A 42380-nucleotide genomic window follows, 5' to 3' on the forward strand; every position below is an offset into this window, starting at 1 on the left:
ACTTTTGCTTTGCCACGGAATGGTCTGTGTTGTCGGGAGGATGCGTGATCTGATCCTTCAACTCAGCAAAAGTTCGATTTATTCAACAAAGCCGATAGCGTTGCATCGATCAGTTGAACTCACACGACAAGCGGACGGCAACCCTAAAAAGAGCATTCCATTTACGAGTAACTGAGTGCTCACAGTTAGTCTTTATTGTGTATGCCTGGAGAAGCTTTGAACATGATTTAGCCGCGGCCTGTCGAAATTTCATGACGTTATGCCAGTCCCAGAAAAATTGACATCTTTTGGCTTTTTCTGATGAGGATAGACGCTGCAAAGCTAAAAATTATGTTTAGTACAATAACATAAGTTAAGAATAAAACAGGATCTCTTGAAATTTCCGATTTACTCCATACCCATCCCAGAAATATTAAAATAGGCAGGTGAGTTAAATAAAATGGTAGGGCGAGCTTTGATAAAGCTGTGATGGTTTTATTTTCTTTTATATTTAAATTCTTGAAAGTATAAAATAATGCCAGGCACAGGGCGATTACAGCAAAAACCTGACATAAGCTCATAGCAGTTTTGAACTCACCTTTAAAAATAATGCTAAAAAAGTACCATAAAAGGTAAAGCGCCGATAAAAACATCGCCTCCTTTTTATTAACATCCTTTTTGATAAAAAACAGCAACATTCCTGTGAAGAAAAAAGGGATGTATTGTATGGTTGGAATTATCTGGCTTACACTCAGTACAGAATTCGGTAGCAGCATATTAACTATTTTGCTTACAGCAACAGATAAACAGACGGCCAAAAACAGCAAGGAAAAAACGAACGGCCACGTTAACCTATTCAGCTTTTCTGCAATGTAAGAGGCGAGCCTGTTTATTTTTTCCGGTGCAAGCATCAAGAGCATGCTTATCTGAGAAAGAACAATAAGAAACCAGAGGTGCTTATAACTGAGATAATCACGCAAATCTTTGTCATCGAAAAGGAAATACATTTCCATTGCAATCAAAGGCAAGGTTATCATTACAGCCATCAATGTGGGTCGTATTAATCTTTTTTTTCGACTTGAAATAAAATGACTAGCACCCTTTCGCTTTATTAAAAGTGCTGAAAAAAATCCAGAAATGATAAAAAAAAGCTCCATCCTGAATGGGTGTGTTAAATTGAGTGCATCCACAACCCATACATTTTGATTTAATGAATAATCAAATCCCCATGCGCCACCGTAGAGCATTGAAGCATGAAATGTGGGGCCGAAAATCATGATGATTGAGCGAAGAAGATCTAGCCCGGTTAGTCTGTTGTTCATGTTTATGAATAAGCATCCGAGGTTGGTTTATCATATTATTATAACATCCAAAAAATAGTGTATGCAATTAGCTCTTTTCTTAATTAACAATATGGCCCCTCCTTTTCACTCTTGGTTGTGATTTTCTAATTTGGTCATTAAGTAGCAGGGAAATACGGGTAACAAAAAGACATTTTTGGCGAAAAAAAGAGAGATTTATAAAGCCACGCTAATGTATGAGTGTGAACTTAAAACGGCTCCCCGGCGAGCGGCTTTAATATTCGACTGTTTTATACCAGAAATGTTAGAAAGATGTCATCGGGTTGTCATGTTTATTGCAGAGGGAGCAGGACAATATAGAATTTAGGTTTACCAACGATTACGCGCATACGTTTAGTCTCTCATCGCTTAAAGATGTTGCACATATGAGTAAACCATCCCAACGTGTGCGATGATCACGGATAAACACGATATATTGCAGCACTCATCTGTTTTTTTGGTATGAACAAAAATGGCCTGCACACTGTTTATTAACGCAGCCGGGTAATTATAACGTCTGCCTTTGGCACAAAGCGAACTATGCACAGGCCAATGTCCGCTATGAGCGAGGAGCGGACTTTGACGGCTTCAAGATGAACATTGATGTCGTCAGAATTCAATGCTTCCCTTAGTGACATATGTGTAAAATAAGATTATTCTCATTAGGTTTTTTTTACTTAACTCCATGAGAATTCAATGAATAAAATAATATTCGTAGCTGTCCTTCTTTCCTCAATGCTTCTGGGTGGTTGTGCGTCGGTTCCTTTGGCCAGTAATGCTGAAACAACGGCGGCTAAGTCATTCCCGGTTCCGGAGAATGGCAAAGCCGGTCTTTATGTATACAGGGACAGCTTTGTGGGGAAAGCGTTAAAAAAGGATGTGTATCTTGACGGACGCTGCCTTGGTGAAACGGCCGACAGAGTCTTTTTCTATCAACAAATATCAACCAGCCAACCACATACGCTGGGAACTGAATCCGAGTTTTCACCTAATAATCTGACACTCAGTTTAACATCCGGGAAAAACTACTTTGTTCGCCAGTACATCAAAATGGGCGTTTTTGTTGGTGGTGCCGGACTTGAGCAGGTTTCCGAAAACGAAGGGATGCGCGTCGTTTCTAAATCTGAAGTTAAGTTAGCAGTGCCAGGTCATTGCGATAACTGACCGGCGGAAAAGCTGATATCCAGCCCGCATCTGGGCTGAATATCATTCGCTGGCCGGTTTGACTGTATGTTTAGGGGTCAGTTTGGATATCGAAAATTATTGTACGTTAAGGTTATTTTTTGACCTTTCCACTTTAGCTGGCCTCAGCCGACGAAATTTACCGGAAGCCGGTATCCGGTTGCTTTTCCAGATATAATCGCCTGTCAGATTGATGTGTTCCCAGCCTAGCGGGGACAAATGCGACAACAGTTGCTCGTTGATCTTCACCCCTTTACGCTTCAGGGCATCGACCGCTCTTTCCATATAGACGGTATTCCACAGCGAGATAGCCGCCGTCAGCAGCGTCAGTCCACTGGCGCGGTAGCTCTGATTTTCCGGTTTTCGGTCCCTGATTTCACCCAGCCGATGCAGGAATACCGCACGCGCCAGCGCGTTACGGGCTTCTCCTTTATTCAGTCCCGCCTGTACCCGCCGACGCAGTGTCGGATCGCGGAACCAGTCGAGCATAAACAGCGTTCGTTCAATACGGCCAATTTCCCTCAATGCTTTGGCAAGTCCGTTTTGCTTGGGGTAGCTGGCAAGCTTTTTCAGCATCAGGGATGCCGTCACGGTTCCCTGCTTTATCGAGGTTGCCAGACGCAGCACTTCACGCCAGTGAATTTCGATCTCTTTCAGATTCAGGCTGGTTGTTGATATCAGTGACTGAAGCGCCGGGTATTGGTCAGCTTTCCCTTTGATAAACAGCTTCTTGTCATGGAGATCCCTGATTCGCGGACAGAACGCAAATCCTAGCAGATGCATCAGGGCAAAGACATGATCGGTGAAACCAGCGGTATCGGTGTAATGCTCCCTGATTTCCAGGTCGCTTTCATGATACAGCAAGCCATCGAGAACGTGGGTTGAATCCCTGATCCGACTGATTATGCAGGTGTAAAACGGGCTGTATTGATCCGAAATATGGGTATAAAACTGACGTCCAGGCTCCTGCCCATATTTCGGGTTAACCTGCCCTGCGTAGCGGCCTGAGCTGCCTGTTCTAAAATTTTGTCCGTCTGATGATGACGTTGTCCCGTCACCCCAGAATGCCGCCAACGGTCTTTTCCCCTGCGCATTTACCAGCTCTGCAAGAGCGGCTGAATAGGTTTCATCACGGATGTACCATGCCTGAATATCTTCGAGTGATGATTTGGTGCTCCCGGGGCAGGCTTCTGCCATTTTGGTCAGGCCAAGATTGATGCCATCCGCAAGAATGGTGGTGAGGAGCAGGCGGGTATCGGGACGGGTAATGTCATTTTTTATATGCGAAAAATGTCGGGTAAACGTCGTCCAGCTGTTTACCTTATCGAGAATTTCCGTGATTTTAGGTCGCGGTAGCATGCTATAAACCAGCTCTGCCAGCGGTGAAACCTGCGCCGGAACGCAGTTATCCAGCGGAGAGACTTTTACGCCCCTGTCGGATATTTCCACATCGGGCAGTTCACCAAGGGCAGCCATGGCATTGACCTCTTCAAGTCTGGACTGAAGCAGAGTCATACGGCTGGTAATGTACTCATGATAATCAGCAGATACGGGCAGTGGCAGCGCCGGTGTGAGTTTGTCAAAGTCCTTTTCGGGTATGAGGTAATCATCAAAATTTTTGTAGCGCCGCGAGCCTTTAACCCAGATATCCCCGGAGCGCAACGCCCCCTTAAGCTCGCTGAGCGCACAAAATTCATAGTACTGCCGGTCAATACCCGCAGGTGTAATCACCACCTTGCGCCAGCTTTCAGGGACAAAATCAAGCGGCGCTGCCGCCGGAACTTTACGTGACTGCTTCCGGTACATCTCCTTGATCACAACCAGTGCATCAGCCAAAGGTTGCGCTGCCGGGGTTGCGACTAACTGTAAAGCGGACAACATGCGCGGGGCATATTTCCGTAATGTGCTGTATTTCTCAGTAATAATATGCAGCGGGTCAAAATTATTTTTTCTGGCGAGATGGCGTGTTTCCTCCAGACTGGCGACAAATTCAGGCCACGGGAGTATGTTTTCTATTGCGAGCCAGGGATCGCCACCGGAATCACGGGCATCAGATAGCGCCTGACCGACATCGATGTACTGCCTCAGTTTGGACTGGATCAGCTTTCCGGTCTGCTGAAGGCGCTCAGCCTGTGTTCTTTTGGCTTTGCTGAAAAGGCTGTTCAGCATTCGCTCATGCAGCTCAATCACTTCGTCTGTCAGTGTGGCTCTGGCTTCTTCCAGCACGCAGACCAAGATCGCATGACGGCGGGCTGCTGAAAATCGGGTCAAATCCCGGCTACTCATCTTTCGGCCTTCCCGCGCCAGTTTCAGCAACCGGTTCTGGTGAATGGCACGATCTATACCTTCAGGTAATGCCAGCGATTCAATGCTACTGAGCCGATCAAGATGTTGCAGCACGTTCTTACCATTGATTTTACCCGGCGGTTGCAGAAGCCATGTCAGCCTGGAAGGCTGATTATCTGATGACTCAAGTAAACGATCCAGGGCATCCCAGTGCGCCGGAGTTAACGGGGCATTCAGGGTCTGAAATACGATTTTATCGCCGCCTGCCATGGCCTCAGCACAGGTACGTTCCACGACATCAATCGCGGGGATTATCACGTTGTTCTGCCGGAGCCAGACCAGTAACTCTTCGGCCAGGAGAATACCTTTATCGGTGCGCGTCGCCATCGACAACAGGTGTGTAATACAGTCCTGCTGTATTTTGCCGGTGAACGCCTTTACGCCAAGATAGCGGTACAGTTCGGTTAAATGCTCACGCCGGGTCGTATCCCGGCCGGAAAGGTAAGCAGGCCAGAGATCCCCGGTAAGCTTTAGCCTGCTGGCGATATGCTTCAGCAACGCATCAGAGGGTGGGATTTTTTTATCCGGGGCAAAGCCAACATTTTTCAGATAGCAAAGAAGGACGGCAAAACCAAAACGGCTGGCGGGTTTACGGTGAGCACTGATAAGCGCCAGATCATGCTCACTGAAATAGGCCATTCGGGTCAGCGTTAACTCATCGTCCGGTAATGCCAGTAATGATTCTCTTTCCGACAGAGAAAGAATCTGCCTCCTTGCCATATAGTTTCCCTCATAAATTATTTGATGCGGAATTTTTAACAAAAATGGTTATCGCATAAGGGTACACCCTGACGCCATAACCAAAACGTGACGCCACACGATGAATGACATAACCTTTATGCGATAGAATAAATGCAATAATCTAAATGCGATAACATGGTGAAAAAATGTTCATCAGAGCTTATTTGAGGGCATCGGCGGAAGATCAGTTCGCCGATCGGGCAAAAGAGATGCTGGAGCAATTCGTTCAGGAGCGGGGACATAAAATCGCTAGTTACTACCGGGAGAACATCAGCGGAACAAAACTTGACCGCCCGGAACTGGGGCGCTTACTGATGGACAGTCACCACAATGATATTTTGCTGGTCGAGCAGATAGACCGCCTGACCCGTCTTAGCAACAGCGACTGGATGACGCTTAAAAAGCAGATCGAGCAACACGAATTGCGGATTGTCAGTCTGGACGTCCCGACTTCCTGGCAGGCTTTATCAGACAAAGACCCTTCGCAAACAGACCCGATAACGCGTGCTGTTATTACAGCTATCAACAACATGTTGATAGACCTGATGGCGGCTATGTCACATAAAGACTGGCTAAGCCGCCGTCAGCGTCAGAAACAGGGGATCGAGCGAGCACTTACGATGGGGAAATACCGTGGTAAGCAGGCTGACTTCGAACGACATCAGAAGGTGTTGTATTATCGTACGGTAAAAAAATTAAGCATTCAGGAAACAGCGGAAGCTACCGGTTACAGTTGTTCTCAGGTATGCCGGATACAGGCCCTGCACAAGCATGAAAGTAAGGACAGGATTACGTAATTGTGTCTGTTATCTTTCAAATGCTGTGATTAACGTCTCTGACTGCCTTCAGTCCCGCCAGCGAAAAACGCTTAAAGTGGTCGGTCAGTGCCTGAGTCTGCATCGCCGCAATTTCTCTTACCGGCCCGGGAATTCTGTTACCTGCCACGATCAACATCATGCAGGGTGCGACCACACTTAACATGCAGGGAAGTAATGCAGGATCGTCTTCGCTGATACCGGCAGCTTCACTGACAATTTTCCGCACCGCCTGTATTTTCCCCATTCCTTCGCTGTTCACAAAATCGGTGAGTTGAACTGAAGGTGCCAGCAATTCCCGCGCAAATACCCGCCCGTGCCAGCCATTTCCTTCATTCAGTTTTGAGATGAACATTTCCAGAAACTGACCGAGCTTTACCTCCGGAGGAAGTGCGCCTCTTGCCAGGGCCGTCAGCTTTTCGCCATCCAGATAGTGGCGGTGTGCCCGTGACAAAACCGCCAGATACAGTCCGTCTCTGCCCCCGAAGTGATAGTTGATAGCCGCCAGGTCAACCTCTGCGGCACTGGCTATTGATTTGTTCGTCGTTCGGGCAAGGCCCTGTTCGGCAATCAGTTCACCTGCGGCTTCCAGAATTTTTTCCCGGGTTAACTCACCATCACTGCGACGTGCTCGGCTCATAGATAAATCCAGTTGTAAGATTTTTTTCGGCGACTGGGTTTATTATCTCACAATTAAAGTTTAAATTGAATTTAAACTAAGCGCATGACATGAACGTCAGCTGAGGGAAGTAGTCGCAATGAAAAAAAAATAATAGCAGGCGTGGTGATTATTGCGCTTATAGCGGTGGCCGCTGTGGCCTGGCTTCATAGTCGAAATAATGATGATAAAAATCGTCTGACGTTACACGGCAACGTGGATATCCGTCAGGTATCGCTGGCATTTGAGGAGAGCGGCCGGATAGCCGAATTAATGGCTGAGGAAGGCGATAAGGTTGAGGCAGGACAAGTGGTTGCCACACTCGATACCCGGGCGCTGAAGATACAGAAAAAACAGGCTCAGGCGCGTCTGGATGCTGAGAAGCAAACGGTGCGCGAGCAACAGTCCGGCGCACGTCCTGAAGAAATTGCCCAGGCAAAAGCGCAGCTGGCGTCAGCCGTGGCGCAACAAACCAAAGCCCGGGAGGATCTCTCCCGCATTCAGCGTATTGCCTCAAACACCCGTGGCAAAGGTATCAGCAGGCAGGAAATGGACACGGCCAGAAATAACCTGAGTATTGCTCAGGCCAGCGTGAAAGAACGCCAGGCAAGCCTGGACCTGATGGTGAAAGGCGTGCGCAAAGAGCAGCGGGAAGCCACCGTCGCACAGGTCAAAGCGCTTGAGGCCGATCTGGAATTACTGCAATACCGACTTTCACAGGCGGAATTACGTGCGCCGGTTAATGCGGAGGTAAGGGCACGCTTGCAGGAAGCGGGTGATATGACCAGCGCCCAGAAAGCGGTGTATACCCTGGCGCTGAGCGAACCAAAATGGGTACGTGTCTGGGTCAATGAAAGCGATCTGGGACGCATCAAATCAGGTATGAATGCGGATATCGTCACTGACTCTTTCCCGGATAAACCGGTCACTGGCAGGATTGGTTATATCTCCTCAGTGGCTGAGTTCACGCCAAAATCTGTGCAGACTGAAGAGCTGCGAACCAATCTGGTTTACGAGGTGCGTATCGTGGTCAAAGACCCTGATAACGTGCTGCGCATGGGGCAGCCAGCCACCGTCACCATAAATACGCCTTCTGCGGACAGTGGCAAATAACATGGCCACTGAAACTGGCATCGTCATTGCGCAGGATCTGGTCAGAGTTTTCCCCGGCGCGACCAAAAAAGCACCTGAAGTTCGTGCTCTGGACAGCCTGACCATGAACATCCGGGCGGGTGAGCTCACCGCGCTCGTCGGCCCTGACGGTGCAGGGAAAACCACTTTCCAGCGTCTTATAGCCGGTCTGTATGCACCCTCTTCCGGCAGCCTTACCGTGCTGGGGACGGACGTCAGCGCCGACCCTCAGTCGGTACAGAACCGCATCAGCTACATGCCTCAGCGCTTTGGTTTGTATGAAGATTTGAGCGTTCAGGAAAACCTGGATCTGTACGCCGATTTACATGGCGTTGACCAGCAGACCCGAAAGGAACGTTTTGAGCGTCTGCTGACGATAACCGATCTCACCCGGTTTACAGACCGACCAGCTGGCAAGCTGTCCGGAGGGATGAAACAAAAACTCGGCCTGGCCTGCACCCTGGTGCGTTCGCCTGAATTATTGCTGTTAGATGAACCCAGTGTGGGGGTTGATCCTTTGTCGCGCCGCGATTTGTGGAAAATCATCGAGCAGCTGGTTCAGGATGAACAGCTGAGCGTGATAATCAGCACGGCCTACATGGATGAAGCTGAGCGTTGTGCTCAGGTCTATGTCATGTATCAGGGACGCATTCTGGCGCAGGGAACGCCGGACGAACTGCGTAAAAAAGCCGATGGTCTGACGTGGCAGGCCACACCGCCAGACGGTATGAAAGCCCGTAGCCTACAGGCCCGATTGCTGGAGAATCGCAAACATGTTATCGACGCCGTCCCGAAAGGCGATGCCGTACGTTTTATCTGCCAGTCGGACAGTGACGAGCCCCTTGCCCGGGAACATCATGCCACTCGCCGTGATGCCGAACTGGAAGATGGCTTTATGGTTCTGCTTCATCAGGCGCAGCATCAGAATGAACAGGCGCCCTCAGATCCGGTAAAGGCCGATATGGTTTCCACTCAGCAAAGCGCAGAAGCTGAGGACAAACCCGTTATCGTTGTTCGGGATCTTGTGCGTAAATTTGGTGATTTTACAGCCGTTGCCAGTACCTCCTTCGAGGTCAGACGTGGCGAAATCTTTGGTCTGCTCGGACCAAATGGTGCCGGAAAGACGACAACCTTCAGAATGCTCTGCGGACTGCTACCGGCAACGAGTGGTCATCTTGAGGTAGCCGGAATGAATCTGCGTACAGCACGGGCAAAAGCCCGCGCCCGTATCGGTTACGTTTCTCAGAAATTTGCCTTATATGGCAACCTGACGGTGCGTGAAAATCTGACGTTTTTCGGCGGGGCCTATGGTTTGTCCGGTAAACATCTGGCGCAGCAAATAGAGACCTCCCTTGCTCAATTCAGCCTGGATCCCGATGCTATCAGCGGGGAGCTGCCAGGCGGATTCAAGCAACGTTTATCGATGGCGGCAGCACTACTGCATGAACCCGAAATTGTCTTTCTGGATGAACCGACCAGCGGTATTGATCCGCTGGCGCGCCGCGCTTTCTGGTACACCATTGGCGAACTGGCCAACAAAGGTATCACGGTCATCGTGACCACCCACTTTATGGAAGAGGCGGAGTACTGCGACCGTATAGCGATTCAGGACGCGGGGAAAATGCTGGCACTGGGTACGCCGCGAGAAGTGCGGCAGAAAGCGGGTCTGGAGCATGCTGCTGATATGAACACCGCGTTTATTGCCATTGTGGAAAATGCCCGGGCGAAGGAACACAAGAAGGAGGCGAAGGCATGAAAAACTCCACTTTCCGCAGCCGTCTTATCTCCCTGACACGCAAAGAAACGCGTCAGCTTTTACGGGACAAAAGTAACCTTGCGGTCGGGTTGCTCCTGCCAGTTGTGCTGATCCTGCTGTTTGGTTACGGACTCTCGTTTGATTTAAGCAATGCCAGGATCGGCGTGGTTCAGGAGCAGCGGACCCCGCAGTCCTGGCAGATTGTCACGGCATTACAAGGCAGTCGGTACTTATCGGTTCAGGAATATACCAGCTTTAATGCCGCACAGGATGCGCTGCGTAAGGGGGAAACGGATGCGATATTGCGTATTCCATCCGACTTCGCGCAACGTCTGACAGCGGGTAACGCACAGCTCCAGCTCCTTGTGAATGGCGCATCAACCAGTGTCGCCAGCGCTGCCCAGGGTTACGTTACCGGGGCACTGGCTACGCAGTCTGCCGTGATTGCCGATCGGGGCGGGAATAAGCCTTCCGGGGGCAGCGTCACCGTTGAACAGCGCATGTGGTTTAACGAATCCGGCAACAGTACCTGGTTCATTGTTCCCGGCCTGGTCGTCCTGATCCTGACGCTGATAGGCGCATTCCTCACCGGGCTATTAATTGCCCGGGAGCGGGAGCGTGGCACGCTTGAAGCGCTTTTTGTTACGCCGGTGCGGCCCCTTGAACTGGTGCTGGCGAAACTCGCGCCCTATATGGTGCTCGGCACTATCGACCTGGTGGTCTGCCTGCTGGCTTCACATTATCTGTTCGACGTGCCGATTCGCGGTTCCCTGTGGGCAATTATTGTTTCGTCCCTGCTTTATCTGCTTGTTTCACTGGGGCTTGGGCTCACCATTTCAGGGTTTGCACCCGGGCAGTTCCTGGCAAGCCAGGTGGCGCTCATAGCCAGTTTTATGCCCGCCATGATGCTGTCAGGGTTTGTCTTTGATACCCGCAATCTGCCGGTCGTCATTCAGGTCATAAGCCAGATCCTACCTGCCACTCACTTTATGTCGCTTATCAAAACGCTCTTTCTGGGCGGTGATGACTGGAAGATGTTTTTCAAAGAGTGCGGGATCTTATCGCTTTATGCGCTGGTTCTGATAAACGCTTCGCGCATTTCTCTGCGCAAAAGACTGAGATAAACGCTGATGAACATTTTAACCACCTGGCTGCGCCACATCAGCTTTTTGATCCGCAAAGAGGTGCTCGCCATTCTGAAGGAACCGGCTAACCGGGTAATATTGTTCGCTCCTGCGTTTATGCAGGCGCTGCTGTTTGGCTATGCCGCGACCTACGATGTGAACCATGTATCATACGCCGTGCTCGATCAGAGCCGGGGCCAGGCCTCGACAGAACTGTTAACACATCTGGACGGGACGGGCGTGTTCAACCGCACGGCCACGCTCACGGCAGCGTCACAGATTCAGGATGTCGTGCTTGCCGGAGATGCGTTGCTGGTTTTGACATTTCCCCCCAATTTTGAAGACAAGCTCAATAGTGGAGATACCTCGCCCCTTCAGATGATCCTGGATGGCCGTAATTCCTCCACAGCCGGTGCTGCGGCCAGTTATATCAGTGCCGTGGTGGCTGATTTTAATCAGCGCAGAAGTGGCAGCAAGCCAGCGATTTCCGTCGAAACCCGTGCCTGGTACAACCCCAACCTGGAATCCCGCTGGGGACTAATGCCAACCCTTATTGCCGCGTTAAGCATGATGCAGACGCTGATGCTGTCCGCCCTGTCGGTAGCCCGGGAGCGGGAACAGGGAACTTTCGACCAGCTGCTGGTCACGCCTTTCACGCCAATGCAGCTCCTGATTGGCAAGGCTTTACCTTCGGTGATGGTCGGCCTGGTCCAGTCAACAATCATCCTGCTGATAATCCTGTTCTGGTTCCAGATACCCATGAACGGTTCTGTCACGCTGCTTTATTTTGGCCTGTTGAGCTTTAACATCGCGGCGGTGGGTATTGGCCTGTCTATCTCTGCTGTCTCCATCAATATGCAGCAGGCGATGCTCTACACCTTCCTGTTGATGATGCCGCTGATGCTGCTGTCCGGCCTGCTTACTCCCGTGCAGACCATGCCTGCCATCCTCGATACCCTGACGTATGCTAATCCGCTGCGGTTTGCTATTGACCTGGTCAGAAGGGTGTATCTGGAAGGGGCTGGCTTTACTGATGTGGCCTTTAATTTTATTCCCATGCTGGTTATGGCGGCGATCACCTTACCGCTTGCTGCATGGCTGTTCCGCAATCGACTTTACTGAGACAGGTATTCCGATGAAACACCGCTTTTCCCCTATATCAAACAATAAAGGACCTGTTCTGGTGACGTTAATGGTTGCCGCTGCACTGAGTGGTTGTACGGTAGGCCCCGATTTTCAGAAGCAAAAACCGGATGCGCCTGCTGACTGGACAACCTGGCGCAGCGGGGATGCAGCATTACACACGGTGAAAGGTGCCGGTGTGATGGCGGACAGCCAGTGGTGGAAACGCTACAACGATCCGGTTCTTGACGATCTGGTTAACCGGGCTCTGTCAGCCAGTCCCGATATCAAAACCGCCGCATTACGTTTTTCAGGTGCACGAGCGCAATACCGCATTATGGCTTCATCGCAGACTCCGGACATTAATGCTACCGGGAAAGTCACCCGCGAACAGCTCAGCGAAAACAGCCCATCCACGCGCGCACTGAAAGAAGTGTTGCCGCAGCCGGATGAACTGATTGATTTAATGTCCGAACCGTATAACTGGTATCAGGCCGGGCTGGATTTCTCATGGGAAATAGACTTGTGGGGGCATGTCAGACGTGCTGTTGAAGCCTCCGATGCCGACCTCTCTGCTCAGGGGGCGATGCTGGAGCTTGCGAGGCTCAGCATTGTCGGTGACGTGGTGAATAATTACTACGCTCTGCGGGGTATCCAGCAGCAAATCGTACTGGCAAAAGAGGATGTGCAGGCGATGAATGAGCGCCTTTCGCTGGTCCGGGCCCGTACTGAAGGGGGAGAACTGGACTACACCGACGTTGAACGCCAGCAGAGTCAGCTGTCGGCCACCCGCGCAAACCTCATCGATCTGCAACAGCAGGAAGGCATCGCGATGAATCAGCTGTTATTACTGCTGGGCGAACACCCAGGCGCATTACAACAGCAGCTGGTTTATAAACCAGATACTAATCAGGCAACATTGCCACCGTTGAGTCTGGGTATCCCGTCCGAAGTGGCGCTGACGCGTCCGGATATCCGCGCCGCTGAAGCACACCTGCATGCCGCTACCGCCAGGATTGGTGTCGCACAGGCGGAGCTCTACCCGAGTATTACGCTGGGGGCACGGATTGGTTTTGACTCCTACAGTGAAAGTAACTTTGCCGAATGGGGGAGCCGTACCTGGTCAGTGGGTCCGAGCCTGAACCTGCCTTTGTTTGACCGTGGGAGACGTAAGGCGACGGTGGTATTACGTGAAACCGATCAGCAGCAGGCTGCTGTTGATTTCCACAAAACCGTGCTGAAAGCCTGGCAGGAAATTGATGATGCACTCAGCCGTTACGCTGCTGCGCAACAAAAACTGGTTGAGCAGGAACAGCGCGAGAAGAGTGCAGGAGAGGCACAATCTCTTATTCAGGCCCGTTATGACGGAGGGCTGACCAGCTTTATCAACGTGCTCGACAGCCAGCGAAGCTACATCCAGGCGCGGCAGTCGCTGGCAATGAGTCAGCGGGATGTGAAAACTGCATGGGCCGCAGTGAACCGCGCCGTGGGCAACTACCCGCGCTAGAAAATGAAAGAGGATACGGTGAAACAATTTTTGATGAAGCATAATCTGGCGTTATTCAGTCTGGTGGCGACCTGCGTTCTGATTTATACGCTGGCAAACTGGCAGGCCATGCCCGTTACGCAACGAATGCTGGGGTTATTTGTCTTTGGTATTACCTTACATTTGTGGGAAGAAGGCCGGTTCCCGGGTGGTTTTACCGAAATGATTGCTGAGAAGCTGAATTTTAAAGCTGACGACATCCATTTCGGGCAAATCATCACATCCTGCTATGTGGTGTTTATCGTTTTCGTCCCGCTGTTTTTCTCGCATGTATTGTTCCTGGCAATCGCACCGATGTTGCTTGGCCTGCTGGAACCCGTTGCGCATTTGCTGGCAATATGCATGTCATCAACGCGCTATTATTCCCCGGGACTGGTCACCGCCGTTGTGGTGCTGATGCCGATCTCGCTGTACACGCTGCACTATATAGCAACCCATATGGAGACGCATTTCTCCACCTGGCTGATGGCCTTTCTATACATGTTAGTCGGGTTGTTAATAGCCCAGCGACTCGTCATCTCTGCAAGCGGGATGAAGTACAGTGAGTTTTTAAAGAATGTCAGACGTCGCTTATTCGCAAAATGACTGAATTTTTAAACTGCCAAGTTTAGTAAGGCCATAATCAGTGGTTAGAACAGTGGCCAACTTCCGCTGTTCGCTCAAAGCTGCCTGTCAAAGTGGTCAAGCTCTACCACAGCTCAGAGGTACAAAAAACCACCTTAACGTACAATATTTCCCGTTTCCCAAACGGACCCCTACCAGGCAACCCTGTCTGGATTTGACTCTCTGAATCAGGGACTGTCCACCCTGGAACATTACCGCAGTACCCCCTCCGGAACCGTTAGGATCAATGTCAGCCAGCACATCATTGATAAAGTTCTGCTACCCAGGCTTGCCGTGTTTCAGCAGCGCTACCCGGATATCCGTCTGGAGCTCATCACAGAAAGCCGGTTTGTGGATATCATTGATAAGCGGTTTGATGCCGGGATTCGTCTCGGGCCGGATGTCGGGGAGGGAATGGTCGCCGTGCGGATCACCTCCGGCATGGAAATGGCGGTGGTTGGCACACCTGATCATTTTCGGCGCTATGGTTTTCCGCACATCCCGGACGATCTGGTGACACACCCCTGTATCGCGTATCAGTTTGCCGACGGTAGCCTTTATCAGTGGGAGCTTAACCTGGACAACAAAAAAGTCACCCACCGGCCACAGGGACAGTGGGTATTTTCTGACAGCTACATGGAAGCTGAAGCGGCCAGGCGGGGGCTGGGGCTGGCCTATGTTCCTGAAGAGTTGGTCACCGACGACCTTACCAGTGGAAAATTAATCAGGGTTTTACAGCCTTACAGCATCTCTCTTGAAGGGTTATACCTGTATTACCCTCATCGCGACGTGTCTCCAGCTCTCAGGGTGGTTATTGATGTGCTGAAAATCTGACAGGCTCCGGAAAGCACTGGAAACGGTTCGTTTAACGTGAGTTTTCGTTCCACTGAGCGTCAGCCCCCTAAAACTCCATCCTGATGACCGGAGGACGTTAAAACAGTAGGCTGCACACTTGGCAACCAGTGAACGATTCTAGCCAGACTGGTAAAAATGCCACAGGGCTGAGCTTTGGTCGCTGTCGCTGGCGTCAGCAACTGCATTTAATGATTGCCCTGAGCCATCTGACTGAAGGTCTGTCTGTACAGAGCGTTACCGGTATACTGGGTTATGATTCGGTAAGTGCGTTTATTAGCATGTTCAGAAAAGCGCAGGGGAAATTACCGACGCAATATTTTTCGTTCCTAAACTAATGCAACACGACATAAACCGGATTTTTACAAAGAACGCCAGCGTCCGTTTTTCGCTCAACACTGCCTGTCAACCTAGTCCCCATACCACAGCTCAGGTGTACAAAAAACAACCTTAACGTACAATAATTTTCGATATCCAAACTGACCCCTTATTTAACACTAACGCACCGTACCTCTGCAGTAGCCGAGGCCTGGAATACGCCATTAACGAAAGGAATTCTGATGACCCGAACTGACTAATTTATAAATTTCGGCGCCTTCACTCTGTGGAGACGCTGGATAAACTTTATGAACACCTCTACTATACCGTTGATGTGTCTGAACAGTACGCCATGACGCAGGCTTGGGATCACCGTAAGGCGGAGCTGGCCGCTGGCAAACTGTTTGATCGTGTGCCTGCTCATGTCTGGCGGTACGTAGACTAACGCACGGACGCTGTCCTGCCGGGACATCCCTCAGCGCCGGCATTATGGAACTCTCTGATGATAAATACTGTCCTGAGCTCTGTCGCCCAGGCGGGCGTGGCTGCGTTTACGATTTATATGGTAAAACCAAAGCTCATTATCCTCTGGGATGCTGGCATGACGCCCGACTTGTCGCCAGCGGGTTGGATCTGCCTAATTAACATCGTACTCGTCGCTGCCATCATCGTACTGGTCAATATCCTGCCCGCGTTTATTCTGGTCTGCTACGTACTTTGCAATACGGTAGAGACTGTCACAAAAAACATAAAGGTACTGTTGCGAACCTCAGCCTCGCTGCCCCTCGGGCGCTGAAGCAGACCTGAATTAAGCCGCTTCGCCGGCGACGCTTTTCCTCCCAACGGTCAGCCTCTGACTCACAGGTTAATCATGAAGCTACTGACAAAAATTCAGGCGGCAGCTCTGCTGTGCGCCGCGTCCTGCCCCGCGTTCGCCGACGGCGTGGACTACCAGACCATTAGTGATGCCGCCAGTAAGACCGGCGATCTTTCCCATCAGGCGCTGGTAATGATATTCGGCGACGTGGTTATCCGTATAGCACTGGAGACAGCGTCTGGAAGCCGTTGCAGGGGGGCAGTTAATGCATCGGGATAATCAGTCCGTTATTCTCACCGCGTTGGGCAAAAAGCTGTTGCGTTCGACCGCAGAGCTCTTGCTGATGGCTACGATAAAGCTAACCTATTCAGCTGGCTTACAGTCCGCTGTGAGCGAAAAATGGACCTTTCGCTCATATTAACTCAAGTTACTATTACATTAGCCATAACATCCCACTCATGCACCGGGCTTTAAAGCCTGTCTTTCGCAAAAACGCTATCAAGACAGAAGCGTGATACAGTAAGCAGCGGTCTTTCCTGACGCGAATTTCACTGTCACATTTACCGTCCCGACCTCTCCGGTCAGGTTTCGGGATTTTTTTCAGCCAGCCGGCAAAACGTCCGGCTGGCTGCCGGTAAAAGGCAGCAAAAAACCCGCCATCTTTCGTAGCGGGCTGAACAACAAATCACGTTCATAATCTACTGCACCGTGCCGAAACCAGCAGGGATCAGCACCATGTCAGCCTGGAAAGAAAATTACCGTTGCGCAAGCGTCCTCAATTTAACATGAGAGTTCGGCCACGAACTTACGCCTCCGGCGGCAAATGGTGGATGACCACGACCCCGGAGTTCATCTCTATGCGCGGGTAGTGCTCTCGCATCCCTTTCAACAGTACGGCATCGGGCCAGTCTGCAGTTTTTCCAGGCCTGCCTGCCACCGCAGAAAGCGGCATTTTTTCGACGTGCGTGACCCACACCATGACCGCGTCAGAGGCATCCCGCACGTTCACGTAAAGCACAGGGCCCGGCACAATTTCACGCTCCCGCCACCGGATGGTATGAAGCTTTCTGCCTGCACGAATGTCCGGCAGCAAACGCGGTACAATTTCAAGATTCTGCAAGGGATTACCTCCGGCGAAAAATGGCTCCCGCTGCGGGAGCCAGAAGCACAGATAGCGGCAGTATCAGTTTATGCCCCCTGTGGTGAGGCACATTATATTTATCGGCCTCGTCTGCGGGCACATAAGCGCAGCCGGCATCATTTTTCTTCGTACCTGCCAAGATTAACATAAGAGTTCTGTTGGACAGGGCATGAAAAAACCCGCCGGGGCGGGTTTGGAGCAACGCCTTTCAGACATCCTTGCGGCCAGAAGGGCCTCTTTTGCTGATCTGGCCGCCCTTTCTGCCTGCTTCAATGGCCCGTTCAGGACTGTTCCTGAAATTTCCTCCGCTTGCCTGACCGCCTTTCCGTCCGGCTTCTGCCGCCCGCTCCGGATTTTCGGCAAAGTTGCCGGCACCACCACGGCGTACTGACATAACACCTCCAGCTTGAGTTAAGTTTCATCCCCTAAAGCTTAGTAAAGATAGTTCTGCTGGCAGATTTTTGACGCTAAATTGTGACTCCGTCAAAAAAAACGGCACCATAGCGACTTAAGAAATCAGTTTTTAGCGTGCAGAATCCCCTGGTGAGGGCTGTATGCTTACCGGCTTTGCAAAGTAAACATTCATTCAAATACCGCCTCCCCGGATACAAAAAAAACCCGCCATCTTGCGCGGGGTGAATCAGGGGAGTGATCAAAAAGTATTTGCTGTGAACGGAACCAGCATGAACCGTCACCTCTTAAGCCTGGTAAAAAATGGTCCACCGTGCAAGCGAAGCCGGAGGCGGCAGTCGGCCTTTCCGCGCCGGACGCTGCCGCCCTGGCGTATTTAACATAACAGTGCTGTTAAGCATGCGGCTGTAGGCTAAGCGCTTATCTTAAAGATGTATCTGATAAATACCTTTTGTGCTCCTTCCCTGCCGGAGCGACAGTTTTAACGTATCCTGTAGGCTTCGCCTGCCGTACGGGCAGAGCTTTCACAGCAAGCAGGTCACGCATGTACAGAAACGAAGACGAAAGGCTGTCTGACACAGTAATGGGCGAAGCCGTCATTGAGCTGCTCAATGAGAGGGCACCTATCACTAACGCCCGGCTGCTTGTGAAGCTGCAGACCTTCCTGCTCGCAGCAGAGGAAACGTGGCGGGAGGCAGCGATACGCAGCGCTATCAGAGACGTCCAGGCGGCAGTTCTGGATGTCGGCAGCAGAGCAGGTGCACAGCCGCCCCCCCTGCACTGAGCGCGGCCAACCGGCCAGGCATTCCTATTTAACATAAGAGTTCGGCCACGCACCGGACCTGCGCAGCCTCAGAGCTTTCAGGGCTGCGCGTTCTGGTAGAGATCCCAGCGGTTGCCGTAGATGTCCTCAAACACCACCACCCTCCCGTACTCCTCCTGCCGCGGCTCCTGGCAGAAGTGAACGCCCTTTTCCTTCATGGCGTTGTAGTCGCGCCAGAAGTCGTCGGTCTGCAAGAACAGGAATACCCGTCCGCCACACTGGTTCCCGATAAAGCCTTCCTGCCGCTCGTTTGAAGCGCGGGCCAAGAGAAGATTACAGTCGCTTTCCGGGTTCGGCGTCACCACAACCCAGCGCTTGCCAGGCTGCGGCGTGTCCTCAACCAAGGTAAAGCCAAGCTTGTCGGTGTAGTACTCAATCGCACGATCGTAGTCGTCGACCACGATCGCCACATATCCCATGCATCGCTTTTGCGTTCTCATTTCTGCTCCGTCAGGTTTCAGGCACAGTGGCCCGGACACTCTCTTTTAACAGAACAGTGCGTTTTTAGTGTATTTATAATGTATGCGCACGTTTTTGATGGTGAATCGGAGCAAAAAAGAGTATTACTGAGATTCACAGTTGGTAATCTTTGCTCTGGTTATTATCGGAGAAAAATATGAAGCTGAATCCTGAAAAATATAAAAGAAATATTGCTCTATTATGTCCTGTCTGCGGAAACTCAGAGATGGAACATGCTGAAGATTCTGAGATGGTAAAATGTACGGACTGCGGCAAAGAATTAACGAAAGATGATTTAATTCAGGAAAATGGATCAAGTATTGATGCTCATGTTAATGAGATAAAAAAGGAGTTATCGAGAGATATACATAAACAGTTTAACGATATATTTAAAAAAGCATTCAAGTGATTGAAAACATAAGAGTATAACAATGTCGACAAGTGATCTTATCGCTTTTGGTGCGCTTGCAGTATCAATCTATACTGTCGTTTCATCCGAATTTAAATCAAGGAAAAGTGATAAAGAACAGCGGGTTATAAAAGATGAGCAAGACAGGTTGCGTAAGCTTATCCTGGAAAAAGAAACAAAGTTTTCCATTAATGAAATGAAGGCAGAGCTTGGTGCGAGAATAGTTAATCCATCCAATAATAGATACAGGTTAAAAATCTACAATAGAGGTAAGGTAGAGGCAAAAAACATAGGTATTCATTTTCCCGATAACGACGGTAATGAATACCTGATAATGTCTGAAGTAAAAGATAAATTTCCGTATGAGTTATTACGCCCTCAACAGGCAGTGGAGATGATCGCATCAATAAGTTTTGAGAGCAAAACGAAGTATCGCATTAAACTCACATGGGATGATGATTACCAGAAAGGTAATGAAGCCGAGTTTTACCTCTCAATATAGCTTATTTAAAGCTTGATTTCATATCAATCGACGTTCAGTAAAAAGCAATACTATAGCTATTGAAGATGAACTCCTAAACATACCTGATGACTCCGGCATGTCTGCATGGCTTCCAGTGATTACGGTTCTTCACGGATTAGTTCATGCAGAGGTTGGATACGTCCGCTTCTGGCACAGAGCGGACTGATACGCAGGCCAATGTCCGCTATGAGCGAACAGCAGACGTTTCACTGATAAAGTCTGCAAGACCCTAACTTTTATGCAGGAAAGGAGAGTAGTAGTAAACGGGTCATTGGGTATGACCCGCTGAATTCTATCGCGGATGTGCGCTGTTCAGGATAATCGACGTAATGATGCCTGTAGTTGCGGCGATCAACACGTAGTTACCGTCAACGTACGCCCAGTGCTGACCTTCTGGGGGAGGTGGAAGGCCTTTATCATGCCAGTCACTTACACGGTAATCACCGCCCCTGTAATCTTCGGGAACAGGTTTACCCCGCTCAAAGTCATGCCCCTTATAAGCGAAGTGTCGTGGCATATCTGGCCCCCCCCTCTGCTCCTGAGGAACAGGTTCCTGACCGTGTGGACCGCCCGGCCCTACAGCCAGAAGAGGTGCACTAAAAAAAGTACCCGATGTTGCCAGCATCAATACTAAAGGCAGTGTTCTTGAACTTCTCATCATTTGACCCTTTTCTGAAACTCTATTTTATTATGGTCTGATGCAACGTTTCTGCCTGACGCGATACGGATTACTCCCCAACATTTTCTGATTATTTACATTCTTGTCGGAAAATATTCACAAAGACCCGACGTCTTAGGGGGTAATAACGGTTTGACTCGCTCTTTAACAATTGATGTCGTGCAAATTAAGAAATGTCCGCTTCTGGCACAAAGCGGACATTCAGTTAGGCCAACTAACCGCTCCTCGAAGCGCACTAAAACCCTGAGCAATGCATAGTCAGCCCCTGAATGCCGCTTTAGCGGCATGGAGGCGCCAGATGTCGCTGAGGGTAACTTTGATGCTAAACGGCGCCGTACGCCCGGCGCAGCCGGTTACAGGTGTATATATTCTGATACCCATATCCTTCCCTGCAAAGCCTAAACCAACTGTCAGCAATAAATAAGGTCAGGTAATCCCTTTTAACCCCGGTGAGCGGGCTTCACGGCGCTTGCGACGTGAAGAGCGTGATTTCCGGGGCCTTAGCGGGAGCAGCTTGCTGCTGACGCTTAGGGGGGTGTGCATCAAAACTTTCAGCGACAGGCTCGGAACTTAACACGGTAGCTGCTAAGCCAGACCCGCTAAAAGCGATGTAAAGCCTCTATGCGCCGTCGGAGTGGTCTCGCCAAGGCGTAGCCGCAGTCGGGGCGTATCTCCGCGTTAGCGGACCGTCAGGGCCGCTTACGGGCGTGTTCTCCGATACTGAAGCTATAAGACTTACAGCGCCGCCAGTTTCTAGTTACATCATTCATTTTTTAAAAAACGACTCCATCCCGGCCTTCGGCCGGGCGGGGGCGGCTGATCAGGGGGGGGCAACCGGGCTTCAGGTCCGGTGCCGGGGTGTTGCCGGAGAGGGGCGCAGAGGGAACAGGTCGGCTTAGCAAAGTAAATGCACGTTTATGTATGGTGTAACTAAAAGTTAAGTACCAGCGTTTTTTTTTTACACAGAATTATGGAAATATCGTAAATCCCGAATGATAACCACACCGGTCAGAATGCGATATATTCGCCTTCAATAATTCGATGATGATTACTATCTCAAGAAGATCCATGATAACCGGACACTATCCCCGACCTCTGAGGGAAATTTAACTCGACTTTATGTGCTCAGGGCCATCGCACATTTGGCACTTAAGAAAAGGGGCAGGCCCTGTTTACTGCCAACGGCAATTGCGCAAGGTCCTTATTTCCAGGGATGATTTTCCCTCCCTTTCGACCGGCTTAAAGCCTCATTCAGGTTTTTTGTCACATTACCAGTACTAGACCCTGCCCGCCTCGCTTTATCTTCAGGATCATGACCCTCGCCACCGTGTACCGGATGTGGCGTGGCTCAGCATTCTTATAATTATCTGCCTGCGCTTCGGTACAGTTGTTGCAGTTGGTTATTCAGTCGACAAAGTATTTCCTGGTGTGTCCTGAACACTATAAAAATGGCAGTAAACCGGAACTGATGACCCCGGATACGTCATGCACAACCTTTTTCAGGACTCCTGTAGTCTGCCCGCTGCCAGCCCCTGTTTTACTTGCTCTGGCTTGTGCTGCTTTTTTACGTACTTCTTCAAGAAGGGCTTTCGGTGAGAAACCGCTGGCTTGTGTTTGTTTAAAACTTTTAATTGATTCATCCCAACGCTCGTCGTGCTCACGAGCGATGCGTTTCATGTACTCTGGATTATGGACAGGAGCATCTTTCTGGCTGGTGCCCGGTTGGCGGCGGGTTGCCTGACCTGTAGCGAAAGCCCGACGTCTCAGCTGAGTGTCGAATTGTTTGTTCCGGGCTGCACGTTCAGCCCGTTCGGCTTCCTGCGTCCGTGCATAGTCACTCGACTTTGTCACAGCGCGTTCATGTTGTGCGTCTTTCAGGCTTTTAACGTTTTTACCCTCAAAATTTTTCTCAGCGGTAGCTGGTAAGTTTTTTGAATTCTTATTTTCAAAACATACTAATTCTTGTCGATCATTTTGATCGGGGAAGGCCGGTATTTTTGATCGGGGGGTATTCGGGCCGGAAAAAAAAGCCCGCAGGCTGTGCAGAAATTTGGCAAAGAGGGTGCGGGCCTTTGAGATGGCCTCTTTCGCCGCTGTGTCAAGGGTTTTGCACAGGATGGCAGCAGCCGTCAAGAACTGAGCAGTGAACTGGTATTCTGTGGGAAGCTGGCCGCGTCCTTTTTCCGACTTATCGAAAATGAGGCATTCAGTGAGAATGTTGGCCTCTACCGCTTTCCTGAGGTTGCGGCGAATGGTGGCTTCCTGTGTGCCGCACAGCTCAGCCATGCGCTTGCGAGACATGGTGATTTTGTAAGCTGACGTGCTGGCTGCAACTTGGCAGACCTGTGACAAAATCACGCGGGCTGAGCGGGGAAGGTTTTCATTGTCGATCATCTCCACGGCGCGCCGCAGTCCGAAGCTATTGAGTTGCCCGTTTTTCTTGAATGAAGCGCTTTTGCGCTGCGTGTTCATACACGATGTCATGCTAATCCCTATATCGGGGCTTTGTACAAAAATGGATTATCTGAGCGAAATGAAGGGAAACGGTTCAGGTCTTCACAGACGAAACCCTTAAACGACGTCTTTTTCGTGAATCGTAACCCGCAATGCTCATTTTATTTGGACAGAGTGTAAACGGATTTCAGCATGCCAGGCAAGTCATAAAATACTAACAAAAATGAAGAAGCATTGGACCGGATACTCCGGCCCTGCCTTAATCCGAGGCAAGACAAATAATGATTCTCAATTCTGAAATCCTGATATTGTGAAAGAAACTGAATGAAAGAACAGTGCCTGAAACTGACGGCAGATTACTGCCACAGCCGCACGCCTCTGCTGGATTAGTCAGTAAGCCGATGTGCATGTGCACTAGGATGCTCACGCGGGCATGAAAAGTGATCACAATAATGATCACAAAACTAAAACTGATCACAGGCGCGATCAATACCTGCAACACCCAATGAAATTATTAATCAATAAAATCATTATCTTATATAGTTATTATCTTAGGGCAAATGACGCAGGGCACCTGCTGCACGAAAATTTACAGAAGGTGTGCTGATCAGTGATCAATAAAGTGATCACTGCATGTCTCTATTAACCGGATATCGATATCTTTAAAGCAAAACGACCCGGAGATAAACTATGCTGCTTCCTTACTTCAGAGCATTGTTTTTAAGCCGATCAGCTTAAAGAGCATGCACAGACAGCTATCGGGAAAATCGTCTCTGTTACCGTTGCTGCCATTTTTAAAGAAACCGTCCGGCCTTACTCTAAGCAGCAAGCTCTAACAATTTTAAAGTGAGAAAACAGTTTGTTGCGAAAAAAGTTGATCAGGCTGATATTTTATAAGCAAAGCCGCACGATTGAATAACTAACCAAAAAAAATATATATTTATTCATCTTTTTTGAGGGTGGTGCTAGGCGCTGCAGGGCTCTCCATCAAAGCTTTTTTGACAGCAAGCTTATCCCGACGTTTTTGTGCTGCTTTTCTCCACTGCTCACGCCTCGTTTCCTGTTCCGTCTGCATACGTGCTTTTTTCATTTCCTCCCGCTTCTGCTCTACCTCTTCAATCAGGTAGACGTAGGCATACGGATAAATGCTCAGCGGCAAAGGTTTAACATGATCGTAAACTGAGGGACGCACAATTTTTTTTGTTGCTCCAAACTGGAAGCCATAGCGCAAAGTGCGCTCGTCGAAAAACAAACCGCTGGCGGTAGCGCGGACCATCACTTTCGGATTATCCAGAGTGGCGTAATTGCAAACAAGATCGGTGTAGCCAAAGCGGCGTATACGCAGCTGCAATTTTGGCGCCAATGCTTCGATAAGAGTTAATTCTTCACGCAACCTGTTAATATCTAAACCAGCATTTTCAGAAACCGAAGCCCGGTTTATCATCGTCTGAATGTCGCCCAGTATATCCTCACGATTAATCTTTCCGGTGTTAGTGGCGGGAAGCTCATAGCAACGAACACTGATAGCACCAGTAATATATTTGGGGCCCGGTTCATACAGGGATACTGGAATGCCCAGTTCCGGAAAATTACGTAAATTAAGTGCATACTCTTCCCAGCGCTCACACCGGGACCGCCAGTAGTCAACACGATTTTTAGGCACAACCACCACCGGCCGGAATCTATGTCCGTCAGCATTAGTCGTAAAGGCAGAGGCGACTGCCATTGCCTCCGTCAAAAAACTATAGCGGAAATTAATAAACTCCTGATAAAGCTGCTCTCCTTTCTCATAGTCGATCATCGTTTCACTCCCAAGTTGTGGACAAATGCTCTTGCCTTAAATCGGAGGTAAATTAGTATATTTTGAACATTAAATCGAGAAAAGAGTATCGGGTCTATGCGGCTGTACTGCTGCCCTGCAGAGCCGGACAGGTGCTAGATTTTAGGATCCACAAACTCTCCGGGAAGAAGTTAAGACATCGACGCAAGCTCTAATAATGCTGAGTGCGGTGATATAGTGACACCCTGAATTTCGCCACCTGAACACAGGTGATATGTACACCTCAGAACGAACAGGGTCTTCAATGAAAAAGAATTATTACTGGTGAGTTTAAAGGTGAGTCCGCCTGACCCGCTCCTGGTTGATTGAGACATCAAAATTTAAGTGATACCTAAAAACAACTGCGAACTTCCACTTCTCGCTGATAGCGGACGGTGACCTGCGCGTCTGTCCGCTTTGCGGCAACGTTTAAAAAACTCGTCATCAAGTCGCGTCAGGTAGAAGGTTCGCGGTCTGACGGTTTCATCCACAATACAGTCTGAACTGTGAGAGTTAGCGATAGAGCGCATTCTGAGATACACCTCGCTGACTGTCGAACTGTATTGGGGATAGCGCTTCCTGAGCGCATCCGTCACCTCTTTGGCGCTGGCCGGTTTGCCATGCTCGATGAGGAACTGCGAAATCTCCCACGACGTTAATCTCTTATGTTCGGCTGCCAATGGCCACCCCTTACAAAAGATACTAATCGGGAACTAAATTTTATTTTTGCTGCGTATGAAAATCAATCAACCGGCGTGACAGATAAGAATAAGGCGCAGTTAAGCGCCTTAATACTGATATCGTTTGGAAAACTTCACTGATTGCTCTGGAATTAATCTAAGCCGCTTAGCCTGAATTCACTGCCCGGCGGTAATAAGCGCAGGATAAATAGCCTCCGGGCCTGACCTGTCACAGTCAGACTTGGCACAAATAGTAAGTCATACGATACTAATTTTGCAAATCAGCGCCACCCGTGTGCGGATAGTCACCCGTTTAGCGGTTATTTTTTTAAATGCCTGAGTACGGCAGCTACCTGTTCCGGAGAATACTCGCCAGTCGCCGCGCTGACCGTCATTTCCACCAGCGTTTCGGATGGGTTAATGCCGATACCGGCCCGACGCAGCGACATCAGGCAGCAATACAGCGCCGTGCGCTTGTTACCGTCATTAAATATATGTCCTCTGGCAATGGCGACAAGGTACATGGCCGCCACCTCAAAAGGATCGTTCATCCCTTCATATTCAATGCGGTTAATGATGCGGGTAGCGATGGCTTCTGCCCGACCGGCATCAGCCATCCCTTTTACACCCGCCAGGCGGGACAAAATATCATCATGTATGCGGATGATTTCCGCAGCGGTAAGCAGGCTCATCGGTCAGTCAGCACGCGAATACTGTCACCGTGTGTTGACCAGATGGCCTCGAAATCTGCGTCATAGCGGGCCTCTTTCAGCCGCTCAAATTCTGCCTGGCTGATAATCACGGCGTTCTGCTGACCGCGACGTGTTACCGTGACCGGCTCGCCGTTAATAGCTTCTTCCAGTACAGATGCCAGATTATTCCGCGCTTCGCTGTAAGTGTATTCACGCATAACTTCCTCACTTGTACAAGTTTACCGTGTTTTATTGTACAATTGACTCAGCCGTGGTTCTACCTTCGGGAATTAAAAAGCCCGCTTATGGCGGGTCGGTAAGTGCTCATTTATGGCGCTGGCTTATAAAAATATCCTCGCTGGTAGATGGCGCGCATTTGCCAGGTTAAGAAGGCCAGCACCCCCAGCGAAGGGACTCCCATTAAAAACCATTGCCAGAAGTCAGCCCTGAGCGCAGCGAAAAGACCCACCAGCTACGCGGCTTCATATCTGCATCCATAGCGGAGCCTCGAAACGGCCGCGCCGGTGGGTTCTCAGGGCGAACCAGGTAACAAGACCAAGCGAGCCGCCAAACAGCACAGCCAGCAGCAGCCAGGGAAGCGGATACTTTGTGATAGCAGAAAGGTAATCCGGGTTTCGCTTGTCTTCTAGCTGATTAAGCAGGACGTTAGCCTTTTCGTTGCCCCTTATGAGGCTCAGTGCCGCTGCGTCACCATATTTGATCCTCAGACTAATGAAACCCTCTTTTGCACTGTCGAATGCCACTTGAGGAAAATCTGCCGGAAGAGTCTCTTTATACCTAGGAATACGCACTGTAGCAGCAGCCTCAGAATATTCTCTTTCTGTTGGCCCCATTATGGTTTTTCCATCATCTAGAGTAATAATTTCTCGCTCTTTATTGTCCAAACCATGCACGACCTCTGCTCCATGCGCGCCCATGTAGTATTCATAAAGATTGTTTGACCAGTGCTGGCCGAACATGAAGATTGCAACCACCAGCGCCACCCATACCCCCCAGCACAGCGCCCTGAATCCAAGCACCTTACTCTGTTGCCCGGCCAGCTGGACTAGACCGAGCGCGGTCTGCTTCAGATCCTCCCGCTCCGCCCGGTGCGCCCCTTCTGAGAACTGGCGCGCCAGTAGGTCGATATAGATAGCCTTTGCCGCTTCCCGATCGCCGACCGACAGGGCACCAGCTTTTGCCCAAAGGTCATGCCTGATCACGCCATCGCGCTCGACTTCCCTTACTGCCTGCCCGTAAAACTTCTCATGAACGTTCTTCACGCCTTTCCCTGCCTGCCATTGCTGTATGGTTATAGTGCCACCATATTACTATATGAATAGTTTGGCTTTTTTCTGAAACAGCAACCCACCAGCATCGGTACGGAATAAGCTGCCCGCGCCAATGGCACGCCGCTGGGAAACCGCTAAAATATTAAGGTAATCCCCTGAAATCTGGAGTAATTGATGGCTTTTCAAAACCCGGCGCAAAACTACAGTGAGCACCGGCTGAATCTGGGTGATATGGTCTATCTGTCCCCGCACTCCACATACCTTCCCGCAGCGCGAGCGATTACCCGACGCGGGGATCGTCAAAGGCTCGCTGCTGGCTGTTGATCGCGCCCTGACGCCGCAGCACGGGAATATCATCATCATCAGTGTTGACGACGAACTGGTGATGCGTCGGCTGTTGCTGCTGCCCTCTCCTGCGCTTCAGGAACTGAATGGCGACGGCACGCTGACGCCGGTAGCCCTTGACCAGGACATGCCGGCCTGGGGTGTCGTGTCGTATGCTGTGACCGATCTGGCCGGGCTGGGGTTTAATCACGGGCCGCAGAAATAAAAAAAACCCGCGTGTGGCGGGCTTATCGGGTTGGGCTTAATACAGCTGCGTCACGCGACAGTCATAAATGCGCGCCAGCTTTTCGAGCGTCGCCCTTTGTGGCTTCGCCCTTTTCTCCATATTTGCCACGCCTGCCTGGGTAATACCCAGCGCTTCGGCGACATACTCTTGCAAGTGGCCGCGATGTAAGCACCATGCGACATACAACGGCACTTTCTGTTCGAGACGAATATCAACCACCGCGCCGGGGATCGTCTCGTCGTCGTTATTGTCAGCCTCATAGGGTACAGGCTCGAAAAACTCTGCCAGTTCGCTTTCAGCCGCCAGCTTTCGGCGTTGCTCTTTGTCGTCTGTCAATTTCTCATCTCAGCTCTGATGTGCCCACCAGCGACGCCAGCGGGATATTGAACATGTTATGCAGGTTGCGGATCATGGGCAGCGTCAGTGCACGCTTATTGTTCAGCACCTCATAGACACGGTTCTGACGGCCAATCGCTGGCACCAGGTCTTTTGCCGTCAGCCCCATCTGCTCCATGCGGAATTTAATCGCCTCTACCGGATCGGGCGCTTCAATCGGGTAGTGTTCCTGCTCATATTTTTCAATAAGCAGGATCATGACCTCCAGGAAGTCACCGGCCTCTGTCCCCGGCTCTGGCTCGTTGTCGAACAGCGGGGATACGGCGGCCAGAGCCGCCTCATAATCTGCTTCGTTGTGAATCGGTTTGATTTTGTAGGTCATCACATATCCACCGTGTTTGCGTCTGTCTTGTCGTATCCAGCGTGCGTGCCAACAAATTTGATGTAGACCGCCTGAAACCTGTAAGCCACTGCCACAATCAGGCGGTAGTGGTTGCCCTTAATATCAAACACCACCCGATTGTTACTCAGAAAATCTGCTGTTCTGTACTTGTCCTTGATGTCCTGTGGCGTTTTCCATTGGGCCTTACTGACTTCATCCACCCACGCTCTCAGGGGCTGCTCCGCCTGATTATGTGTCTCCCAGAATCGTTTGAGAGTTGCGGTCGAGATAATTCGCAATGCTTTTCCTTGATGTCCCAAAGTGGGACTAATATAGCAGTCCCGTTGTGGGACATCAAGAGTTTAGCCGGACTTTTATTTTTATGCATACTGTATGGATAAACAGTTATAAACGGAAAAGCTGTCATGTTTTCCCTTGCGGACGCCAACAACTTTTACGCATCTTGCGAAACCATTTTTCGCCCCGACCTCCGGGGGAAGCCCATCGTCTGCGTTTCGAACAACGACGGATGTGTAATCGCCCGTAGCGCTGAGGCTAAAGCGCTGGGCATCAAGATGGGCGATCCGCTATTCAAGAATGAGCGCTATTTCCGTGAGCGTGGCGTGATCGTCTTCAGCTCTAACTATGCCCTCTAGTAAGTTAAGTGGAATGCAACATCAGGCTGTGTAAGATTTGAGCAGTCATTTTGACTTCAAAGGTGAAAGCTATGATCACCAGTCTACTATGCACATACGCTATTTTGTTATCTGAACGATGGCTGAAAGTACTGTCTGATCTCGGCAGGTCAAGGGCAACTGAATCGCCACGGGTTTAACAGACACCTCAGAGTCATTTAAAATGGCTTAAAGAGAGGTGCATATGAGCAGTAAGCGTTATCCTGAAGAGTTTAAAATTGAAGCCGTCAAGCAGGTTGTTGATCGTGGCCATTCTGTTTCCAGTGTCGCAACACGTCTCGATATCACTACCCACAGTCTTTATGTCTGGATAAAGAAGTACGGGCCGGACTCTTCCACCAACAAAGAACAGTCAGATGCTCAGGCCGGGATCCGCCGACTCCAGAAGGAGCTGAAGCGGGTTACTAACGAACGGGACATATTAAAAAAAGCCGCGGCGTACTTCGCAAAGCTGTCCGACTGAGGTACGCCTTTATCCGTGACAACTCCTGTTGTTGGCCTGTTCGTCTGCTCTGTCGGGTGCTGAATGTTCATCCGAGTGGGTTTTACGCCTGGCTTCAGCAGCCGCATTCACCACGGCATCAGGCGGATCTCAGACTGACAGGACAAATCAAACAGTTCTGGCTGGAGTCCGGTTGCGTTTATGGCTATCGCAAGATCCATCTCGACTTGCGAGATAGCGGGCAACAATGTGGGATTAACCGGGTCTGGCGGCTGATGAAGCGTGCCGGGATAAAGGCTCAGGTCGGGTATCGAAGCCCACGAGCGCGTAAAGGTGAAGCCAGTATCGTGACACCTAACAGACTCCAGCGGCAGTTCAACCCGGAAGCACCGGATGAACGTTGGGTAACGGACATAACTTACATTCGAACCCATGAAGGCTGGCTGTATCTGGCCGTAGTTGTTGATCTGTTCTCGCGCAAAGTTATCGGCTGGTCAATGCAACCCCGGATGACAAAAGACATTGTCCTGAATGCGCTTCTGATGGCCATATGGCGACGTAATCCCCAAAATCAGGTACTGGTTCATTCTGATCAAGGGAGTCAGTACACAAGCCATGAGTGGCAGTCGTTCCTGAAATCACGCGATCTGGAAGGCAGCATGAGTCGTCGCGGTAACTGCCACGACAACGCGGTTGCGGAAAGCTTTTTCCAGCTACTGAAACGCGAACGGATAAAGAAAAAGATCTACGGAGCGCGGGAAGAAGCCCGCAGCGATATTTTTGATTACATCGAAATGTTTTATAACAGTAAGCGTCGGCATGGTTCGAGCAATCAGATGCCACCGACGGAATATGAAAATCAATATTATCAACGGCTCGGAAGTGTCTAGATTATCCGTGGCGATTCAGAACCACTGAAAATGACCACTCCGGCCAGCCCGCTTAACCAGCCTGACTTCAGACCTGAAGGGTTTTACTTACCATATTTTTTGCCACAACAGACCTCTTTCAGTTCATATAACGTTTTAATAAATTTGACATCCCCCATGCTAAGTTCCAGCATTCATTACAATCAAATAATTGTCATAGATACAATTTATGAAAGCGCGATACAAAGTCATCGTGGATGAGTTCGCATCCGCTATCCGGGCCGGCACGCTTCTGCCGGGCACACGTCTGCCTACTCACAGAGCGCTGTCGGCTGAGAAACACGTGTCTCTTGCAACGGCTACCCGCGTTTACGCTGAGCTAAAAGCCATGGGTCTTGTGAGCGGAGAAACTGGAAGAGGGACCTTCGTCAGGGATATTTCTCTGCCTGCGGGGCTGGGGTTAGATCAGCATGCAGTGGCGTCAGATGTGCTCGACCTGAACTTTAACTATCCTTCCCTGCCGGATCAGTCAGAACGGTTACGCGACGCAATGCGACAGCTGTCCACATCAGGCGATCTGGCTTCCCTGATGCGATACCAGCCCCATGCGGGCAGACAAAGCGACAGAGAGACAATCGCGACATGGCTTCATGGCACCGGCCTGAATACTTCAGCCGATGATGTTTTAATCGTTAATGGCGCTCAGCACGGTCTTAGCGTTGCCGTGATGGGGCTGCTGAAACCCGGCGATGTAGTGGCTGTTGACGCGCTGACCTATCCCGGCTTCAAAGCTTTGGCCTGTCTGTACCACCTTGAACTTGTGGCGATACCCGCCAGTGCCAGCGGACCGGATCTGACTGCACTCAGGCATATCTGCCAGCGCAGGCGCCTCCGTGCGGTTTATACGATGCCGACGCTGCATAACCCGCTTGGCTGGGTTATGAATAATGCCCAGCGCAGGGAGCTGGCCCTTATTGCCAGAACATTCGGTCTGCTCATCATAGAGGATGCGGCCTATGCTTTTCTTATCCGATATCCCCCACCGCCGCTTGCCACTTATGCGCCCGAAAGAACGGTTTACGTAACCGGTTTTGCCAAGAGCATTGCCACAGGCCTGCGTGTAGGTGCCGTAGTATGCCCCGCTGGCATGCGTATCGCCCTGGAGCGGGCCATCAGGGCAACGACCTGGAATACCCCCTCTCTTATGGTTTCGATTGTCTGCGGCTGGATTAAAAATGACACCATAAAGCGCTTTGAGTCGCTGAAAAGACGCGACGCCCGCCAGCGTCAGGCGCTGGCCCGCAAAATACTTACGAATTGTGAATGGGTAAGCCATGCAAACTCTTACTTTATCTGGTTACTGCTACCTCAGGAGGTAAGGGCTGACAGACTTGTCCACCGGTTGATGCAGCAAAGTATCTCCGTTTCCACAGCAGAACCGTTCAGCACCTCAGATAACGTACCGCATGCTATTCGCCTCGCTCTTGGCTCAGTCACAATGACCCAGTTGAGCGAGGCACTTACTACGATTAAAGAGGCTATTGAGTATGAAAAAGATTTCTGAACGAGAGTCCGCTATCGCTCATAGCGGACCTTCAGCTCAGTCTGCATGTCCGCTTTGTGCCAGAAGCGGACCTTAATGCTTTTATCTGCCTCAGCAGTGATTATTCTGTAAAAGGCAGATCTGCCGGTTTACTTAATTCATGGCCTTCACGCTTAGTGAGCCTTGCCACGCTGGCATCAAATCCACGTCATATAAAACAGATCGTTTATCCGCACTCTACGGCGACGCCAGTGCAAATACCACCGCCGGTAAGTGTGGACAGTCTGGCTGGCCAGCGCCGTTTCTGCCTCGCAGATAAGTTTTTCCTGCAATTCAGCATGGTACATCATTGCCTGAGCAGTACGTTCTGATTCTGCAGAATGATGTTAGGCTGACCTGACAAAATGAGAATCTCAACATGGGCATTGTCCGTTTGTTTTATTGCGGCTGGCGCTAAATCGCGCTTATTGATTTTCTATTCCACATAAACCACTCAATGAGCACGCGAGTAATGTCCTGCATCGAGGAGATGGTGCCGCGTCTGGAGGTGTATTCGATTGACGAAGGGTTCTGTGACTGCACGGGTATGGAAATGGCTATGCCGTACGAGGACTTTGGCCGCATGATCCGGTCGCACGTCAGGGCCTGCACAGGTCTGACCGTCGGCGTCGGGCTTGGGCCAACGAAGACCCTGGCGAAGTCGGCACAGTGGGCCGGAAAGGAATGGCCCCAGTTTGGCGGGGTGCTGGCGCTCACGCCGGGGGATCCGAGGCGGACCGAAACGCTGCTGTCGCGTCAGCCCGTGGGTGAACTCTGGGACGTGGGGTCCCGGCTTGAAAAACGCCTGCAGCTGCTCGGCGTGACAACGGTGCTCGATCTGGCACGCACCTCCCCTTCTTTCATCTGTAAGAATTTCGGTGTGGTACTGGAGCGAACGGTACGCGAGCTTAACGGCGAATCCTGCATCCCGATGGAGGATTCGCCCCCGCCCAAACAGCAGATTGTCGTGAGCCGCACGCAGCTTCGACGAGCGCATCACGGAATATGACGCGATGCGCCAGTCCGTCTGCGCATATGCTGAACGTGTGGCGGAAAAACTTCGTGAGGATCGGCAGTTCTGTCACCACATCTCCGTTTTTATCCGCACCTCCCCTTCCGACACCGGGCAGCCTGGCTACGACGGCGTTCGTGAAATTGCGCGTGGGCACGCAGGACACGCGCAACATCATCGAGGCAGCGGTGAAATCCCTGGACGCGATCTGGCGCCCGGGTTTTCGCTATGCGAAAGCTGGCATCATGCTGAGCGAGCTGCGTCCGAACGGTGTCGCGCTACTCAACCTGTTCGACGATGAGGTGCCGCGCGCCGGCAGTGACGTTCTGATGAGCCTGATGGATTCAATGAATCCGCTCCGGGCGCTACAGCATTGGATTCGCGGGTAAAGGTATCGATCCGGACTGGAAGATGAAGCGGGAGCTACTTTCCCCTGCTTGGACTACAAGCTGGGGTGATATACCGATAGCCAGAGTTTGATGAATATTTATGTGAGTTAACAAGAGGCTAAATTAACAAATTAACAAATTAACAAATTAACAAGATATTATCTTGACAAAAAAAGGCTTACAAGTTTAGCTATGTCAGATGTAATAAGTTAATAAGATGCCATCTTAATATTTTGAGTGGTAAATAGGGACTGTGTTTCGCATTAATAGAACTGATTGTCCTTATGCAGGTGTCAGGTTGTTACAGTAGTCCCTTCATCACAGGAGCTATATCTTGAGAAAAGGGAGCAGAAGCTGCTCCAGCACTATGACCTGCGTACCAAAAAAAGCGCTGCGTCCGGATTTACACAATCACAGCCAAATTAATAACATAATAAATTAATATGCTACTAAACAGTTACAAATCAATAATTTAAATCAATAAAATTATCTTGTTAAGATAAAATATTGATATTATCATAAGGAGATAACTTATTAACTAGCGAGGTTGTTATGATCATCGTTCTGGGTAGCCAGAAAGGCGGTGTAGGTAAAAGCACTCTGGCGGTTTCGATTGCTGCCTGTCTGAAATCAAACGGTAAATCGGTCATTATTGTCGATGCCGATGACCAAAAGTCGGTGCTCACCTGGTATAACAACCGACCTGAATCTTTACCCCACATTCCAGTGACAGGCGCGACAGGTAACATCAAGGCAATGCTTAAGGAGCATGCAAAATCCTATGATTATGTCATTGCCGACTGCGCAGGACGAGACAGTGCAGAAATGCGCAGCGGTTTAATGTCAGCAGATGTCTTTATATCTCCGCTGCGACCCTCACAGATGGATTTGGACGTTGTGCCTCATACTTGTGAAGTTTTTACCGCAGCCAAAGATTTCAATGAAAATGTTAAAGGGTATCTGGTTCTGAACATGGCTCCGACCAACATGTTTGTGAACGAATCCCATCAGGCTGCAGAAGTGCTTGCTGACTATCCACAGATGCAACTGGCCCAGTCGCGTATCTGCGATCGTAAAGCTCACAGGGATGCTTGGGCAGAATCTTTGACAATATTCGAAACCCAGAATGACAAAGCTCGCGAAGAAGTAGCAGCCCTGGTTAAAGAGGTGATCCTGTGAGAAACCGAGCAAATACTCCACCAAAAGATGAAAATGCTTTTATCAATGGCGGCACGGCTGGCCTGAATGCCGTGTCGGAGAAAGTCAGCACAGTTAAAACTAAGGCTAAGCCGGTAAGTATTTCTTTCGCAGACACAAACCTGAAATCGATTGATAACTGCATCCGTGATGAAATGAACAATACAGGTCATCGTGTTAATCGTTCAGATGTGGTTCGGGCAGCAGTTATGGCCTTCGAAAAGCTCAACCAGAATGAGCGATCTGAACTCATTCAAAAGGCAAAACTACAGTAACTATTGTAAAACACATTATCTCACTATCTTATTAAGATAGTGAGATAATTTTATCATCATTCTTGTCTCATTCTGACCAGTCAATATGTATGTCGATACCTATGCATCAACCTATTACAATATATTGAAATATAACAAATATTTAAAGCAGTTATTTTAGTTCACACTAATCATTGTGATGCTTGAAAATTTGGTATATCCAAAACAGGAACATAATTAATTGTTAAACTAACAACTTATTAAGTTACTATGTTATTTGATGGGTACGGATTCGTTCAGACATGGAGAAAGGAGAGCAAAGTGCGCTGAAGGTACTCCCATTGTGGCCAGGTTTAACCATAAATGGCACTCATCTGCCGGACAGCCCGAAACAACAAACGTTATTTCACAGTCATTATTTCAGCAAGACAGGTTGTGTAGCGCGGAGACAGCATTTCACGTTTCATCTGCCAGGCATTATCTGTGCCCTGACCTGCGAACCAGACTTTACCCAGTCCGGACCTGTTTATCTGATCCTCAGCAGACATCAGCGCATCGGCATTAGCGCGCGGCAGCTGCTGGCTGAACATATCAAGTTGGGCCACGCCCAACTGATAAAAATCTCCCAGGGTGACGCCGGCTTTTGCATACCTGTATCCATCCCACCATATACGTTTGAGGGCCTGCAGAGCAAAGCTGATAATATCCCGAGTATCACTAGTAGTGATATTCGCAAGTCATCGCTGCTGCATTGGCATACTGAGGCTCGTTTCCGTATCGGCCGGTTGCGACCGAGACAGTGATGTGTCGGCATTTGGAGCTTTGCTCACGCAATTTCTCTGCCGCGCGAGTGGCATACGTGACAACAGCCTGCTGCAGCTCGGCAATGGTTGTCACGCGCTGCCCGAAACTTCGGCTTACCACTATCTGTTGTTTTGCTGGCGGCGCGTCTTCTAGCGCCAGACAGGATTTGCCGTTAAGCTCGCGCACTGTCCGCTCGACTATTACGTCAAAACTTTTGCGAATGACGCTGGTATTACTGTCAGCCAGCTGCAATGCCGTACTGATATTCATTGCATGCAGCCGTTTGCTGAGTCTGCTACCTATGCCCCATACATTATCCACGCTGACCAGCGCCAGTAACTTGCGCTGCCGGTCAGGGCTGGAGAGATCAACGATGCCATTCGTCCGGATCCATTTTTTAGCAGCAAAATTTGCCAGCTTGGCAAGCGTTTTGGATGGGCCAAATCCTACGCCAATAGTTAGCCCGATTTCTTTCTTTACCCGTTCACGGATCTGCCGCCCGAATTCTTCAAGCGGCACATACGCGGCTATGCCGCTGACATCCAGAAAGCTTTCATCTATCGAGTAAATTTCTTGGCCTGGTGCCATTTCACCCAGGATAGCCATCATTCTGGCGGACATGTCGCCATTGTAGTGGCATAGTGAATTTGGCCACCTGAATAGAGGTGATATGCTCACCTCAGAACAACACAGGTGCTCCAATGAAAAGAAGAAATTTTAGTCCTGCATTCAAACGCGAATCAGCCCAGTTGGTTGTCGATCAAAACTACACCGTCTCTGATGCCGCTAAGGCTATGGATGTAGGTCTTTCCACGATGACGAAATGGGTCAAACAACTGCGTGATGAGCGTCAGGGCAAAACGCCAAAAGCCTCCCCGATAACGCCGGAACAAATCGAAATACGTGAACTCAGGAAGAAGATGCAACGTATTGAAATGGAAAACGAAATATTAAAAAAGGCTACCGCGATCTTGATGTCAGACTCCCTGAACAGTTCTCGATAATCGTGAAACTCAGGGCGCGTTATCCTGTGTCCACACTCTGCCATGTGTTCGAGGTTCATCGCAGCAGCTACAAATACTGGAAAAACCGTCCTGAAAAGCCAGACGGCAGACGGGCTGTATTACGCAGTCAGGTACTTGAGCTGCATGGCATCAGCCACGGTTCGGCCGGAGCAAGAAGCATCGCCACAATGGCAACCCAGAGAGGCTACCCGATGGGGCGCTGGCTTGCTGGCAGGCTCATGAAAGAGCTGGGACTGGTGAGTTGCCAGCAGCCAACTCACCGGTATAAGCGTGGCGGTCATGAGCACGTTGCTATCCCGAATCATCTTGAGCGACAGTTCGCCGTAACGGAGCCCAACCAGGTGTGGTGCGATGATGTGACCTATATCTGGACAGGTAAACGCTGGGCGTACCTCGCCGTTGTTCTCGACCTGTTCGCAAGAAAACCAGTGGGCTGGGCAATGTCGTTCTCGCCGGACAGCAGACTCACCATGAAAGCGCTGGAAATGGCATGGGAAACTCGCGGTAAGCCCGTCGGGGTGATGTTCCACAGCGACCAGGGTAGTCATTATACAAGCAGGCAGTTCCGGCAGTTAATGTGGCGATACAGGATCAGACAGAGTATGAGCCGGCGCGGAAACTGCTGGGATAACAGCCCGATGGAACGCTTCTTCAGAAGCCTGAAGAACGAATGGGTGCCGGTGACGGGTTACGTAAGCTTCAGCGATGCAGCTCACGCCATAACGGACTATATCGTTGGATATTACAGTGCACTAAGACCGCACGACTATAATGGTGGGTTACCACCAAATGAATCGGAAAACCGATACTGGAAAAACTCTAACGCGGTGGCCAGTTTTTGTTGACCACTACACCATACAGAGCGTAGTCAGAGCTAAAGATATGGACGCCATTCTCCCGAAAGTAGCGTTCATTTTTGAAAAGTGGGGCACCCATTTTAATACCCATGCGCTTGGCTTCAGCAGAACGGGCAATCACGCAGCCATCATTGTTTGACACTACGCATATGGGTTTACCTCGTAAATCGGGTCGAAACACCGTTTCGCAGGACGCATAGAAATTGTTGACGTCGGCCAGTGCGAACATTTTAAATCTCCGGCTGAATGTTGCTCATTACAGCTTATACACGCCATAGCTTATCTGAATCATTCACGCGGCGGATGATTAAACCCCAGTCCTGCGATATCGGTAAGTGCATAGGCTACAACGCCCCAGACAGGCAGTTCCTGACTTTCATCGAGCAGAGTAATGGTTTCATCACCTCTTAGCTCTTGCAGCGCCGGTACGGGGTTTATAAGAAGCCTGCGAAGCACAAGCTCTCCTTCAACCTCGGCAACAATGATGTGTCGATGTTGAGGGATGAGCGCGCGATCGATGGCCAGAACTGAGCCCTGCATAATTCCTGCATCAGGATAACTGCTGTCGCTACGTACAAGGAACGTAGAATGAGGAGATAGTGTGACCAGATCGCCCAGAGTGAGCCGCTGTTCTGCAAAGTTGTGTGCGGGGTTCTGAAAAGCCATTTCAGCTCCAATATCCTTAAAATTAAGTGATTTAGAAAATTGTTATCCACATATCCAGTAGATAGATCAATTCTTTTAGATCATATAGAGATCAAGTAAAGATCCATAAAGATCACCGCCTCAGTAACCTGATGATAGGTAAATAAAAAAGAGCACTTCAGGCGGTCACTTTCATAAGTATAGCGGTTACTTTCATAATAAAAGCGTTTACTTTCATAAATTAGGCTGTTACTTTCATAATCTGAAGGCGGTTACTTTCATAAATCTGGATGTTATTTGCTCACTTGGTGTGGATAAATGGAAAAAACACAGGAAAACAGCGAGATAGACAGTCCTTTTTGCATCATTAAAAAAGAGTCAAACACAAGTTATGAACTAACGCCAAACAGCAACAAGTCTGTTCAGCCTGTCGCGTTACTTCGCCTCAGCGTCTTCACACCTGTCGCACCCAAAGAAAAGGGTAAACGCGACTTCCTGATCGATGCTTCTGAAGAACTATCAAGTCTGGAAGTGGCAAGACAGGAAGGTTACACCGACATTAAAATTCAGGGGGCAAAACTAAGCATGTCCACGGATTTTAAAACTTGGATCGGAGTGATTTCTGCCTTTTCCAAGTACGGCTATAGCAGCGAGAAAATTACACTTCCTTTCTCTGAATTTGCACGAATGTGCGGTCTCAAACCCACAGACATTAACGGAAGAGCCAGGGCACGCCTGCATGATTCACTGTTCAATCTGTCCAGCGTAACCCTTTCATTTCGTGGTAAAAACTCTAAAAAATCGCTTGTTACTCATCTCGTTCAACGAGCAGTGCTGAATCATGAAACCGACCAGGTTGAAATTGTTGGTGACAGTAGTTTGTGGGAGCTGTATCGCTACGATCATAAGGTGTTGCTCGGCTTAAAAGCGCTTTCAGAACTGGCGAGGAAGGAAGCAGCGCAATCGCTCTATGTGTACCTGGAAAGTATGCCCGCTGGTCCTTTGTATATCTCAATGAAACGCTTTCGTGAACGCCTTGCTCTTGAATCGCAGATAAAGGATCAGAATGCCATTATCAGGCGCGCCCTGGCTGACCTGGTCAGGATTGGTTATCTCGATGTCACTGAGTATAAAAAAGGCAGGGAAATTATGTTTGTTATCAATAGCCGTTCGCCAAAACTTCAATCGATTGGACGAGCAGCCAAAAAATAGCGGTTACTTTCATAATAACATTTAGGGTGGTCACTTTCATAACGACTGCTCCGCAGGGTAGGGTGCTTTCATAAGGCTTGTTCGCAGAGTGGGGTACTTTCATAAAACAAGCACTGCAGAGTAGGGTCCTTTCATAAATCAGTGCCGGTAAAGTAGGGTGCTTTCATAAGACAGGCTCTACGGGACACAGTGTGTTCCACAAAAACCGCCCAAATGGTGTTTTGGATAGCGAAAAATTATGAAAGTGACCGCCTTTAATATCTGGCTTATGAAAGTAACCGCTGTACAAGGATGACAATGGCATTTCTTATGAAAGTGACCGCCTTTATGAAACTGACCGCTTAGTGACGACTTTCATGATCCTCACCAGCTCAGGGTATGAATCAACATAACTTGTATGGAGTGTTTAGTCGGAATGGAAACAGCTCATATCTACGTAACAGGCAGCGGTAACCCACGTACTCAACTTGGCTTCGCGCGCGTCCTGATCGAACAGGGCTCCCGGAAAACGCCGTTTATCTTTAACTACGAAGACACGACCTATAAGCGCAGCCAGATTCAGGGCATGATTGATGCTGTGCTGCAGCTTGATTGCCCGCATCATGTAGTATTCATCAGCGCCTCACCGCTGGCGCTGGAAAAGGCAGAAGCTGGTGAAGGGCCTAACCGGGATCTTATCTACGAGCTCTATCGCGTTCTGTCTGCAAAGGGCTGTACGCACGCATTTGATTTTCGAGTAGGGCAGGGACAAGAGATAAACAAACTGCTATCAGATCAGAACGTTTGATTTGATGCTCCCCGCTTCTTCCAGCTGTGCGTTCCCTGATTTTCTTTTGCCATATTAGGCTGGCAGCTCCATCAACTGTTCGATTGCGAAGATGAGCGCCGGCTCAGCTTCCTCTGTTTGATTAACCGGTTCCTTAAGCAAAAGCACGAGTTCGAGTTTAATCGTCTCGCAGCTGATTTCCTGGCCTTCCGCGGCTTTGCTCAGACAGATCATGCCGGTGAGCCTGCAGGCTTTCCAGTAAGTCGATTCGATTTCCTCATCTTCAGCGTTGTGCATCAGGAACTCTCCCACCTGGGTTAAGGGTTTATATTCGAAGCGCATGAAGGCGTAAGGTGAAGTTTCATATTGCTGAGAAGTTAAATGCCGCCGTACGCCCGGCGTTGCCGATTTCTGAGCTGCATAACCTGCTAGTCTATCCATTTCTCTGATTAGCCTGACCACACTTACAGCAATAACGAAGTTTATGTAACTCTTTCAACTCCGATGAGCGTGCTTTACAGCGCCTGCGTCGTGAAGGGCGTGTTTTCCGGGGCCTGTGCAGTGGCGGATTGCTGCTGCTTAGGTGATGTTACTCGTAGCTATCAGCGGTAAGCACGGAACTTAACACTGTTGTTGCCCGTGCGGTTTACACTGTCTGAACATGAATATTGCAAGAGAATGCCGTGAGCACTGCCGAAAATGAGTTTTACCTGTCCCAGCTTGATCGCCAGATCTTTAGTGCGGAGCAGAAAGCTGCGAATCTCAAGCTGGAGCGTCTTGTCGAAGAATATGCCCGTCTACATGGCAGCTATGCAAAAGGGCTGGCTGAGCTGGGCGAGTACCTGTTGCACCATGCGGATTACCTCCGGGCGAACCGTGAGTCGGCCCATGATTGCAGCTGGCTCGACCTGATGACTGAACTGAAGCGCCGCAGCGGATAAGTCATTATATCTTGCACTAGGAAGATCTGGTGGCCATTCAAAATTGCTCCAGACATTTAAGGCTGGCGAGCAGTGTGCAGTTGGCCCTATGTATGCCGCGTAGCGGCATGAAGACGCCAGCCGGTGCTACTATCACTCTGAAGCAGAACTGCGTCGGTAGCGCGGCGCAGCCGCTTCCTGACACCTATATCGCGTACCCGTCCCCACGGCCTGGCAGACGTCGTTGAAGCAGCGGTCATTCAGGCGCACTGAAGCCAGACGGGCGCAGACGAAAGAAAGCCCCCGTGGCACTACCCCCAATGCATGCCATTCTTGCAGGGCAAGACCTGTGAACGACTTAATGTCACATAAGATTCAGATTCCGCAAAAAAAGGGTTTCCATGGCGTCATGCCGACTGGAAGGCAGGAAACAGAAAAATTGGGCTGTTACAGGAAAAGACACAAAGTGAGTGAGAAGCAGGCATCTGCCTAAGAGGAACGTTCAGAATGCAGAAGGGAGAGCAAAAGCTCTCCCTTCATTACGACAGGATACACGTATGTATCACTGAAGGATTAGCCATGGCTCCTGTTTTCTGAATTATAATATAAGAAAATGGGTGATGCTGCCAACTTACTGATTTAGTGTATGATGGTGTTTTTGAGGTGCTCCAGTGGCTTCTGTTTCTATCAGCTGTCCCTCCTGTTCAGCT

At 49.9% G+C, this 42380-nt stretch carries 41 protein-coding genes and 5 pseudogenes; 26 read left to right on the plus strand and 20 right to left on the minus strand.

Annotation, left to right across the window (positions count from 1 at the left end; genetic code table 11):
* Window positions 1–257: 257 nt before the first annotated feature.
* Window positions 258–1301, minus strand: coding sequence for an acyltransferase family protein (locus tag FHW04_RS22300; protein ID WP_089562480.1), 1044 nt, complete (start codon window positions 1299–1301; stop codon window positions 258–260).
* Between the two features lie 714 nt (window positions 1302–2015).
* Between FHW04_RS22300 and FHW04_RS22305 the strand changes: the two genes are divergently transcribed.
* Window positions 2016–2483: a DUF2846 domain-containing protein gene (locus FHW04_RS22305; protein ID WP_031377871.1), complete on the plus strand. Its 468-nt coding sequence runs from the start codon at window positions 2016–2018 to the stop codon at window positions 2481–2483.
* Window positions 2484–2579: 96 nt separating this feature from the next.
* Here FHW04_RS22305 and FHW04_RS22310 read toward each other — a convergent pair whose 3' ends face one another.
* A complete protein-coding gene (locus FHW04_RS22310) occupies window positions 2580–5567 on the minus strand; it encodes a Tn3 family transposase (RefSeq protein ID WP_089562481.1) in 2988 nt (995 codons plus the stop codon).
* A 167-nt stretch (window positions 5568–5734) separates the two neighbouring features.
* Between FHW04_RS22310 and FHW04_RS22315 the strand changes: the two genes are divergently transcribed.
* Complete coding sequence (locus FHW04_RS22315; RefSeq protein ID WP_089562482.1) at window positions 5735–6385, plus strand: recombinase family protein; 651 nt, start codon at window positions 5735–5737, stop codon at window positions 6383–6385.
* A gap of 16 nt (window positions 6386–6401) precedes the next feature.
* Here the strand turns inward: FHW04_RS22315 and FHW04_RS22320 are convergent, their stop codons facing one another.
* Window positions 6402–7043 carry a TetR/AcrR family transcriptional regulator gene (locus FHW04_RS22320; protein ID WP_089562483.1) on the minus strand — a complete coding sequence of 214 codons (642 nt, stop codon included), beginning with the start codon at window positions 7041–7043 and terminating at the stop codon, window positions 6402–6404.
* 174 nt (window positions 7044–7217) lie between these two features.
* On the opposite strand from FHW04_RS22320, the gene FHW04_RS22325 reads away from it, so the two are divergent.
* The 11 genes and pseudogenes from FHW04_RS22325 to FHW04_RS22375 all read left to right on the plus strand — a co-directional run bounded on the left by FHW04_RS22325 (window position 7218) and on the right by FHW04_RS22375 (window position 16609).
* Complete coding sequence (locus tag FHW04_RS22325; RefSeq protein ID WP_256150931.1) at window positions 7218–8174, plus strand: HlyD family efflux transporter periplasmic adaptor subunit; 957 nt, start codon at window positions 7218–7220, stop codon at window positions 8172–8174.
* Between the two features lies 1 nt (window position 8175).
* Window positions 8176–9948, plus strand: coding sequence for an ATP-binding cassette domain-containing protein (locus FHW04_RS22330; protein ID WP_089562485.1), 1773 nt, complete (start codon window positions 8176–8178; stop codon window positions 9946–9948).
* Window positions 9945–11072, plus strand: coding sequence for an ABC transporter permease (locus FHW04_RS22335; RefSeq protein WP_089562486.1), 1128 nt, complete (start codon window positions 9945–9947; stop codon window positions 11070–11072). Before FHW04_RS22330 ends, FHW04_RS22335 begins: the two co-directional genes overlap by 4 nt.
* 6 nt (window positions 11073–11078) lie before the next feature.
* Entirely contained in the window at window positions 11079–12194 is a 1116-nt protein-coding gene (locus FHW04_RS22340; protein WP_227021997.1) for an ABC transporter permease, read from the plus strand.
* 70 nt (window positions 12195–12264) lie between these two features.
* A complete protein-coding gene (locus FHW04_RS22345) occupies window positions 12265–13701 on the plus strand; it encodes an efflux transporter outer membrane subunit (RefSeq protein WP_227022001.1) in 1437 nt (478 codons plus the stop codon).
* 3 nt (window positions 13702–13704) lie between these two features.
* A complete protein-coding gene (locus FHW04_RS22350) occupies window positions 13705–14325 on the plus strand; it encodes an HXXEE domain-containing protein (protein ID WP_094106366.1) in 621 nt (206 codons plus the stop codon).
* Between the two features lie 171 nt (window positions 14326–14496).
* Window positions 14497–15177 (plus strand): annotated as a pseudogene (locus tag FHW04_RS22355) (LysR substrate-binding domain-containing protein); the annotation flags it as partial.
* A gap of 209 nt (window positions 15178–15386) precedes the next feature.
* On the plus strand, window positions 15387–15533 hold the full coding sequence (locus FHW04_RS22360; protein ID WP_252867573.1) for a helix-turn-helix domain-containing protein: 147 nt from the start codon (window positions 15387–15389) through the stop codon (window positions 15531–15533).
* Window positions 15534–15755: 222 nt separating this feature from the next.
* Window positions 15756–15958 (plus strand): annotated as a pseudogene (locus tag FHW04_RS22365) (Hha/YmoA family nucleoid-associated regulatory protein).
* Window positions 15959–16015: 57 nt separating this feature from the next.
* Window positions 16016–16309, plus strand: coding sequence for a hypothetical protein (locus FHW04_RS22370; protein WP_089562492.1), 294 nt, complete (start codon window positions 16016–16018; stop codon window positions 16307–16309).
* A gap of 75 nt (window positions 16310–16384) precedes the next feature.
* Complete coding sequence (locus FHW04_RS22375; protein ID WP_089562493.1) at window positions 16385–16609, plus strand: hypothetical protein; 225 nt, start codon at window positions 16385–16387, stop codon at window positions 16607–16609.
* A gap of 526 nt (window positions 16610–17135) precedes the next feature.
* Here the strand turns inward: FHW04_RS22375 and FHW04_RS22380 are convergent.
* The 3 genes from FHW04_RS22380 to FHW04_RS22390 all read right to left on the minus strand — a co-directional run bounded on the left by FHW04_RS22380 (window position 17136) and on the right by FHW04_RS22390 (window position 19145).
* Window positions 17136–17450, minus strand: coding sequence for a hypothetical protein (locus FHW04_RS22380; RefSeq protein ID WP_089562494.1), 315 nt, complete (start codon window positions 17448–17450; stop codon window positions 17136–17138).
* Between the two features lie 229 nt (window positions 17451–17679).
* Window positions 17680–17865 carry a general stress protein gene (locus tag FHW04_RS22385; protein WP_089562495.1) on the minus strand — a complete coding sequence of 62 codons (186 nt, stop codon included), beginning with the start codon at window positions 17863–17865 and terminating at the stop codon, window positions 17680–17682.
* Between the two features lie 878 nt (window positions 17866–18743).
* Window positions 18744–19145 (minus strand): VOC family protein, encoded by a 402-nt coding sequence (locus FHW04_RS22390; RefSeq protein ID WP_089562497.1) that lies wholly within the window; start codon window positions 19143–19145, stop codon window positions 18744–18746.
* Between the two features lie 176 nt (window positions 19146–19321).
* On the opposite strand from FHW04_RS22390, the gene FHW04_RS22395 reads away from it, so the two are divergent.
* Both FHW04_RS22395 and FHW04_RS22400 read left to right on the plus strand, forming a co-directional pair.
* Window positions 19322–19573 (plus strand): ECs_2282 family putative zinc-binding protein, encoded by a 252-nt coding sequence (locus FHW04_RS22395; protein ID WP_089562498.1) that lies wholly within the window; start codon window positions 19322–19324, stop codon window positions 19571–19573.
* Window positions 19574–19595: 22 nt separating this feature from the next.
* On the plus strand, window positions 19596–20075 hold the full coding sequence (locus tag FHW04_RS22400) for a hypothetical protein (protein ID WP_089562499.1): 480 nt from the start codon (window positions 19596–19598) through the stop codon (window positions 20073–20075).
* 313 nt (window positions 20076–20388) lie between these two features.
* Here FHW04_RS22400 and FHW04_RS22405 read toward each other — a convergent pair whose 3' ends face one another.
* From FHW04_RS22405 to FHW04_RS22430, 6 genes are all read right to left on the minus strand, one after another.
* Window positions 20389–20721: an RcnB family protein gene (locus FHW04_RS22405; protein ID WP_227021999.1), complete on the minus strand. Its 333-nt coding sequence runs from the start codon at window positions 20719–20721 to the stop codon at window positions 20389–20391.
* Window positions 20722–22215: 1494 nt separating this feature from the next.
* Window positions 22216–23247, minus strand: a complete 1032-nt coding sequence (locus FHW04_RS22410) for a hypothetical protein (protein WP_089562501.1) — start codon at window positions 23245–23247, stop codon at window positions 22216–22218.
* Window positions 23248–24169: 922 nt separating this feature from the next.
* Window positions 24170–25030: a hypothetical protein gene (locus tag FHW04_RS22415; protein ID WP_094106367.1), complete on the minus strand. Its 861-nt coding sequence runs from the start codon at window positions 25028–25030 to the stop codon at window positions 24170–24172.
* 1018 nt (window positions 25031–26048) lie between these two features.
* The gene (locus tag FHW04_RS22420; protein ID WP_089562504.1) at window positions 26049–26420 is read right to left on the minus strand and encodes a type II toxin-antitoxin system death-on-curing family toxin; all 372 of its coding nucleotides are present in this window, start codon (window positions 26418–26420) and stop codon (window positions 26049–26051) included.
* Complete coding sequence (locus FHW04_RS22425; protein WP_089562505.1) at window positions 26417–26638, minus strand: type II toxin-antitoxin system Phd/YefM family antitoxin; 222 nt, start codon at window positions 26636–26638, stop codon at window positions 26417–26419. Before FHW04_RS22425 ends, FHW04_RS22420 begins: the two co-directional genes overlap by 4 nt.
* A 264-nt stretch (window positions 26639–26902) precedes the next feature.
* Window positions 26903–27703 carry a hypothetical protein gene (locus FHW04_RS22430; RefSeq protein ID WP_089562506.1) on the minus strand — a complete coding sequence of 267 codons (801 nt, stop codon included), beginning with the start codon at window positions 27701–27703 and terminating at the stop codon, window positions 26903–26905.
* 235 nt (window positions 27704–27938) lie between these two features.
* On the opposite strand from FHW04_RS22430, the gene FHW04_RS22435 reads away from it, so the two are divergent.
* A complete protein-coding gene (locus FHW04_RS22435; RefSeq protein ID WP_227021996.1) occupies window positions 27939–28262 on the plus strand; it encodes a peptidase in 324 nt (107 codons plus the stop codon).
* A 36-nt stretch (window positions 28263–28298) separates the two neighbouring features.
* Here FHW04_RS22435 and FHW04_RS22440 read toward each other — a convergent pair whose 3' ends face one another.
* The 3 genes from FHW04_RS22440 to FHW04_RS22450 are packed head-to-tail and all read right to left on the minus strand — an operon-like array spanning window position 28299 to window position 29300.
* Entirely contained in the window at window positions 28299–28619 is a 321-nt protein-coding gene (locus FHW04_RS22440; protein WP_089562507.1) for a helix-turn-helix domain-containing protein, read from the minus strand.
* A gap of 4 nt (window positions 28620–28623) precedes the next feature.
* Window positions 28624–29001: a helix-turn-helix domain-containing protein gene (locus tag FHW04_RS22445; protein ID WP_089562508.1), complete on the minus strand. Its 378-nt coding sequence runs from the start codon at window positions 28999–29001 to the stop codon at window positions 28624–28626.
* Window positions 29001–29300 (minus strand): type II toxin-antitoxin system HigB family toxin, encoded by a 300-nt coding sequence (locus FHW04_RS22450; RefSeq protein WP_089562509.1) that lies wholly within the window; start codon window positions 29298–29300, stop codon window positions 29001–29003. The genes FHW04_RS22445 and FHW04_RS22450 overlap by 1 nt, the downstream gene beginning before the upstream one ends.
* A gap of 126 nt (window positions 29301–29426) precedes the next feature.
* On the opposite strand from FHW04_RS22450, the pseudogene FHW04_RS22455 reads away from it, so the two are divergent.
* The 6 genes and pseudogenes from FHW04_RS22455 to FHW04_RS22480 all read left to right on the plus strand — a co-directional run.
* Window positions 29427–29654, plus strand: a pseudogene (locus FHW04_RS22455) (translesion error-prone DNA polymerase V subunit UmuC); the annotation flags it as partial.
* A 226-nt stretch (window positions 29655–29880) separates the two neighbouring features.
* Window positions 29881–31028 (plus strand): IS3 family transposase gene (locus FHW04_RS22460; RefSeq protein WP_089562510.1). Its coding sequence is split into 2 segments (ribosomal slippage): window positions 29881–30118 and window positions 30118–31028, totalling 1149 coding nucleotides; the frame shifts between segments, so codons are not numbered across the junction.
* Between the two features lie 208 nt (window positions 31029–31236).
* The gene (locus FHW04_RS22465; protein WP_089562511.1) at window positions 31237–32571 is read left to right on the plus strand and encodes a PLP-dependent aminotransferase family protein; all 1335 of its coding nucleotides are present in this window, start codon (window positions 31237–31239) and stop codon (window positions 32569–32571) included.
* A gap of 457 nt (window positions 32572–33028) precedes the next feature.
* Window positions 33029–34081, plus strand: a pseudogene (gene umuC, locus FHW04_RS22470) (translesion error-prone DNA polymerase V subunit UmuC); the annotation flags it as partial.
* A 461-nt stretch (window positions 34082–34542) separates the two neighbouring features.
* On the plus strand, window positions 34543–35169 hold the full coding sequence (locus tag FHW04_RS22475) for a ParA family plasmid-partitioning AAA ATPase (RefSeq protein ID WP_089562512.1): 627 nt from the start codon (window positions 34543–34545) through the stop codon (window positions 35167–35169).
* Complete coding sequence (locus FHW04_RS22480; protein ID WP_089562513.1) at window positions 35166–35462, plus strand: hypothetical protein; 297 nt, start codon at window positions 35166–35168, stop codon at window positions 35460–35462. Before FHW04_RS22475 ends, FHW04_RS22480 begins: the two co-directional genes overlap by 4 nt.
* Before the next feature lie 380 nt (window positions 35463–35842).
* Here the strand turns inward: FHW04_RS22480 and FHW04_RS22485 are convergent, their stop codons facing one another.
* Window positions 35843–36169, minus strand: a complete 327-nt coding sequence (locus FHW04_RS22485) for a DUF4113 domain-containing protein (protein ID WP_338137929.1) — start codon at window positions 36167–36169, stop codon at window positions 35843–35845.
* Complete coding sequence (locus FHW04_RS22490; protein ID WP_227021995.1) at window positions 36159–36854, minus strand: hypothetical protein; 696 nt, start codon at window positions 36852–36854, stop codon at window positions 36159–36161. The genes FHW04_RS22485 and FHW04_RS22490 overlap by 11 nt, the downstream gene beginning before the upstream one ends.
* A 92-nt stretch (window positions 36855–36946) precedes the next feature.
* On the opposite strand from FHW04_RS22490, the gene FHW04_RS22495 reads away from it, so the two are divergent.
* Window positions 36947–38115, plus strand: a protein-coding gene (locus FHW04_RS22495; protein ID WP_089562514.1) for an IS3 family transposase whose coding sequence is annotated in 2 segments (ribosomal slippage) — window positions 36947–37196 and window positions 37196–38115 — 1170 coding nt in all. Because the reading frame shifts where the segments join, the coding sequence is not laid out codon by codon here.
* Between the two features lie 7 nt (window positions 38116–38122).
* Here FHW04_RS22495 and FHW04_RS22500 read toward each other — a convergent pair.
* Together FHW04_RS22500 and FHW04_RS22505 are read right to left on the minus strand one after the other, a co-directional pair.
* A pseudogene (locus FHW04_RS22500) lies at window positions 38123–38356 on the minus strand (translesion error-prone DNA polymerase V subunit UmuC); the annotation flags it as partial.
* Between the two features lie 59 nt (window positions 38357–38415).
* Window positions 38416–38793, minus strand: coding sequence for a peptidase (locus tag FHW04_RS22505; RefSeq protein ID WP_089562516.1), 378 nt, complete (start codon window positions 38791–38793; stop codon window positions 38416–38418).
* A gap of 297 nt (window positions 38794–39090) precedes the next feature.
* Here FHW04_RS22505 and FHW04_RS22510 point away from each other — a divergent pair, with 297 nt between their 5' ends.
* A complete protein-coding gene (locus FHW04_RS22510; protein ID WP_089562517.1) occupies window positions 39091–39984 on the plus strand; it encodes a RepB family plasmid replication initiator protein in 894 nt (297 codons plus the stop codon).
* A gap of 415 nt (window positions 39985–40399) precedes the next feature.
* On the plus strand, window positions 40400–40771 hold the full coding sequence (locus FHW04_RS22515; protein ID WP_089562518.1) for a hypothetical protein: 372 nt from the start codon (window positions 40400–40402) through the stop codon (window positions 40769–40771).
* Window positions 40772–40825: 54 nt separating this feature from the next.
* Here the strand turns inward: FHW04_RS22515 and FHW04_RS22520 are convergent, their stop codons facing one another.
* Entirely contained in the window at window positions 40826–41191 is a 366-nt protein-coding gene (locus FHW04_RS22520; protein WP_227021994.1) for a hypothetical protein, read from the minus strand.
* 242 nt (window positions 41192–41433) lie between these two features.
* Here FHW04_RS22520 and FHW04_RS22525 point away from each other — a divergent pair, with 242 nt between their 5' ends.
* Complete coding sequence (locus FHW04_RS22525; protein ID WP_089562519.1) at window positions 41434–41691, plus strand: hypothetical protein; 258 nt, start codon at window positions 41434–41436, stop codon at window positions 41689–41691.
* Window positions 41692–42380: the final 689 nt, after the last annotated feature.

Source organism: Pantoea sp. AN62, from assembly GCF_050432985.1.
Classification (GTDB): domain Bacteria; phylum Pseudomonadota; class Gammaproteobacteria; order Enterobacterales; family Enterobacteriaceae; genus Pantoea; species Pantoea brenneri.

What these genes read in the sequence shown, in the direction of transcription:
- FHW04_RS22320 (WP_089562483.1), bottom strand. Translation starts at nt 7,043, where the DNA reads ATGAGCCGAGCACGTCGCAGTGATGGTGAGTTAACCCGGGAAAAAATT.
- FHW04_RS22410 (WP_089562501.1), bottom strand. Translation starts at nt 23,247, where the DNA reads ATGAACACGCAGCGCAAAAGCGCTTCATTCAAGAAAAACGGGCAACTC.
- FHW04_RS22505 (WP_089562516.1), bottom strand. Translation starts at nt 38,793, where the DNA reads ATGGCTTTTCAGAACCCCGCACACAACTTTGCAGAACAGCGGCTCACT.
- FHW04_RS22445 (WP_089562508.1), bottom strand. Translation starts at nt 29,001, where the DNA reads ATGACCTACAAAATCAAACCGATTCACAACGAAGCAGATTATGAGGCG.
- FHW04_RS22400 (WP_089562499.1), top strand. Translation starts at nt 19,596, where the DNA reads ATGTCGACAAGTGATCTTATCGCTTTTGGTGCGCTTGCAGTATCAATC.
- FHW04_RS22385 (WP_089562495.1), bottom strand. Translation starts at nt 17,865, where the DNA reads ATGTCAGTACGCCGTGGTGGTGCCGGCAACTTTGCCGAAAATCCGGAG.
- FHW04_RS22360 (WP_252867573.1), top strand. Translation starts at nt 15,387, where the DNA reads ATGATTGCCCTGAGCCATCTGACTGAAGGTCTGTCTGTACAGAGCGTT.
- FHW04_RS22465 (WP_089562511.1), top strand. Translation starts at nt 31,237, where the DNA reads ATGAAAGCGCGATACAAAGTCATCGTGGATGAGTTCGCATCCGCTATC.
- FHW04_RS22370 (WP_089562492.1), top strand. Translation starts at nt 16,016, where the DNA reads ATGATAAATACTGTCCTGAGCTCTGTCGCCCAGGCGGGCGTGGCTGCG.
- FHW04_RS22510 (WP_089562517.1), top strand. Translation starts at nt 39,091, where the DNA reads ATGGAAAAAACACAGGAAAACAGCGAGATAGACAGTCCTTTTTGCATC.
- FHW04_RS22520 (WP_227021994.1), bottom strand. Translation starts at nt 41,191, where the DNA reads ATGGATAGACTAGCAGGTTATGCAGCTCAGAAATCGGCAACGCCGGGC.
- FHW04_RS22305 (WP_031377871.1), top strand. Translation starts at nt 2,016, where the DNA reads ATGAATAAAATAATATTCGTAGCTGTCCTTCTTTCCTCAATGCTTCTG.
- FHW04_RS22475 (WP_089562512.1), top strand. Translation starts at nt 34,543, where the DNA reads ATGATCATCGTTCTGGGTAGCCAGAAAGGCGGTGTAGGTAAAAGCACT.
- FHW04_RS22330 (WP_089562485.1), top strand. Translation starts at nt 8,176, where the DNA reads ATGGCCACTGAAACTGGCATCGTCATTGCGCAGGATCTGGTCAGAGTT.
- FHW04_RS22425 (WP_089562505.1), bottom strand. Translation starts at nt 26,638, where the DNA reads ATGCGTGAATACACTTACAGCGAAGCGCGGAATAATCTGGCATCTGTA.
- FHW04_RS22340 (WP_227021997.1), top strand. Translation starts at nt 11,079, where the DNA reads ATGAACATTTTAACCACCTGGCTGCGCCACATCAGCTTTTTGATCCGC.
- FHW04_RS22315 (WP_089562482.1), top strand. Translation starts at nt 5,735, where the DNA reads ATGTTCATCAGAGCTTATTTGAGGGCATCGGCGGAAGATCAGTTCGCC.
- FHW04_RS22335 (WP_089562486.1), top strand. Translation starts at nt 9,945, where the DNA reads ATGAAAAACTCCACTTTCCGCAGCCGTCTTATCTCCCTGACACGCAAA.
- FHW04_RS22375 (WP_089562493.1), top strand. Translation starts at nt 16,385, where the DNA reads ATGAAGCTACTGACAAAAATTCAGGCGGCAGCTCTGCTGTGCGCCGCG.
- FHW04_RS22405 (WP_227021999.1), bottom strand. Translation starts at nt 20,721, where the DNA reads ATGCTGGCAACATCGGGTACTTTTTTTAGTGCACCTCTTCTGGCTGTA.
- FHW04_RS22345 (WP_227022001.1), top strand. Translation starts at nt 12,265, where the DNA reads ATGGTTGCCGCTGCACTGAGTGGTTGTACGGTAGGCCCCGATTTTCAG.
- FHW04_RS22490 (WP_227021995.1), bottom strand. Translation starts at nt 36,854, where the DNA reads ATGATGGCTATCCTGGGTGAAATGGCACCAGGCCAAGAAATTTACTCG.
- FHW04_RS22300 (WP_089562480.1), bottom strand. Translation starts at nt 1,301, where the DNA reads ATGAACAACAGACTAACCGGGCTAGATCTTCTTCGCTCAATCATCATG.
- FHW04_RS22395 (WP_089562498.1), top strand. Translation starts at nt 19,322, where the DNA reads ATGAAGCTGAATCCTGAAAAATATAAAAGAAATATTGCTCTATTATGT.
- FHW04_RS22390 (WP_089562497.1), bottom strand. Translation starts at nt 19,145, where the DNA reads ATGAGAACGCAAAAGCGATGCATGGGATATGTGGCGATCGTGGTCGAC.
- FHW04_RS22420 (WP_089562504.1), bottom strand. Translation starts at nt 26,420, where the DNA reads ATGAGCCTGCTTACCGCTGCGGAAATCATCCGCATACATGATGATATT.
- FHW04_RS22350 (WP_094106366.1), top strand. Translation starts at nt 13,705, where the DNA reads ATGAAAGAGGATACGGTGAAACAATTTTTGATGAAGCATAATCTGGCG.
- FHW04_RS22310 (WP_089562481.1), bottom strand. Translation starts at nt 5,567, where the DNA reads ATGGCAAGGAGGCAGATTCTTTCTCTGTCGGAAAGAGAATCATTACTG.
- FHW04_RS22415 (WP_094106367.1), bottom strand. Translation starts at nt 25,030, where the DNA reads ATGATCGACTATGAGAAAGGAGAGCAGCTTTATCAGGAGTTTATTAAT.
- FHW04_RS22515 (WP_089562518.1), top strand. Translation starts at nt 40,400, where the DNA reads ATGGAAACAGCTCATATCTACGTAACAGGCAGCGGTAACCCACGTACT.